Source organism: Qipengyuania sp., from assembly GCF_043423005.1.
Taxonomy (GTDB): Bacteria; Pseudomonadota; Alphaproteobacteria; order Sphingomonadales; family Sphingomonadaceae; genus Qipengyuania.
Map to the genome: position 1 here is coordinate 1 of NZ_JBHWMI010000011.1, position 55,977 is coordinate 55,977.

Genomic DNA, 55,977 nt, shown 5'->3' on the forward strand with positions numbered 1-55,977 from the left:
GGTCGAGAACATGTTCGGCAGGCTCAAGGACTGGCGACGCATCCACACCCGCTACGACCGATGCGCCCACACCTTCATGTCCGCCATATGTATCGCTGCAACCGTCATCTTCTGGCTGCCGCAATGAGTCCTGAGCCTAGCGAGGATACCGACCCGTTATCGTTGCATTTGTTATGCAATGCCTCGGCGCTGCCGACCAAGGCGGTCGCAATAGGAGCGCACATTTGCAGCGATCCCTTGTGCTGAACCGACGCCCACTCTCGGGGGGGGGTCAGCACGCCGATCGCAAGGAGTGGTTGCTAAGGTGCGAAGCTGCCATCTGGGCTGATGCTGACGACAGTCAGCTTTCGGAAAAGATTCAAGCGAGCTCAAATGGCCGACATGAGGGCGCTTTGCGGACCGGCTGAAAATGGGCCGCTTCGAGACAGTCTGGTTTCGGGAGCTTTCCTAAGAAAACGGACAATCCGGTCGCGATTCAAATCGCGGGGCCGTGTCCCATCCACATCGCATTCAAAGACAAGCCCACCAGCTAGCGACATAACTCACGTTCCCTGCCATTTCGAAGACAATGCCTGTCGCAATGAGGTGCAAGCGATCGCTGCCTTACTGATTTTTATCGGAATGGTTGCGCCTATCCGGTTTCGGCCTGTGCGTTACGGGCAGCAGCAATCGCCGCTGCAAGCTCTTTTGCTGGACCCACTCCCCAGTAGTGGAGGAAGTAAAACATTGGTTCACCGCCGATCATGTGGTTATGCAATGCTACGATATGGATATCCCGCTCGCGCAGTGCGCGGAGCACGGGCTGGACTTCGTCCTCGGTCATGATGAAGTCACCATCCACGGCGGCAAGGTCGTTGGTGCCCGAGAACGCCGCCCAGGTCGTAAGCCCCATCGAACCACCGATCTCAACGCCGTGCATGCGGCCTTGGCGAGCGAAGGTGTATTTCACGACACCATCGGCGATGCTTGGCTCGGTGCCCAAGATTTCGCTCAGCGCCAGGGCTTCGATCGTGCCGTTTGCATCCGGCGTCATGCCACCGAAACTGCGCTGCGGCGTCGGCGAGGCGGCGCGCACTTCCTTGATGGCATCCCAGACGGCTTTTACACCCGCTGCCATCTTGGCGGTTTCCCCATGCCCGCCGATATGCATAAAATAGACCGGCGGATCGTCGAATATGAAATGATTGTGCAGCGCGGTGACGGTCAACCCGTTGGCGAGGGCAGCGTCCATCGCGGCTGTTATCTCATCCTCGAATACGACCGTGTCGCCCATGACCATCACTCCGCCATCGACGGGTTTGAAGGCAGCCCATGAGCCGAGACCTGCCGGGGGATCGAGGCGCATGCCGTCGACCATCACCGGCACGTCGGCGCGCGTCCAACCGATGCGTGCGACCCCATCGTCGGTCATGGTGACCTCCGAGTGCGATGCCTCGAAAATCAGTGCCTCGAGATTGCCGAGATTATCCTGCGCGTGAAGAGCCGCCGACATCGCTGATAGCGATAGAGCCAAGCCGCCGACGAACAATGTTCTGCGTAATTGCTTCATCTTAGTTCTCCTTGGATGTGATTTCAGGTGCCAGCCATCATTGCGAGGTAATACAGCGACCCAATGAGTGCGCTCACGAAGAGAACGAGCAACATCCCGATCTTGAAGCGCAGCATGGCGATCAGGGCCGCAGCGGCAATGACGACGGAGGCGACGTCGATCGTGGCGAAGTCCGGCACGAGCAGGCGTGCGCCGTAACCTCGAACCTCGTCAAGCCGTGCGAAGGCAACGTGCAGCGCAAACCAGATGGCAAGGTTTAGGATCACACCGACGACTGCTGCCGTCACCGCCGAAAGCGCCGCTGTCAGAAGCTTCACGCCGCGCAGTTTTTCGATAAATGGCGCACCAAGGAAAATCCATAGGAAGCACGGCACGAACGTGACCCACGTGACGATCACCGAAGCCGCGATGCCCGAAGCCACCGGGCCTAACATGTCTGCTTCGCGATATCCCCCCATGAACCCCACGAATTGGACGACCTGGATCAGTGGACCCGGCGTGGTCTCCGCCATGCCCAATCCATCGAGCATTTCACCGGGGGCAAGCCAGCCATGCGTCTGCACGGCTTCCTGCGCCATATAGGCCAGCACGGCATACGCGCCCCCGAATGTCACGACCGCGAGCTTGGAGAAGAAAACCGCCAGTTCCGTGAACACGTGATTTGGGCCAACAAGAAGGATCAGCGCAATTATGGGAGCTGCCCAGATGCTGCCCCAGATCAAGGCCGTGCGGACTGCTCCGCGCCATGTAGACTGCGCTTTCGCCATGCCACCTGTATGAAGCACGGCTTCCGGCTCGCTCTTCCCGTCCTCGGTCGTTTCACGGGCGCGAATGACCAGAAACCGTGCAGGATCGAAATGCCCTCCAAGAAAACCGACCAGCGCGGCGGCCGCGATAATCAGCGGGAAAGGTGCATCGAATGCGAATATCGCCACGAAGGCTGCGGCGGCAATCAGATACATGGGCCAAGTTTTCAACGCCCTTTTCCCGATGCGCAGCAGGGCCTCGATGACTATGGCGAGCACCGCCGCCTTAATGCCGAAGAAAATCGCCTGGACGAAGCTGGCCTCCTGAAAACTGGCATAGAGCACGCTAAGCGCCATAATGCTGAGGAAGCCGGGAAGGACGAACAGGCATCCTGCGACGAGGCCACCGCGAACGCCGTGGAGCAACCAGCCAATATAGGTGGCAAGCTGCATGGCTTCCGGTCCGGGCAGGAGCATGCAGTAATTGAGCGCATGCAGGAACCGGTTCTCCCCGATCCAGCGCTTTTCATCGACTAGAATGCGGTGCATCACCGCGATCTGGCCCGCTGGTCCACCAAAGCTCAACGCGGCCACGCGCGCCCAGACACGCACCCCTTCGGAAAACGGGATCGGAGTTTGTTCTACGGAACCTGAATTAGCGGGAGAATTCATCAACGCGTCCTTCGCACACAGCTCATCGAGCCGGACTTGGGCGCATTGCCTTACCGGGCGCCGGAATAAGTGCCCGAAGTCAAACTGCTAGATCATTGATCTGGTGTTGTCAAAAGCCTTACGCGAACAGTCTGCCTTGCACTTGGAGAATGTCGGCTTTCGAGATCGGCATTTGTATCTCCGATTTCCGAATTGAGGGCACGAAGCCGCCCTCAGCTGCTACCTAGTCCAGTGGCAGGTTTCAGGATCGCGACGAGACCGATCAAATGTCCAATATTGGGGCGCTTTGCGGACCGGCTGAAAATGGGCCGGTAGCAGTCGGTCCGCATTTGAGCGACGCGCGCGTCAAACCGGTCGTTTCACCAAACGCCTTGACTGCCCGTGTCGAAAGTCCGTTCGAATCTTTGAGTGCAATGCCGTTGCTTGGCTGACGAAGGTACTTCGGATCTGTCAGATAACTTCCGCATTCGGCGCGTTGTTGCTAACTGACGCGCATGAAGCCCGCCTTGCACCCGCTTGAAGATGATCGCCTGCAAGAGCTGCGTCGTTATGGAATCCTCGACACTGACAGGGAACGCGAGTTCGACGAGCTGGTCGAGATAGCGTCGGAGATCTGCGAAGCGCCCGTGTCGGTCATCAATTTTATCGACGACGGTCGACAATGGTTCAAGGCAGAAGTCGGTCTCGGCGTGAGATCAACTCCGCTTGAAACCAGCCTGTGCGGCCACGCGATCCTGCAGGGCGACTATATCGAGATACCCGACACGCTGAACGATGCACGAATGGCGGATAATCCGCTGTGCAGCAGCGATCCGGGATTTCGTTTCTACGCTGGCTCGGTTCTCAAAGGAGCCAACGGTCTTCCCCTAGGCACGCTGTGTGTCCTGGACCACAAGCCACGGGAATTGTCAGAGCATCAGCGTAGGGTGCTGCGCGTCCTGTCGCGGCACATCATGCGCGAACTGGACCTGCGACTTGCGCTGGACCAGGAGCAGACGCTGCGGCGAGAGGTGGATCACCGGGTCAAGAATTCGCTCGCGTCGATAGGCGCACTCCTATCGATGAAGGCGCGGAGGGAAACAGATATAGCTGTGCGGCGCGCGCTGGAAGATGCGAGCAGTCGCATTCGCTCCCTGTCATCGCTTCATGCAGAACTCCACGAGCTGGGTGGTCAGGAACTGATAAGCCTGAAATCGCTCTTTGCCCGTATCGAGACCGACCTGCGCCAATTGCTCCCTGAAGGGATACAGTTCGCTATAAATGTGGATGACGATCGGATCGGTCCGAAAGTGGCGAATTCGCTGGTCCTGGTAGTGAACGAGTTCGTCGCCAATTCCGTCAAGCATGCCTTCGGATCAGGACGCGGTTCGATCACTGTCGATATCGAAGTACGGGCTGGTCGATTGACGTTGGTTTGCCGGGACGACGGGACCGCAGGCGCGGCGGAAGCCGAACGCGCTGCGAAAGGTACAGGCTTGGGAACGCGGGTAATTCAGTCCATCGCCTCCTCGATGAATATCGTCCCTGAATGGCGAGCCAGTGGCAGCGGGATGGAGTTGAGGCTGGCCGGCACAATCGCAAACAGTGCGAGCTGAAACGAAAGCATCCTCCTCCGGAGTTAAGAAATCGGCGGTAGAGGGTTGGCCATCACTAACAGCGATCCACTAAATTCGATAGTTCTCGAATTTTAGGTTGACGTCCGGTGCGGTGGCCGTATTTCGACAATCATCGAAAGGTGGTACTGGTGGCTGATCTCAATTCCCAGATTTGGGCCGTGGATGCGCTTGCCGCGCTCGCCCATGATACACGTTTGTCGGTATTCCGTGCGCTAGTGAGGGCAGGACCGGAGGGCATGGTTGCGGGCGCGATCGCCGAATATTGCTGCGTGCCGCCATCGACCATGTCGCATCACCTTGCGACACTGGAGCGGGCAGGGCTGGTGCAGTCCGAGCGAGAGAGCCGGTTGATCCACTACCGCGCTGACTTTCCGGGGATGCGACGACTGCTGACATTCCTGATGCATGATTGCTGCCAGGGCGCCCCGGAAATGTGCGGCGACCTGCTCGGCGATCTTGCCTGCATCGCCGATCAAGCCGCCGACGCATGAATCCGAACATGACTGACCAATGCTTCAACGTTCTCGTCCTGTGCACAGGTAACAGCGCCCGTTCGATCCTCGGCGAGGCTCTGTTCAATCATCTGGGCGGCGGCGATGTTCGCGCCTTCAGCGCGGGGAGTAAACCCAAGGGCGAGCCGCATCCCGGTGCGCTCAGATTGCTGGCAAGGCGCGGGATCGACACCGCACCCTTCCGCTCCAGAGCTGGGACGAGTTCACCGGCACAGCCAGCCCGCCCATCGACCTTGCCATCACAGTCTGCGGCAATGCGGCGGGAGAAGCGTGCCCCGTGTTTTTCGGCAGCCCATTGCGAGCGCACTGGGGCTTGCCGGACCCCGCCGATGCAACCGGTTCCGAGGCTGAGGTCGACGCGGCGTTCGAGGAAACCTGGAGGTTGCTGGAAATGCGGGTGAGGGCGTTTCTCGCGCTTGATCGGGCAGCGATGGACCAGCGCGCTTTACAGGCTGCGCTCGCCGACATCGGCGCGATGGAAGGTGCCGCATGAGCGCCGATGCATCGCCGCTGGGCCTGTTCGAGCGATACCTGTCGGTGTGGGTCTTCCTCGCCATTCTCGCGGGACTTGCGCTGGGGCTGGTCGCTCCGGATGCGGTCGGCGTTCTGGCCGGGCTCGAGTACGCTTCGGTCAACCTGGTGGTCGCCGTGCTGATCTGGGCAATGATCTTCCCGATGATGGTCGGCGTCGATTTCTCCAGCATCAAGGATATCGGCCGCAAGCCAAAGGGGCTGGTCATCACGCTGGTCGTCAACTGGCTGGTCAAGCCGTTCACGATGGCAGTGCTGGCGGTGCTGTTTTTCGACTACCTCTATGCCGGGCTGATGTTGGAAAGCGATGCCGACCAGTATATTGCCGGGCTCATCATCCTGGGCGCGGCACCTTGCACCGCGATGGTGTTCGTCTGGTCGCAACTGACGCGGGGCGATCCAGCCTACACGCTGGTGCAGGTGTCGGTGAACGACCTTGTGATGATTGTCGCCTTTGCGCCCATCGTGGCGCTGCTGCTGGGTGTGACCGACATCGTGGTTCCCTGGGAGACGCTGCTGCTCTCGGTGTTGCTTTATGTCGTCATCCCCCTGCTGGCAGGAGCGATTGCGCGGCGTCAGGTCATTCGCTCGCACGGCGGTGACACAGCGGCGGTCGATGCCTTTACCGCGCGGCTCAAGCCATGGTCGATCATCGGCCTGCTGGCGACCGTGGTGCTGCTGTTCGCCTTTCAGGCAGGCACAATCATCTCCAACCCGCTGCTGATCGTACTGATCGCCATCCCGATCATCATCCAGTCCTATGGCATTTTCGCCATCGCCTATGCCGCGGCCAAGGCGTGGAAGGTGCCGCATAACATTGCCGCGCCGTGCGCGCTGATTGGCACTTCCAACTTCTTCGAGCTCGCGGTGGCCGTTGCCATTGGCCTGTTCGGCCTCACCAGCGGCGCGGCGCTGGCGACTGTGGTCGGCGTGCTGGTGGAAGTACCGGTGATGCTGTCGTTGGTCGCTTTCGCCAATCGCACGCGCGACCGCTTCCCCCACTCCTGAGACAGAGCGAACCCATGTCCCGCCTGTGAACCCTATCCGATCCCGAACACCTGCCTGCGCTGCGGGCTGAGTATCTCCATCGCAATCCCGCGTTTGGCCTAGGCACAATGAACCCGCCTCCGCGCATCCTGCTGCTTTACGGCTCGCTGCGTGAGCGGTCCTTTTCGCGGCTGGCGGTGGAGGAAGCGGCGCGCCTGTTGCAGGTGTTCGGCTGCGAGACGCGGATATTCGATCCGTCGGACTTGCCGCTACCTGATCAGGTGAAGGATGACGACCATCCCGCCGTGCACGAACTGCGCGAGCATTCGCTGTGGTCGGAGGGGCAAGTCTGGTGCAGCCCGGAAAGGCACGGCCAAATGACTGGGATCATGAAGGCGCAGATCGATCATCTTCCGCTGGCTTACAAAGGCCTGCGGCCGACGCAGGGCCGCACGCTCGCCGTGATGCAGGTCTGTGCCGGTTCGCAGAGCTTCAACACGGTCAACACCTTGCGCGTGCTGGGGCGATGGATGCGCATGTTCACCATCCCTAACCAGTCATCGGTGGCCAAGGCCTATGAAGAGTTCGACGAAGCGGGCCGGATGAAGCCATCGGCCTATTACGACCGCATCGTCGATGTGATGGAAGAACTGGTCCGGTTCACCGTGCTTCTAAGGCCGCACTCAGATCAACTGGTCGATCGGTATTCCGAACGCGTTGAACGGGATCAGCCGGTCGAAACACCAGCGGACAAAGCTGGAATTGCTTCCGCGTGAGGCGATCGGGCAACTGGCCTCCCATTATCAATCTTTGCTATAGGCACAAGGCATGATCTGGGCCGGTAACGGACGGTCCGCTATCCGAACCACGACGCGAAAAGCTGTCAATCGGCTAACGACCCGATTGCGGACAGGAGAGAACGAGGGCATTTTTGGACAATGAGATGGGGTCTGCTCGCCTTAAGCTGTGCTCTGATGGCAATTGCGATGCTTGCTTTCTCTTCCCCTTCTTCCCCTCCAGCAGTGGGCCTGTTCAGCCTTGGCGCTTTGCTTTTGATGGATTGGTCATGGGAGCAATACATGGGTCACGCGGCATGGGGGATGGAAACTCGGAAGGATGAAATCGTCGCGGATTTCTACGACTTCGAAAATGCAAAGTGGCGCTACATTCTCGCAACCGCCGTATCAGGTGCCTTGGCTGCTTCGTTTGCCTTCACCTCGTCCGAAGAGGTTCAAGCAGCCTTCCTTGTCGGTGGCTTCGGGCTCTTTGGAGTGGCCGGGTTTGCAGGCATTCTGGGGTCTCGCCGCCGCATTCTGCGCGGTGGCTGATGTGACCGCTTCCCACCCATCTTGAGCCGCTCACGCGTGTCTTGACGCAGCCTAAGAGCGGACCAGCCGCAAACGACCCCATTGCGGACCATCGCAACCACTCGCATATTTTTATCGGTTCTACCTCTATGATTGGGCACCGGGGAATGAAGAAACGATTTCTCACAGCACTTTTGTTCTGGGGCGGGGGGATAGGACTATACAGCCTAATCAACTACGCTCAGGGAACAGTGATTGAGATGTCGTTTTTGGTCGGCTGGACGGCTGCGTCGGTAGCTTACGGTTTCCTCCACCCGTCGACTAAGAAGATCTGATTGGCAGCAATCCACCCTCTAATGAGACATAGATCTCTCGCTCGCCAAGGCCTGGAACCGGACAGGCAGCGATCCGAGCTTTTCAAGCTAAAGCTGCCTGTCAGGAAACGACCCCATTGCGGACCTTCAGCAGGTATGGGATTGTCAGATCGCTAGGGAGCAAAACCATGATCATTTCCACTCTCGTGGCGGCCGCCGTGGCTGCTCAGCCAGCGCCCGCACCACGCCCCACAGCAGCACCAATGCCATCTGCGGAGAAGAAGATGGCGTGTTGCGAGAAGATGGCGAAGGGCGACGGCTGCGCTTGTTGCAAGGGTATGGCCAAAGACGACGACGGCTCGCCTGCAACGGACCACAGCAAGCACGGCAGCGCCCCGTCGAAATAACTCCTAAGCTCAAATAAGCATCACTGACGAGCTATCGGGGCCAACGCCTCGATTATCCGGCAATCGCCTACCGTTCCTCCTGAGCATGAGGATATGACGGTTCGCAGCTCGCGTTTAAGCGCGGTGAGGTCTGCAAGCTTGCGCTCAACCTCTGTTAGATGCGCTCGTGCAATATCGTCCACACTGGCGCAGTCACGCTCTCGGTCGTCCGAGAGGGTCAGCAGAGTTCGGATTTGGTCGAGGCTGAAGCCGAGGCTGCGGGCGCGGCAAATGAAGGACAGCCTGGCAAGGTCTACGTCCTCATAAGCGCGATAATTACCGCCTGTCCGCTCCGGCTTCTGGAGCAGCCCGCTCTTCTCGTAAAAGCGGATGGTTACGGGCTTGACCCCCGTCGCTTTGCTCATTTGCCCGATTGTGAGTCCCAAGCTCTTGACCCTCTAGTTGGTATAAGGTCCATATGAGGTGCCGACTCGAATTGTCGAGGAGGTAGACCATGAGTGCGAGCTGTTCGGACAGTGGCTGCGCGAGCAGCAGCGAGTTTAATAGCCCTCGCTGGCGGCGCGCCCTGTGGGCCGCCTTGGCCGTCAACGCTGGCATGTTTGCGGTTGAGCTGGCGGCCGGTGTCACTGCCGACTCCCGCGCCCTCATGGCCGATGCGCTCGATTTCTTGGGCGACGCTGCCAACTATGCGATTAGCCTCGGCGTTGCTGGCTTGGCCCTCGGCTGGCGTGCCCGCGCCGCCCTATTCAAAGGCTGGACCCTTATCGCGCTCGGTCTGTGGGTGCTCGGCAGCACCGTTTACGCCGCCCTGTCAGGTGCTTCGCCGGATGCAGGGACGATGGGGGTGATCGGGATTCTCGCTTTGCTCGCGAACGTTGGCGTCGCGCTGATGCTTTTCCGTTTCAGGTCTGGCGACGCCAATATGCGCTCCGTATGGATTTGTTCGCGCAACGACGCCATCGGCAACGTCGCAGTGGTGGCGGCGGCGGCTGGGGTCTTTGGCACCGGGACAGCATGGCCAGACCTCATCGTGGCCGGGGTGCTTGCAACCCTTGGCTTGTCAGGCGGCTATCAGATCATCCGTCAAGCTCGCGCGGAATTGGCGAACGAGGCAGACCCAAAACATGCCTAGCGCCAACCAGCCGCTCAAGGTGCTTGTGGAGCGCGAACTAGCGCGCTTTCAGACATACAGGGGCGACGGCGAAGTCCAAGCTGCGTGGTGAGCTCTGGAGAGGGCCCACATCGTCTCCCAAGGGGCGTTCGTGTTGCATGCCCAAGCGCACACCCTGATGCTGCTCTACGCGATCGAGCGCCGCGACTTTCGCGAAACTTTGGGCCAGCTCTTCCGGCTCGCGCTTGTGCCGGTTGGCCATGCATTTCAAAGACTGCCGGTAGGCAACACTGCCCGCTCCGATGTTTCCGCGTTCAAGCCCATGCCGTTGCCCGACGATCTGGCCGCAGAGTTACGGCCAAGCACGCTTCCCCCTCCCCAATCATAGGACTTTAAGATGCTTCCCTCTCGCGTGCGCTTGCGCGCAATCTTGCTTGCTGCGGGTGCAGCTCTCTCGCTCCCAGCTACGTCACCTGTCTTCGCTCAGTCGGCACCGGAAGCGGCGGAGCAAGTAGACGAAGAAGAAAACGAAGAGATCATCGTCCAAGCTACGCGCTCTGGCCGAAGGGTGCAGGACGAGCCAGTGCGGGTTGAGGTGCTTGGCCAGGAGGAGATCGAGGAAAAGGCCCTCATGCGGCCGGGCAACATCGCCATGGTCCTGAGCGAGACTGGTGGCTTGCGCGTGCAAGTGACCTCTCCGGCGCTAGGCGCTTCCAACATTCGCGTTCAGGGAATGGAAGGTCGCTACACTCAACTCCTCGCTGACGGCCTGCCGCTTTATGGGGGTCAGGCGTCCTCGCTTGGGTTGCTTCAGATCCCGCCAACGGACCTAGGGCAGGTGGAGGTCATCAAAGGCTCGGCCTCCGCGCTCTATGGGCCGTCGGCGCTTGGCGGGGTGATCAACCTCGTCTCTCGTCGTCCGAGAGACGAGCTTGAAGCTGATCTGATGGCTAACCTTACCAGCCGGGATGGTCAGGACCTGACGGGCTACATATCCACGCCGGTGAGCGGAGCTGTGGGGGCGTCGCTGACGGGCGGCTTCCATCGCCAAAGCCAACAGGATTTAGACGGCGACGGTTGGCTAGATATGCCAGGTTATGATCGCTGGACGATCCGGCCGCGTGCTTTCTTAGAGTCCGATAGCGGCGCAACTGCCTATCTGACTGTGGGAGCGATGGGCGAGACCCGCGTCGGCGGCACGCTGCCGGGGCGCACGACGCCGGACGGAAACCCTTTCCCGCAGACCCGAGAGACCGACAGGCTGGATGCGGGCCTTGTCACTGAGCTGCCAATCGATGGCCTGGGAAAAGTGCATTTCCGCGCCTCGGGAATGCAACAGGATCATCGGCACCGGTTTGGGAGCGTCATAGAGATCGATAAGCACCGCACCGGCTTTGCGGAGCTTTCGACCTCTGGCAGCAACGGGGGGACCTCATGGGTCGGGGGCGTGGCCTATCAGGTGGACGCCTTCCGATCCGAGACCTTCCCGTTGTTCTACTACACATACCGGGTGCCGGGCGTTTTCGCGCAGGTGGAGCAGGACGTGGGGCTCGACCTCACATTTGCCACCAGCGCCCGCGTGGACTTCCACAACGAATATGGGACACAATTCAGCCCCCGCCTCTCGGTGCTATACAAGCCGGGCCATTGGACGATCCGCGCTTCCGGTGGACGCGGCTTTTATGCCCCCACGCCATTCGTCGAAGAGATCGAGGCGGCGGGTCTGTCGCGGCTTGAACCGTTGGGTGAACTAGAGCCAGAGACCGCGCAAACCGCTTCGCTGGATGTTGGATATGCACGCGGACCGCTTGAGCTGAACGCGACGCTTTTCGGCTCTAACCTGAAGAACACCACCGTGATCCAGCCGATCGCAGCTGATCGTGTTCGCCTCGAAAACGAGCCAGGCACGACGAAAATCCGGGGCACGGAACTGCTGGCTCGCTACCGGAGCAATGGCTTAACCGTCACCGGCAGTTATGTTTTCATCGATGCCAGTGAGCCGGACCCGGACGGGTTCGGGCGCAGAGAGGTTCCGCTTACGCCCCGTCACACAGCGGGCCTCGTGGGCATGTGGGAAGAGCACGACAAGGGTCGCTTAGGGGTGGAGGTCTACTACACCGGCAAGCAGGATTTGGACGATAACCCCTATCGAACTCAGGGTCGGCCATATTTCGAGCTGGGGCTAATGGGCGAGATCGTGCTGGGTAAGGTGCGCCTGTTTCTCAATGCGGAGAACATCCTCGACGTCCGCCAGACCAAGTATGATCCGCTCTTGCGGCCTAGTCGCGCTGCGGACGGACGCTGGACCGTGGACGGCTGGGCGCCCAACGAGGGCTTTATCTTGAACGGAGGCATTCGCTTCAAGCTTGGCGCGCATTGATCGCCGAGTGTCCGCTTTCCACCCAATTCCAGACGTTCAGCCTCACCCGCACTGCGCCTAAAAGCCGACCGTCAGCTTTGAGGTTCCACCGAAAAAACCGGACTGACGGCAAACGGCCCAATTCCCGCCATTTCGCCACTCTTCCACAGCAAATGTCTGAGTGAGTGTAGGCATATCTAACCTGCTCAACTTGGCATCGCCGGTAGTTGCATTTAGCGCAATGGCCGCGTTGCGCCCCAATATCTGCCGTTCAGGCTGCTGGCCGATACTCCTAATAGCAGCCATCAAGTTGGCGGCGCTGCGAGTTGATCGTCCATCAGCTGGTAAACACGAAACGTTGTATTGACCCAGTCGTCGGCGCGGAGCGCCAGCCAATCGAGCAATCGCCCTCGCTAGATTTTTCTTGCCACAAACACTCCTGCGATCAAAGACAGAACTATTATGATAGGTGCGTAGTCTCTAACGAAAGGCAATTGAAGTTCATTTGGAACAACATTGATCATAGTTCCTGCCGAATATAATATTAACCCAATGCAGAGTAGCGCAACATAAAGAGAAATTTTCATGATAAATGGACTCCAAGCGGCTCGGCCCTGATGCCAAAGCCGAGCCGCCGACAGTTATCAACTAGCTTCTAGCTCATTTCGAAGAAATTTTCGAGGCGAGTGCCGCACTTCCTCCGAAGATGCCTGCCATGCCGAGTCCAAATCCGACCATAAAGCCAACAGGCCCCCCTGCAGAGAAGGCCAGCCCGACACCAATGGCGCCACCAACTATGCTAGGGTCCAGACTCGTTCAAAGCCAGAATGCTACGGCGGCAGCGAGGCTTACGGCTGACAGGAAGTTTCTGGCGAGCTTGTCGTAGCGGGTAGCGATGCGGCGGAAGTCCTTGAGGCGGCAGAACATGGCCTCGACCCGCCAACGGTCCTTATAGCGGCGTTCGTCATACTGGATCGGGCGCTTGCGGTTGCGCCGTCCGGGAATCACAGGGATCGTGCCCTGCTCACGCAAGGCGACCCTGATGCGGTTTGCATCATAGCCACGGTCGGCGATCACCCGCTTCATGCCGATGGTCTCGCCGATCAGCAGGTCCGCGCCCTTCACATCCGACGTGTTGCCGGGCGTCAGGACGAGGCGCAGTGGTCTTCCGAGAACATCGACAAGCGCGTGGATCTTCGTTGTCCTGCCTCCACGCGAGATGCCAATGGCATTGGCCCGCGCCCCCCTTTTGCGCCACCGGCAGAGCGGTGAGCCTTGATGTAGCTGCTGTCGATCTGGCCGGTCTCCGCGATCCAGCCTTGCTCGGTCAGCGCCGCCAGGATGCGCGTCCAGATGCCGCGGCGGCTCCACCGGTTCCAGCGATTGTAGACCGTCGTCGAAGGGCCGTATTCGGACGGGCAGTCCGCCCAGCGGCCACCACACTTGAGCATGTGGATGATGCCCGAGATCACCCTGCGATCATCGACCCGTCGCGCTCCGGGCTGGATCTTCGGCAAGTGCGGCTCGATCGCCGCCCATGCTTCATCCGACAGCCAGAACAACGAACGCGACATACCCAAGGACCTCCTGATTCAGCGAGGACCCTCTGAATCAAGGTGTGCGCAAACTTTCAAGAGGCTGATTGGGTTTGGACCCTAGCGCCTGCCGTTCCGTAGTCTATGACATCTCGTGCCGACGCACCGCCATCAATTACTTCGATTTCTTCGAAGCTCAATTCCTGAATGCCGCTCACCGGAGCGAAATCCGCTTGACTCATATAGTTCATACATTCCCTTTCCCATTTCGTCGTGAGTCGTCGCACCGGACGACCCACTCTTTATTTCAATCCCCCCCCCCCTTATGCCAATAGAGAAACGACAGTAACCGGAACTGAAAACCGTTAAATCGTCGAGCGGTACGTAAGTCTTGATCCCATTTGTTTTGCGTCCCCTTCGGGCCGCGCTCTATCGCTGGCGCAACGGAACCCGCACAGCGGTTTCTGCCCATACGAGTGACGATCCCTGACGCATGAGGCGCGGCCTTGCCCGCGCCCGATTGCCCGCCGGCAAGGCCGGCGCACTACCCCCCACGATAGTGGGGATGAAGAAGGCTCTGCCTCTCCCTCCCCCGCAAGGCCTTCTTTGCTGACCGTGGCTCGCCGTTCCGGCTGCGCCCGCACCACCCAGCGGCACGAGGCCTTGGCCTCTTCCATCTCCGTTCCGCACCGGGTCAGCGCGTGCTTTCCGGGATTGTCCAGGCTCTGAAGAGCCGTGGTCGCTGGGGCGATTGCCCGGAACATGTCTACGGTCCGAAAAAGACGCTCTACAACCGCTTCCGGCGCTGGGCCGAACGCGGCGTGTGGGAACGGATCTTCGCCCATCTCGCCGGGTCGATGGCATCCCTGAAAGGCTCTTCATCGACAGCAGCTGCATCGAGGTCCACCGCACCGCCGGCGGCGCAAAAGGGGGGCCTTGGCTCATGGTATCGGCGTCACCAAAGGCGGACGCAACACCAAGCTCCATGCCGTCTGCGACGAGAAAGGCCGCCCGCACGTCCTCCTGCTGACGCCGGGCAATACGCACGATGCCAAGGTCGCCATACAGACCATCAACGCCGTGCCGCCATCCCGCTATCTGGTCGCCGACAAGGGCTATGACAGCAACGCCTTGCGCGCCTGGCTGACCGAGCGCGGCACCACGCCGGTTATCCCGTCAAAGTCCAACCGCAAAGTCCAGATCGCGCACGACCGGCAAATCTACCGTCAGCGCAATGTCGTCGAGCGCATGTTCTGCCGCTTCAAGGACTGGCGCCGCGTCGCCACTCGCTTCAACCGCAACATCAAGACCTTCATGGCCACCATCGCCATCGCAGCATTCGTCACATGGTGGCTCTAATGAGTCCGAACCCTAGGTTTCCGCTCACATGCGCTGATCGGCCGACATTATGGTCGCAAGTTGAATGGCCGCTTTGTGCGTTCAGGCGCCAAACAGCGGACAGTCTCCTTAGGCCCAGTTCCTGCCAGTCCGTTCAGCGCCCTCATCCCGGTCATTAGACCAATCGCCCGCGCTTCCCAGAAGCGGTCATAGAGATCTCGCACTGTAAGGCCGCCTTGTGTCGAGGCAGGCCAGTCCGAGCCCGTTCTACTCCATGGCCAATCACGGCCACGGAGAATGACGATGACCTACTCGCACTTAGACCCGGCAATGCACAACCGCGTGGCGTGGAATGCGGGAAAGACCGTGGGAACGAAGCGACCGCTCACCCAGAAGCAGATCTGGGCGATCCGATTCTTCCTCGACCGAGAGGAGCGGCTCCGCGATCGCGCGCTGTTCGACCTCGCCATCGACAGCAAGCTGCGCGGCTGTGACCTCGTGAAGCTCAAGATCGGTGACCTTGTGGCGGGGTCCGATATTCGGAACCGCGCTCTCGTCATCCAGCAGAAGACAAGACGGCCGGTGCAATTCGAGATTACCGCTGACGCTCGCGGCAGCCTTGCCACATGGCTCCAGCGTCGTGGCGGGACAGCCGATGGGTATGTCTTTCCCAGTCGTCTTGATCTCAGCCGCCCGATGAGCACGCGCCAATATGCCCGGCTCGTGGACGAGTGGGTCACAGCCATCGGACTGCGCCGAGAAGACTATGGCACGCACTCGATGCGTCGCACCAAGGCGGCGATGATCTACAGGGCCACCGGAAACCTACGCGCGGTTCAAATTCTTCTGGGACACTCCAAGATCGAAAACACCGTTCGTTATCTGGGCGTCGATGTGGAGGACGCGCTCATCCTCGCCGAGCGCACCGAAATCTGATCATCAATTCGGCCATCGGGCATTGCCCGATGGCCGCTGTTGGCGGCAACGCAAACGCACTGATCCGACTGTAACTGGGTGGTTTCCTGCCGGTCTCCTATTGGGCGCTCATGACCATAATAGACCGCGAAACCACATTGCTTATACGGCAGTTTTCGCTCCCGATGAGATTTGAAAAGACGCGACCAGAAATGCGGTGCCGGCGGCAGCCAATATCGCCGCACCAATAAACGGTCCCAGGAACCAGAAGAGAAGTGCCGCATCGATGAGAATGATGCTAGCGCAGCACAACAATATCAGACGGACGAAGCGCCCCCCGGACTTGCCAGCAAGGACGCAGATCGTAGCGATCAGCAGCCAGTGCAGGCCCGCAAACAACCAAAGGGCATGCAACGCGGCAGCGAAGAACTTCTCCGGCGCGCCGGCGGGATCTGCAGTAGGAATTGAGGCGTAGCCGGTAAGATGGAACAATGCACCGACCGTGAGCAAGGCTGATCCGACCCAGACAGCGCGGACGGTTCGAGTGCCAGTCATCTCCACGTCACCCTTCACCGACATTAACGGCGCGGTCCATACGGATCAGAAAGACAGTGCCGATAAATAGCGCCGACCAGAGGAAAATTCCTTCGATGGTGAGTGCGCGATACAGATTTGTCGCTGCATCGGTGGCCACGAAGCTTCCCAACGAATGGACGAGTAGAAACGCGATTGAATAGAGAACGGTCAAAGCACCGGCCGCGCGACCGAACGCCGCGATCCCCTTGAGCAGGAAAAGGGTTGCCGCACTCGCGAAGATGGCTGCGGACAAGCCGAAAACCGTCGCGACCTGCAGGCTGACCTCAGCGTTACGGACGGTCAGGCCGACTGCAATCAGCGCTAGTATGAGCAAGGCGGAAGGGGTCCCGATGCGCACTACTCGGGCAACAAAACTCAACGTCAGGATACATTCCTTGGTGGATGCCCAAAGGCAGCCGAATGCGTAGTCCAATGCGGAACGATCATCCTCGATCGCTTGGAGTTCTGCGAACATGGCTTTCGCCCATTGGCTGCGACCTGCTGGCAATAAGGTCGCGCTCAAGCGAACCAGCATGATGGCGAGGAAGCGGACGAGAGCAGTCATCGCGCCAATCCGAAAGTTCGATTTTCGGGTTGTCGCTGCTCGCTTGCGAGCGCTGCCTCCGCAAATGCACGGCCCGCAGCGGTCAGCCGGTATGCATGACGCGGAGCACGGGCAGGGGGAACGGGTGCATGCCATTCGGATTCGAGCAGTCCGTCATCCGCCAAACGCATGAGGAGTGGGTAGAGAGTGCCTGACTTTAACTTCGTTTCGCCCATCAACTCATAACCGTGACGCCATGCCTGAGGACGATCGTGCAAAGCTGCGAGAACGGTAAGAGCCTGTCGGGATGAATGGGGTCGCCTCATACCACCAAACTACATATGTAGAGTTTGAAGTCAACGGCTTTCGATACGTCTGCTTTTGGGCAACCCCTAAGGCTCGCCCTTTGTCCAATATGGGGTCGCATGCAGACGGTCCGCAATTAGGATCCTCATCGAGCAGAGCAGAACAGTCAGCCCAGTGATCGCCGCTCCAAGGCATGAACGAACCCACGAGGCCGCTCTGCGCGCCCCGGCCTCCAAGGCACGCAACCAACTTCGCATCAGTTCCGGTCTATGGGAACGCCTTCGGGGTCGGGGGTAATTTCGGATCGAAACCATCTTCGATCGGGGATACGGCGCCGGCAAAAGCCAACGGTGCGCCGCATTCCGCGGCGAGTTGGTCGGCGCTATCATCTTCGAGTAATGGACTGCCGTTAGTCAAGGCCTGCACCCGGTACTCCCGACCTAATACCAAAAGTCCCTCTTCAGGTAGGTCCTGATCGCCGAACCTAATACCTTCGAACAAAACTGGAGCGACCCGCCTCCCGTCTGACGTCTCGAATAGAACACATCCACCTTCACGAACGAAGACTCCCGTGCTCTCGTCCATGTTCCGCAAGGATGAAGTTTTGCCATCGAACACAATGACGCCGTCATCCCTCAGTTCGAAGCTCGAATTCGAGCAACCCGTCGCAGCCAAGACCGCGAACGTTGCCAGCATGAGCGATCGAACGTTCACGGCGCACGGAATCCCGAGATGGTGTTGATCGTGTAAGGCGAGTAGCCACGTATCGTCGAAAGACGCATGAAGAGAACATGGCATGTCGTGTTGTTCGCCCCAACGGTGGAGGTGTTTCGACATGGGCGCTCCGAGATCTTCTCGGTCCCGCGATATGTTCCAATGACGGATGCCTTCACCGCAAGTCCAATAGGATGGACGGCCGCGTTATCCGATGTACGGAATGCGAACACCGGACCTCCACTGTCGCCTCTCAAGCCGATGTAGCGCTGAGCAGATTCGCTCATCCTGACTAGGTTGCTGTATTCGCTATCGGTGTAGTTGAGCTCGGTGATCCGCCCACAAGTGAGACCGGTGTTCACACCCATCTTGCAGATGAACTGTCCCCGCACGGGTTCCTTGGGATAGTCAATCGGGTAATAATTCGTGGCGTAGCCAGGCACGGAAACGTACTCCCCTTCCACTGTCCTTCCGTTCTCGATGTTGATGTAGGGAGCGGTCGCATGGGTTCCCAAGCGATACATCGCATAATCCAGGGTCTGCCAACCGTTGTTGCTGTTGGCGTATGCCGACACCTTGGACAGGACCGCGTTCTGATAGTAGAAATTCATCGTATTGCTTGGCGTCCGGCAATGTCCTGCTGTCAGGATAGCTTCTTTGCCAGCGCTGTCTCGGATCGGCCAGCCGGCCGTGCAGTGTGTGCCGCTGTTGCTCTTCTCGTAGAACCAGCCGCCGTAGAGCGTCGCGGAATCCACGGAAGTCGCACCGGTTTTAATTTCCACGTTCGCAGCGAGGGCGGACGGTAGCGCGTTCCGGACCAATTGCTCGTCAAATCCATCGGGAATGGTCACGATGAAGCGCTCGCTTTCCGGTTCATATCCTAGACCGAAGGGAATTCGCGCTGTGCGTAGGGCCTGAGCGATCTGACGGCGCTCGGTCTGGACGGAGTTCTTGTCCTTCTTAGCGGGCCTGAATATCAGATATCGACGAAGTTCGACCGGAGCCCCACGAGTTGCGTTCTGCTGCTCGAACCCTTCCTCGTAGAAGACGACCACCTTGAAGCCTGGGGCATGGCGGATCTCTACGTCGACGATCGTCTGACCCACTGAGGAGGAGACGAGATCGTTCACCCAGCTCACCGCTTGCTCCTGCAGCCGGAGCTGCTCGATCGCCTTAGACTTCGGCGCACCGGTCGTCGCGGCGTAGGCTTCAGCCAATGCCTCCCGGTCAGACGTGGCGATATCGTCTGCGCTGAACTCCGGTGGCTCCGGCGGGGTTTCCTGCGCAAGAGCAGGAAGCGCCATCGCACCGGTAAAGCCTAGGCTTCGTGGACAAAGGGTATCCAGAGTTTGACTGAAGCGAGAGCGACGAAGCCGAGGTAGGACTCTTTGGTCTTGTCGTATCGAGTGGCAACCCGGCGCCAGTTCTTCAGCTTGTTGAAGAGCCGCTCGACGAGGTTCCGCCAGCGGTATTTTACCCGGTCGTGCGGTGCAGGTGTGCGGCGATTGGCCTTGGCAGGGATGACCGCTTCGACGCCGGCAGCGGCGATCTCCTCGCGGATGGCATCGGCATCATAGCCGCGGTCGGCGAGGAACGCTTCGATGCGGTCACCGATCATCCGGAAGAGCGACGCAAAGCCTTGAACGTCGTGAGCTTGGCCGGGCGTCAGCACGAAGCCGAGTGGCAGGCCTCTGGCGTCGCATCTGACGTGGAGTTTGGTGGTGAAGCCCCCCCGCGATCGGCCGAGCCCCTCTGTTTGCTGAGTCCCCTTTTTAAGCCAACTGCACAATGATGTGCCCGGACCACCGTGCTGTCGATCATGTCGGCGGCAGTGTCCCGTCCTGCCAGTTCGGCCAGCGTCTCGAGCATGGCATCGAACACGCCGGTCGTGACCCATCTTCGGTAGCGCCGGAAGACGCTGTTCCACTTGCCATACTCATCCGGCAAATGTCGCCACTGCGCGCCGGTGCGCCCGATCCACATCATGCCTTCGAAGTAACGTCGATTATCCTGCGCAGGTCGGCAACCACGTCCACGCTCCGTCGGCAACAGTGGCCCGATCAATTCCCACTCTTCGTCCGATACTCCGATCCGTTCGCCCAAGGCCGCCTCCAAAAGGCAGCCTTGAATCGAAGGGCGAGTCTCAGGTCAAGGTTTGTCCACGAAGCCTAGTAAAAGTGATTTCATCGAAGTCTTCATTCGCTTCCTCCATAGCTTCCCAGCCAGAAACGTTTCCATTGAAGAGCACAGAGCGTGTTCAGCGGAAAACGCCAACCTTGCCTCGGCCATGACATACAAAAAAGGTCGATGGCATTGGTTCCGAACAACTATGATCTGAACTCTTTAGTGCCACCATGTCACGAAGGCTGCGATGGCGCTGCTAACCATAGCAATACGAAGTCCTCCGGTCGCCAACTGAAAGTCGAGTGTGGCGAATGGCTATCCGACTACGATCGAGTAGTTTGCTGCTGCCCTTCGCTGGTTTGCGCCTCTCGCAATGGGTAGAGCGGGGTACTCGATATCTTGGTTGCCCATATGTAAACCAAGACGATCCTGCTTTGCGTGAGCCTTGTTATCTAAATCGGCACCCCGCAACGATCTCGATGTCTTTTTTTGGGCAAGCCACCAGAGTTATCGAATGTCCAAGATTGGGGCGCAAAGGGGCCATTGCGCTGAATGCAACTACCGGCGACGCCAAGTTGAACAGGTTGTGGCCGCCGGCAGCGGCGATCTCCAGCGCGCGCTTGGCGGTTTCCTGGCCCTTGACTTGGGCAAGGTCGGCGCAGGGCGGCGGTGGCTCGACCGCCCCCCGGGGAGGCGCCGGCAACTGTGCATCGCCCTTGAGATGAGCCAGCAACCGGGACAGGTCGGGCGCGGCGAGGATCGGGACATCGCTGGCCCACTGGGCTTCGCTCCCCTGGGCGGCCGGGCAGATCAGACCGCGGCCCTCGGCGCTTGCGTGAAGCGCGGCAAGCAGCACGCCCGGGGACGGCGCGATGCGGGCATCGAGCGACAGTTCGCCTACGGCGATCCAGTCACCCAGTTGCTCGGCATCGGTGATGCCCATTGCCGCCAGCACGGCCAGGGCGATCGGCAGGTCGTAGTGCGAACCTTCCTTGGGTAGGTCGGCCGGCGAGAGATTGATCGTGATCCGCTTGGGCGGCAGGGCCAGGCCCATCGACGACAGGGCCGCGCGGACCCGTTCCTTGCTTTCGCCAACGGCCTTGTCGGCTAGCCCGACAATGCCGAAATTCGGCAATCCCGGTGCGAGTGAGCACTGCACCTCCACGGCGCGCGCCTCCAGCCCCAGATAGGCGACGGTGCGGACGGTTGAAACCAATGTACGACCCTTGGCAAAGACCTGACAGGCTCGCCGCCTAGCCGCAGCCGGGTTAACAAACCGGGCCTTAAAGCTGCGCCCGGCAGGGCCGGGAATGCCCTTGACCTTGGGGGCGGGCTTGCCTAACGGGGCGGCCAGGCATCGGTCGCCCGTCGGCGGCCTATTTGTGTTTGGCCGTTCGCGGCAAGATCGATTGTTCAAGGGTAAGTGCGATGAAGCGGACGTTCCAGCCTTCCAACCTCGTGCGTGCGCGCCGCCACGGCTTTTTCGCACGCAAGGCGACTCCCGGTGGGCGCAAGGTCCTGCGGGCGCGTCGCTCGCGCGGTCGCAAGAAGCTCTGCGCCTGAGCTTTCGGGCGGGGCAGGTGCGCCTGCCCTTTTGCTACGAGGCACGGATCATGCGGGCTCCCGGTCGGGGGCCCGTTGTCGTATGCGATAGGCATGGGCGATAAGGGCAATCAGGCCGTCACGGTCCTGCGCCGCCGGGCCGATTTCCTCGCCGCCAACCGCGGCGTGCGGGTGGCACGTCCGGGATTCGTATTGCTGGCCTTTCCCAACGGCGGGCGCGGCACGCGCTATGGCATCACGGTGACCAAGCGAATCGGCAATGCCGTGGTGCGCAACCGGATGAAGCGCCGCTTTCGCGAATTGCTCCGCGCCGCACTGCCGAAGGGGGGGCTGCCCGATCACGATCACGTGCTCATCGGCCGCGAAGCGGGGGTCGAGCGTGATTTCGAAGCGCTCGGCAAAGATCTCGCCGAGGCCCTGTCACGCGCAGCCGCCGGCAAGGGGGATGCCCCCCGCCGCCCGCGTCATGGGGGGCGCAGCAGGCGGGCATGAGCCAGCTTCTCATCCTGATCGCGCGGCTGTGGCAATGGGGGCCGAGCCGCATCCTGCCGCCATCGTGCCGCTACCAGCCCTCGTGCAGTCATTACGCCATCGAGGCACTGCAGCGATATGGCGCGATCAAGGGTGGATGGCTCGCATTCAAGCGGCTAATGCGCTGCCACCCATGGGGGGGCTGCGGGTACGATCCGGTGCCTTGAGCCTCGCATTCAGGCTGTCTTAGGCTTATAGGACACCTTGGCCCATTCAGAGAGATCGAACTTGCAAGACCATCGCAATCTAATTCTCGCCGTGCTGTTGTCGGTGCTGCTGCTGTTTGGCTGGGACGCGGCCATGCAGTATTTCTATCCGCAGCCCGAGAACGCCCAGCCCGAGGCCGGAAAGATCGACACGCCGAGCGAGCGGGCGGCGCAGCATTCGCGTACCGGCGGCCTCGTCGATCCGGCGGATCTGGCGCGCGAGAAGGTCGACGTAGCCAGCGCGCTCGCCTCCGGTGAACGGGTGCGGATCGATTCGCCCCGGATCGCCGGTTCGATCAACCTGCGCGGGGCCCTGATCGACGACATCGTTCTCAAGGACTATGCCGAGACGACGGCCAAAAACAGCGATCCGGTGCGGATTTTCAGCCCGCGCGGGACACCGGCGCAGCAGTTCGCCCAGTTCGGCTGGACCGGCTCGGGCGTGGCGGTGCCGGATGCAACGACGGTATGGCAGCCCGATGGTCCGGTCCTGCAACAGGGCCGCCCTGTAACCCTCAGCCATGACAACGGCCAGGGCCAGGAATATCGCATCCGGCTGTCGATCGACGACAATTACATGCTGACGGCCGAGCAAAGCGTGATCAACCGCGGTGCCGCGCCCGTGATCGTGCGTCCTTTCGGTCTGGTCAATCGCACCAGCCGCACGGCGAGCGAGGATCTCTTCAACGCCCATTCCGGCCCGATCGGAGTGTTCGGCGACGCGGCGAATTACGACGTCGACTATTCCACCCTCGACGAGGACGGCCGGATCAGCCCGGTCGGCCGGCCGAGCTGGCTCGGCTTCACCGATATCTACTGGCTATCCGCGCTTGTGCCCCAGTCGGGCACCCAGCCCGATGTGACCTTCCGCCCGCTTGGCAACGAGATTTACCGGGCCGACATGATTTATGAGCCGGTCACCGTGCCGGCCCGGGCAGCCGTCACCACGACCTCGCGCCTTTATGCCGGGGCCAAGGAAAGCGCCCTGCTCGACAGCTACGAGGATGCCGGCATTTCCAAGTTCGGGCTGGCGATCTACTGGGGCTGGTTCCGGTGGTTCGAGAAGCCGTTCCTGTGGCTCCTCAAGACCATCTACGGTCTGGTCGGCAATTTCGGCGTGGCCATCATCATCCTAACCTTCCTTGTTCGTCTGGTGATGTTCCCGATCGCCCAGAAGCAGTTCGCCAGCATGGCGGCGATGAAGGCGATCCAGCCCAAGATGAAAGCCATCCAGGACAAGTACAAGGATGACCGCCAGAAGCAGCAGCAGGAAATCATGGCGCTGTACAAGCGGGAGAAGGTCAATCCGGTCGCCGGCTGCCTGCCGATGCTGTTGCAGATCCCGATCTTCTTTGCGCTCTACAAGGTCCTGATCCTGGCGATCGAAATGCGCCATCGCGAGTTCCTGTGGATCAAGGATCTGTCCGCCCCCGACCCGGCGACCATTCTCAACCTGTTCGGATTGCTGCCTTTCCAGCCGACCGGGTTCCTGGCGATCGGCGTGCTTGCGCTGCTGCTGGGCTTTACCATGTGGCTGACCTTCAAGCTCAACCCCAATACCGGCGATCCGGTGCAGCAGCAGATCTTCAGCTTCATGCCGTGGATCCTGATGTTCGTCATGGCGCCGTTCCAGGCCGGGCTGCTGCTTTACTGGGTGACCTCGAATATCCTGACGGTCGCGCAGCAGAAGTATCTCTATTCCCGCCATCCGCAGTTGCGGGCGCAGGCCGAGAAGGAGCAGGCTGAAAAGGCTGCCGCCCAGGCCTGAGATGGAGGGGACCGGGCATCTGGACGAGCCGGCGCAGGCTGAACTCGAAGAGCAGGCGAGCAAGCTGTTTTCCGGCCGGGTCGATTTCCTGCTGTCCGCGCCGCAGCTTAAATTCCTGCCCGAGCCGACCGTGCCGGAGATCGCGTTCTGCGGGCGGTCCAATGTCGGCAAGAGCTCTCTGCTGAACGCCCTGACCGGCCGCAAGGCGATCGCCCGCGCATCGGTGACGCCCGGGCGGACGCAGGAACTGAACTTTTTCGAGGTCGGCGAGCCGACGTTGCTGCGTCTCGTCGACATGCCCGGCTACGGCTTCGCCAAGGCCCCGCCCAAGGTGGTCGAGCGGTGGAAGGAACTGGTACGAACCTTCCTGCGCGGTCGGCAGGTGCTGGTCCGTACGCTTGTCCTGGTCGACAGCCGTCATGGCCTCAAGGACGTCGACCGGACGATGATGCAGATGCTCGACGAGGCTGCTGTCGGATATCGGATCGTCCTGACCAAGACCGACAAGATCAAGGCAAGCGAACTCGACACGGTCGCCGCCGCCACCGAGGCCGAGGCGCGCAAGCATATCGCTGCCTATCCGCTCGTCCATCGGACGAGTGCGGAAAAGGGGATGGGTATCGCCGAACTGCGCGCCGCCGTCCTCTCCGACGCAGGCGTCTGATCGCCCGCTGATCGGTCGGCAATGCGATTCGTCGGTTGACGCCCACAGTCCGTCAGCCATCGATTCGCCGTATTTGAGGCGCGGGCTGACGAGGCCAGGAGCTTCTTTGTTAACCATGTTAATCTGAACGACAGGTCGCTGGGTGATGGGTGACTGCATTCGGGTGCCGCGCCGGGGTCTTTCCTTGCGAGGCGCCCGTCGTCATGGGGCCGGATGTCGACGCGACAGATGCCCCGGACGGCCTTGCGCGTCCTGCGCCGGGTAAACAGTTTGAAGGAGCTTACGATGCGTTTGACCGCGAAAACCACCGCCGGCGTGCTAACTGTCGCCATGCTTGCCAGCCCTGCCGCCACCCTGTCCGCACAGGACGGCGAACAGATGCAGCAGGAAAGCGAAGTGCTGACCACCGTCTATGGCGAAATCCCCGCCGATCTTGAAGGCATGCCGGCCGGTCCGACGATCGACGGTTACGTTTCGGCGCGGGATGGCAACCGCGTGCGGGTGACCGCGCCGGGCGGCACCAATACGGTCGTCAATCTCAGCCAGGCCACCGAAATCCGTTCGAGCGGCGGGTTCCTGGGGCTGGACAAGGACCGGCTCGGGCCGGACCAGTTGATGAACGGTCTTCCGGTCGAGGTGCAGACCGTGCAGTGGGGTGACGGACTGATCGCCAGCCGGATCGCGCTCAAGAGCAAGGATCTCAAGACGGCCGCGATGATCCAGAACGGCACCGACCAGCGCTTCACCGACAACGAGGCCGCCACCGAGGCGCTGCGCGGTCGCATGGCCGACATCGACAAATACAACATCAAGGGCACGACCAACGTCTATTTCGACACCGGCAAGTACAATCTGTCGGGCGAGGCGGAGAGCAATCTGTGTGCCGCGGCGCAGCAGGCGCAGTCGACCGAGAATGCGTTGTTGCTGGTGGTCGGCTACACCGATTCGACTGGCGATTACGAGTTCAACCAGACACTGAGCGAGAAGCGCGCCGCGCGGGTGGTGAACTACCTTCAGCAAAATTGCGGCTGGGCGCCGTACCGCATGCTGACGCCCACCGGCATGGCCGAGGCCGATCCGCTGGCGGACAACACCACCGAGGAAGGCAAGGCGCAGAACCGCCGCGTGGCCGTCAACATCCTCGTGTCGAAGAGCGTCGACGGCTTCTAGGCAATACGGACGGGAGAGGGGGGCATGGATCGGCCCCCCGCCCACGGGAAGGGTCGGCCGCAAGGCCGGCCCTTCTTCGTCCGTCGGCGGCCTTGCGCCGCTCGGTATGCCGCGTCATGCTGGCTTGATGGCAACCGAACCCGCCTGGTTCGCCGCGCTGGTGGCGCAATGCTGGTCAGCGGCGAGTGCTTCGACTTACAGCGCCGACAACCCGTCCTGCGGGCAATGCAGCGTCACCGCGCTGGTCGCGCAGGATTGGCTCGGCGGCGACCTTGCCAAGACGCCTGCCGGCGGGGGTTGGCACTGGTATAATATGATTGATGGGCGAAGGTTCGATTTCACCGCCGACCAGTTCGCGGCGAGGCTGGACTATCGCGATGTCCCGTCAACCCGCGCCGATGCCTTGACCGATACCTCGGTCGAACAATACCGCGCCCTGTCGGACGCTGTGCGAGCGCTTGCCCAGGGATCAGGTCGCAAATAGCATCGCGTCGTCGGCAAAGGCTTTCATCTCGAGCGCATTGCCGCTGGGATCGCGGAAGAACATCGTGGCCTGTTCGCCCGCCTGGCCCTTGAAGCGAATCGTCGGGGCAATGGCGAAATCGATTCCAGCCGCGGTCAGGCGGGCAGCCAGTTCCTGCCATTGCGGCATGGTTAGAACGATGCCGAAATGCGGTACCGGGACCTCGTGCCCGGCCACCGGATTAACCCCCCGATCACCAGACGGTTTCGCGAGGTGAGCGACAATCTGATGACCGTAGAAATCGAAGTCGATCCATTCCTCGCTCGAACGTCCCTCGGCGCATCCCATCACCTCGCCATAGAACCGGCGGGCGGCGGCAAGATCGTGTACCGGGAAGGCGAGGTGGAACGGTCTGAGGCTCATCATCGCAACCTTAGCGTCCGGTCCGGGTCCTGCCTATCGCCAACGCTTAGCGCATCGACAGCCGCGTCCCCGCCGCCTAGAGCGCAGGGGCAAGCATCCGGGGCGAGGCATGAAACTGATCGTCGGCAACAAGAACTATTCCAGCTGGTCGCTGCGGGGCTGGCTGGCGGTCAAGCAGTCGGGTCTCGCCTTCGAGGAGATCACCGTCCCGCTTTATGGCGATGCCTGGGACGAGATGCGCGACGGCGACAGCGACATCCAGCCGTCGAGCGGCAAGGTGCCGATCCTGTGGGACGGCGAAACCGTGGTCTGGGACAGCCTCGCGATCCTGGAATACTGCGCCGACAAGGTCGGGCGCGAACGGTTCTGGCCCAAGGACGATGCCGCCCGGGGCATGGCCCGTGCGATGGTGGCGGAAATGCATTCTTCCTATCAGGCGCTGCGGGTCGAGTGCCCGATGAACGTGAGAAAGCGTTTCGACGGGCTCCAGCTGTCCGACGCCGCGCGGCACGATATCGTCCGCATCCTGGGCCTGTGGGCCGAGGCGCGGGCGCGCTTCGGGGCAGGCGGGCCGTTCCTGTTCGGGACGTTCGGCGCGGCGGACGTTTTCTACGCGCCGGTCGTCAGTCGGTTCATCACTTACCAGATCGTCGTTCCAGGCTTTGCCGCGGCCTACATGCAGGCCTTGTGGGAACACGAATGGATGCAGGCCTGGGTCCGCGCTGCCGAGGACGAGGAATGGGTCATCGAACAATACGAGACCGTGGCTTGACTGGCGCACGCGCGGCATTGGCGGCGCTCCTGGCCATACTCGCGGTCCTCGTTCCGGGACACGCGCAGGCATGGGGCTTTTACGCGCATCGCACCACGGCCGACATCGCGCAGGCGAATGTCCGCCCCGAAACCCGCGCCAGCATTGCCCGCTTGCTGCGCGCCGCGCCGTTGCTGGGGACACCGGAATGCCCCCTCACCGATCTGGGCGATGCCAGCGTCTGGCCCGACTGCCTGCGGGGACAGTCGTGGCGCTGGGCCTATACCTTTGCCTGGCACTATCAGACCGAACCGATCACCGCGCCATACGACGCGCGCCAGAACTGCAGCGGCGGGGCCTGCGTATCGGCGCAGATCGAGCGTAATGCCCGCATCCTCGCTGACGAAACCCTGCCCGATCCGGTGAGGCTGGAGGCACTGGCTTTTCTGGTCCATTTCGCCGGCGACATCCACATGCCGCTCCATTCGGGCGACCACGATGATCGCGGCGGCAACGATCGCGAAACCACTTACGGCATTGCCCCGGGGCTCAACCTCCACTGGGTCTGGGACGGCCCGCTTGCCGAACGCGCGATCAGCGCCGCGCAGCCGGCACTGGTGCGGACCTATTCCGCGTCCGAACGCGCCGCGCTTGGCGGCGGAGCCGCTGCCGACTGGGGCCGCGAAAGCTGGCAACTGTCGCGCGAGTTCGTCTATCCCAACGCCTTCGATTGCGACCCGTGCGATGGCACGTTGCCGTCAGCCACCGTCCTGACGCAAGAGGGTATCGTCGCCGCACTACCCGTGGCAGAGCGGCGGGTGACGCAGGCCGGTCTGCGTATCGCCGAATACCTCGATCGCGCCTTCGCTCCTGGCGCATGGCCCGAGCCAGCAGAAACCCGGTGACGATGTCGGGCGAAGCCAGGGTCGCTGCCATCGGGCTGGGCGAAGGCTCCGGCCTTCAGATCGCAGATCGCGCATGACCGACGTACTGGACTATGCCAGGCGTCTGATCGCCGCGCCCAGTGTCACCCCTGCGACAGGAGCGGTGTTCGACGAACTGGAGGCCATGCTCGCCCCCCTCGGCTTCGAGGTCATCCGATTCACCCGTGGCGATGGACCGCCGCGTTCGCCCGAAGCCGCGGTCGAGAACCTGTTCGCCATCCGCCGCGGGCCGCCCGGGTCGCGTCATTTCGCCTTTGCCGGCCATCTCGACGTCGTGCCGCCGGGCGGCGGGTGGACCGACGATCCCTTTGCGCCCGAAGTCAGGGGCGAACTCCTCTACGGCCGGGGCGCGGTGGACATGAAAGGCGCGATCGCCTGCATGGTCGCCGCCGCGGCGTCCGTGCCGGAAGAGGCCGGAACGCTTAGCTTCATCATCACCGGCGACGAGGAAGGGCCGGCGCTTCACGGCACCCGGGCCCTGATCGATTTCATGCGCGAGTCGGGCCATCAGCCCGATCTGTGCCTTGTCGGCGAACCGACCTCGGTCAATCGGCTGGGAGACATGATGAAGATCGGACGGCGCGGTTCGGTCAACATCTGGCTCGAGATCGAAGGGACGCAAGGCCATGTCGCCTATCCCCACCTCGCCGATAATCCGCTGCCCCGCATGATCGCGCTGTTGGCGGAACTGGATGCCCTCGTGCTCGATCAAGGGACCGAGTGGTTCCAGCCATCCAACCTCGAGATTACCGAGATCGATGTGCCCAACGATGCGCACAACGTTATCCCCGCGCTCGCCAAGGCGCGGCTTTCGATCCGCTTCAACGATTGCCACAGCGGCGCCTCGCTGAGCGAGAAGGTCGGCGCCATCGCCCGGCGGCATGGCGGCACCGCGCTGCCGATCGTGTCCGGCGAGCCGTTCCTGACCCCTCCGGGCGAGTTCTCGAACATCATCGCCCGCGCCGTGAGGGAAGAGACCGGAATCGAACCCGAACCCTCGACCACGGGGGGCACATCCGATGCGCGTTTCCTGCGCGCGCTGTGCCCGGTGATCGAATTCGGTCTGGTCAACGCCACGATGCACAAGACCGATGAGGCTGTGGCTATCGCCGACCTTTACGCGCTAAGCCGCATCTATGCCGCCGTAGCGCGCAAGGCGCTGGCGGGCGGCGCATGATGAAGCAGACGGGGGAAAGCGACATGGACGGCACCGAGGCAGCGCAGATCGCCGCGCAAGGGACGGCGCCCGATCATGGCAAACTGCAATGGCGGATCCTGATCGGCTTCGTCGCCGGGCTGATCGCCGGATTGCTGGCCTATACCTTCGCCCGCGATGCCGCGTGGGTCGGGCAGGCGATCACCTATGTCACCAATCCCATCGGTCAGATCTTCCTGCGGTTGCTGTTCATGCTGGTCATCCCGTTGCTGTTCAGCGCGCTGGTGGTGGGCATCGCCGAGATGGGCGAGGTCCGCTCGCTTGGCCGGGTGGGGCTCAAAACATTGGGCTACACGGTCGTCGTCTCGTCGATCGCGGTGGCTATCTCGCTCGCGCTGGTGAACCTCATCCGCCCCGGCGACGGGATCGACCCCGCCGCTGCCGCTGACTTGCTGGCACAGGGCGCGGAAGGCGCAAGCAGCATCGTCGCCGCCAGCGCGGAGAGCGATGCAGGCGTCAATCAAGTCATCGCCATCGTGCCCAGCAACATCATCGCCGCGATGTCCGCCAACGACATCCTCGCCGTGATGTTCTTCGCGCTGTTCTTCGGCATCGGGCTGCTGATGGTGCAAACCCGCAGGACCGAAACGCTGAAGGATGCCATCGAGGGGGTCTTCGAGGTGGCGATGAAGCTGATCGGTTTCGTCATCCGGCTCGCTCCGATCGCGATCTTCTGTTTCATGTTCAACCTGACCGCGCAGTTCGGCTGGGACCTGCTGGTGAAGCTGGCGGCCTTCGTCGCGGTGGTCCTGCTGGCGCTGGGTATCCAGATGTTCGGGGTGTTCCCGCTCATCCTGCGCTTCGTCGCGCGCAAGAGCCCGGTCGCGTTCTTCCGCCAGACTCGCGAGGCGAGCCTCATGGCGTTTTCGACCGCCAGCTCCAACGCGACGTTGCCCACGGCCCTGCGCGTCGCTGATACCGAGCTTAGGCTTCCGCGCCGGATTGCCCGGTTCGTCCTTACCATCGGGGCCACCGCGAACCAGAACGGCACCGCGATGTTCGAAGGGGTGACGGTCCTGTTCCTGGCCCAGTTCTTCGGGGTCGGGCTGAGCCTGATGGATCAGGCGTTCGTCATGCTCATCTGCATTCTCGCCGGCATCGGCACCGCCGGCGTGCCCGGGGGCTCGCTGCCGGTCATCGCGCTGATCCTGGTCGGGGTGGGGGTCGACCCGGCCGGCATCGGCCTGATCCTCGGCGTCGACCGGTTCCTCGATATGTGCCGCACGACCCTGAATGTGGTGGGCGATCTTGTCGCGGCGCAGACGATCTCGACCCTGTCGCCCGAACTCGCCGAGGACGACACCGGCCCCCTTGCCGCCCCGGCCTGACAAGGCATTGCGCGGTTGAAGTGTAAGACGCAGCCCACTGCTGGCGGGCAGGCGCGAGATCAGGCGCCGGGCGCGGGCGGAGCGGCGCGCCGGACAGGCTTGACCAGGACCTTGCCCTTGTAGGCGCACAGATCGACCAGCGGGCAACGCCAGCATTCCGGCAGCCGCGCCTTGCAGGTGTAACGGCCGTGAAGGATAAGCCAGTGGTGCGCGTTCAGGCGGAACGGTTGCGGCACTCGTTTTTCGAGCCTGGCTTCGACCTGTTCGGGCGTCTTGCCCGGAGCCAGCCCGGTCCGGTTGCAGACCCGCAGGATATGCGTATCCACCGCGAAGGCCTCCAGCCCGAACCACGTGTTGAGGACCACATTGGCGGTTTTGCGCCCCACCCCCGGCAGGCGGACCAGATCTTCCCGCCGCCCCGGGACTTCGCCGCCGAACTCGTCGACCAGCAGGCGCGACAGGGCGATGACGTTTTTCGCCTTGGTGTTGAACAGCCCGATGGTGCGGATATGGCCGATCAGCCCTTCCTCGCCCAGTTCGATCATCTGTTGCGGCGTCTGTACCTCGGCGAAAAGCGCGCGGGTGGCCTTGTTCACGCCGGCATCGGTGGCCTGCGCGGATAGCGCCACCGCCACCACCAGCTGATAGGCATTGCCGTATTCGAGTTCGGTTTGCGGCGCCGGGTTGTCTTCTGCCAGGCGGCGGAAAAGCTCGAAGATCTGGTCGCGGGTCATGACAAGGTTTGGCGCAGTGCGGCAGCCCGGGCGGGGCGCGGCCTGCGTGCCGGCAAGGCGCTGGTCAAAGCCCCAGCACCTCGTCAATCGTATAGCGACCGGCGGGCCGGCCGACGAGCCAGCGTGCCGCTCGCACCGCTCCGCGAGCGAAAATGGCCCGGTCTTCGGCCACGTGCGAAAGCACCAGCCGTTCCTGCTCGCCTGCAAGGATCACGCTGTGTTCGCCCACCACCGTACCCCCGCGCAGCGCGGCAAAGCCGATCGCGCCGGCCGCGCGCGGAACACCGGCCCCGTCGCGGCCGCTATCCCGGTGGTCGGCCAGCGCGATGCCGCGCGCCTCGGCAGCTGCTTCGCCCAGCAGCAGCGCAGTGCCTGAGGGTGCATCGACCTTGCGGCGATGATGCATCTCGAGGATCTCGATATCCCAGTCCGGGCCCAGCCGCCGGGCCGCTTCGCGCACCAGATGGGCCAGCAGCGTCACGCCGAGCGAGGTGTTCCCGGTCTGCAGGATCGCAATCTCCTGCGCCCCCTGGCGCAAGGCATCATGATGCGATCGGTCAAGGCCGGTCGTCCCGACCAGCAGCGGCACCTTGGCCGCCTGTGCCGCGGCAAGGTTGCGGGCGAGTGCATCGGGCGCCGAGAAATCGATCAGCACATCCGCGCCTGCGGCCAGCGTGGCGGGATCGCCTGCCCGGTCCACGCCCCCGGCATATTCGTCGTCGGACGTGTCGATGACCGCGCGCAGCGCGCGGCCCATCGCCCCCTCGCTTCCGATGACTCCGAAACGCACCATTGCCCGCCGCCCTCCTTTCGTGGTTCATGGGCGTGATGACCGAAATCCGCAATATCGTGGTGCTGACCGGCGCGGGCATTTCAGCAGAGAGCGGGATCGACACCTTCCGTGCTGCCGGCGGGCTGTGGGAACGGCACCGGGTGGAGGATGTCGCAACGCCCGAAGCCTTCGCCCGCGATCCCGACCTCGTACAGCGGTTCTACGACGCGCGCCGTGCGGCGGTGCAGGAAGCCGTACCGAATCCCGCGCATCTCGCGCTGGCGCAGCTGGACCGGGAATGGCCGGGCGGTCTGCTGATCGTCACCCAGAATGTCGACGACCTGCACGAACGCGCCGGTGCCAACCGGTTGCTGCATATGCATGGCGAGCTTCTGAGCGCGTTGTGCAGTTCCTGCAAGGTCCGCCATCGCTGGACCGCGCCATTGGCCGACCGCCCGCTATGCCCATCGTGCGGCGCCGCGGCATTGCGCCCCGATGTCGTGTGGTTCGGCGAAATGCCGTACCGGATGGACCAGATCTACGACGCCCTGCGCGCGGCGGACCTGTTCGTTTCGATCGGGACCAGCGGCGCAGTCTATCCGGCCGCCGGGTTCGTGCGCGATGCGCGCGACCTCGGCCTGCGAACGCTCGAACTCAACCTCGAACGCAGCGAAGGCTCTGCCTGGTTCCACGAATCACGGCAGGGCCCGGCCGGAATGCTGGTGCCAGAATGGGTGAAGAGTATGCTCGCCCGCCGCTGATCAGGCGAACCGTACCTCGACCCGCCGACGTTGGCGTGCGCCGCGCAGCGCCGAGCCGACGAACGCGAAGCCCAGCAGCATCATCGCCCAGGTTGCCGGCTCGGGCACCGCCCCGCCTGCGGCTGCAGCGAAACCGAACTGCTCCTGGATGTCGGTGAAGACCGCCTGGTGAACCGCCGCAGTCGGGTGGGTTCCGTCGAACGAGAAATAACCCGAGCATGAAGGGAAGGCCGCGGCCGCCTGGCAAGTGGTGGCAAAGTCGAGGTTGGCGGGAAGGCCGAACTGCGCCGGATTGGCGGTAAGGCGCCCGAAGAAGTCGAGATAGCTGTAGAAATTGAGCGTGACCCCCTCAGCCAGCGGCAGGGCGGCAAGGGCATCGAACAGGTAGCCTTCGGCCTCGAGCGACAGGGGCACGGGATTGGGAAAGCCGGTGATGAGGAAATTGGTTGCGCCGAGATCGGCCAGCGTCTGGACACCTTGGGCATAGCTGGTCGCCGCGGCGAGCAGATAGGCGCTGTCGCTTTCATAACCCGCGGGCGCGCCGGTCCCCAGGGCATTGAATATGTCGTTGCCACCGAAATTGAGGACATACAGGCCGGTCTCGTCGACCTCTCCGCCCCCTGCGAGATACCCCTGGAACAGGCCTAGCTGTTCGCCAAGGTCCGGCACGCCCGAGGTATTCGTCGCCCGTGCGCCCCCGAACGCGAAATTGGTTCCTCCCTCGAGCGAGGCGGTGGTCGGCGTTCCGAACAGCGAGATGCTCAACAGATCGGTGTAGTCGTATCCGTTGGTGAAGCGGCCATCGAAATAGCCGGCGGCGGGACTGGCGACCGAGGGGTTCAGCGTGTTGATGTTTCCGGCATCGACGAGCGAATCGCCAAAGACGGTGATCGAGGTGACCGACTGATTGGCGCTCTGGCCAAAAGCGGGAGCCGCAGGGGCGACCAGTGCGAGCGTGACGCCCGCCAGAAGGGTTCCGCGCATGATCCTCTCCAATCTTTCTTTATGGTTAAGAGGAAAGCGTAATATGTTTCCGATATTTGACAAGCCGCTCAGCGCGTTGGGGCAGCCGGGGCGCCGCACGTGCGGCACTGGGGGTCCTTGACGATGGTGAAACGGCGCATGGCGGGTGCCAGACCATCGAGGAGGTGAAGGACGCTCCATTGCGGTTGGCCCATGCCGCCCGCTGTTCCGAGCAGAATACGGACCGCCTGGAGCGCCGCGAAGGTTCCGGTCCAGCCGGCCATCGCCCCCAGCATCCCCTGTTCGGCGCAGGTATCGCAATCCTCGGCATCAAACGCATCGCCGACATAACAGCGATAGCAAGCCTCGCCCGCCAGATGCCCGGCGAAGGCGCCGACCTGTCCCTGGAACCGCCCCACCGCCGCCGACATCAGCGGCACCCGTTCCGCCACGCAGGCATCGGCGATGGCGAGGCGGGTGGCGAAATTGTCGGTCCCGTCGAGCACCAGATCGGCGCCGACCACCAGCTGGGCGGCGCGATCGGCATCGATGCGCCGGTCGCTGATGATCACATCCAGCGCATGGTCGAACCCGGAGACCCAGTTCTTCGCCGCGACGGCCTTCCCATGTCCGACGTCGCGTTCGGAATAGAGGGTCTGGCGTTGCAGATTGCTCTCGTCCACCCGGTCGTCATCGACCAGCGTCAGGCGTCCGATCCCCGCCGCCGCGAGATACTGAAGCGCCGGCGAACCGATCCCGCCAAGGCCGACCAGGACCAGATGCTTGCCCGCCAGCATGACCTGGCCGGCGCCCCCGATCTCGGGCAGGACGATATGCCGGGCAAAGCGGTCGAGCCGCTCGGGCGGCAGGCTCATGCCTCGTCCTCTTGCGCACGCTCGCGCTTGAAGCCGTGCATGCCGTTCCACCATTGAAGGGCGATCACCGCTCCTTTGGAAGGCTGCAGCAGCACGACCAGCATCACCAATGCGAGCGGAATGATGATCGCCAGTAAGGCGAGGGGCGAGAGGGCGTAATCCGCGACGAGGGCGATGATGACCGGGGCGAGAAGATGCCCGGTGACGAAGATGCCGATATAGGCGGGAAGATCGTCCGCGCGCTGGCCCGACACGTCGAGACCGCAGACCGCGCACGCATCGACCGGCTTGAGCCAGCGGCGGAACAGCCCGCCGCTGCCGCAGCGCGGGCACCGGCACAGAAAGCCGCGCCAGATCGCCGCAGGAAAGGATCGGGGAAGGGGATGGGGTTCGCGCATCCCGCAGCATGTGGGACTTTATCTCCCCGCTGTCGACAAGCCTGTGCAGAACCTGTCGCTGGCGTGGGGAAGGGTCCGGATCAGCTTTCCAGCTGGCGGAGCAGGCTGCGCACGTCGCCGTCCATATCGGCGTCGCGGGTTCGCAGGTCTTCGATCAGCCGCACGGCGTGGATCACGGTGGAATGGTCGCGGCCACCGAACTTGCGTCCGATCTCGGGATAGCTGCGCGGGGTCAGGACCTTCGACAGGTACATCGCCACCTGCCGCGGACGAACGACCGCGCGGGCCCGGCGCTTGCTCGACATCTCGCTGCGGTCGATGCGATAGAACTGGCATACCGTGCGCTGGATTTCGTCGATGGTGATGCGCCGGCGATTGGCCGAGAGGATGTCGGTCAGCTGTTCTTCGGCGAGCTGGAGCGACACGTCCTGCCCGGTCAGCTGGGCATAGGCGATCAGCTTGTTGAGGCCGCCGACCAGCTCGCGGATGTTGCGGGTGATCGTGCGGGCGAGGAATTCGAGCACGTCGTCGGGCACGGCGAGGGGCGCGAAGCGGGTGAGCTTGGAGGTGAGGATTTTTTTCCTGAGCTCGATATCGGCGGGCTGGATATCCGCCACCAGCCCCATCGACAGGCGCGACAGCAATCGCGGCTCCACCCCGTCGAGCGCCTGCGGGGCGCGGTCGGCGGCAAAGACCAGCCGCTTGCCTTCGGCCAGCAGCGCGTCGATGGTGTAGAGCAGTTCTTCCTGGGCCGAAGCCTTGCCGATGATGAACTGGATATCGTCGACCAGCAGCAGGTCGAAGCTGCGCAGCCTGGCCTTGAACTCCATCATCCGGTTGGCTTTGAGCGCCTGGACGAACTCGACCATGAAACGCTCCGCACTGCAGTAGAAGATGCGGCTGCGGCTGTGGGTCTGCAGGAATGCATGGCCGATCGAGTGAAGCAGGTGGGTCTTGCCCTGCCCGGTGGCCGCCTTGAGATAGAGCGGCGAGAATTGCGGCTTCTCGCCCGCGCTCATCCGCTGGGCGGCGTTGAAGGCGAGCACATTGGCCTCGCCGGTGACGAAGGCGGCGAAGGTGAGCGACGCATCGAGCCCGATGCCCGAGGTAAAGCCCGCATCGCCCAGCGTATCGGCCCCGATGGCCAGCATCGCGCCCGCATCATTGGCCGGCTGGCGCCCGTCCCCGCCAAGGCGCAGATCGGAAACCTGACGACGTCCGGGATGGACACTGATCTTGACCTTACGGACTTCGCTCCGGGCGATCTTCCAGGCGAGGCTCAGCCGGTCGGCGAAGCGATCCTTTACCCAATTGGCGCTGAATTCGGTGGGGAGGTACAGTTCCAGGGTACCGCTGTCGGAATCGATCCGGCCAAGCTGGATCGGCTTGATCCACTGGCTGTGAAGCTGATGTCCCAGATCCTTGCGCAGGCCCTGGCTGATATCAGCCCAGTCCGCGGCCAGGTTCACAGCTTCGACATCCTCCATATCGTTATCCGCCTTGCATGTGAAACCTGCAACTTTTGACGACTTGGTCATTCTTCCCCCCAGAACCGCGGCCCCGCCGTCCCCCGGATGCGAGCAGGCAAAGCCCGCCCGCGGACGGAATCGCGAGGATCCCGCCGTGCACCCAAAGGTCGCCTCAATTTGAAAAGCCCGGGCTGTCCCTCCCAAGCTGTGGCGGGTTGTCTAAGTCGCTCACCCGATGAGTCGCAAGAGTTCGCCCTGCAAAAATTCTGAAATAAACCTGTTGACGCGCCGGAGCCGCAGGAAACCGTTCAACCTCATGATTTTGCTCGATATCCTGAAAATCGGCCAACAGAATCACAGGAAAACAACGGCTTTCCAAAGCCGTCTCGCAGCGGTGCAATGTGCAGGCGACAGATACGCCGAAGGGCCGCTCTCCCAAGGGGAGGCGGCCCTTCGATCGAGGCTTGTCCGGGTGCGGCAACCGCGCCCGGCAGCGTTCCTTACAGTGCCGAGACGCGCTTCGAGAGACGGCTCATCTTGCGCGAGGCGGTGTTCTTGTGAAGCACACCGCGGGCGACCCCGCGGGCAAGCTCCGGCTGCGCCGCCTTCAACGCATCCTGCGCATTGGTCTTGTCGCCCGATTCGATCGCGCTTTCGACCTTCTTCAGGAAGCTGCGGATGCGGCTGGTGCGCGCACCGTTGATTTCCGCACGGACGGTGTTGCGACGGATGCGCTTCTTGGCTTGCGGCGTATTGGCCATGTCTGTCCTCAATCGGGCGCCGCCATCGATGCAGGCGCCAACATCTTTGCAAAAGGTTGAAAAACGGCGGGCGGACCGCCGGAAAGCGGCGCACTTAGCCACAAGGCCCCGAGCCGTCAAGAAAAACGACCGCAGGTGTCATGGTCGCCGCGGAACCATGACCGACCGCTTTCGGTTTCCTACCCGACCGACCACGACAGGACCATAACGGATGACCGACGACCGCCGAATGAGCGACGAGGAGTGGCGCAGGCGCCTGACCCCCGAGCAGTACCGGGTGCTGCGCGAAGGAGGGACCGAGCGCGCCTTTACCGGCAAGTACGACACCAACAAGCAAGCCGGCGAATACCACTGCGCCGCCTGCGGACAGACATTGTTCGAAAGCCGTGACAAGTACGACAGCGGATCAGGCTGGCCGAGCTTCACCGCGCCTGCGCATGGCGAATCGGTCGCCACCCGGCGCGATACCGGGCATGGCATGGTCCGTACCGAGGTGCTGTGCGCCAGCTGCGAGAGCCATCTCGGCCATGTCTTTCCCGATGGCCCGGGCCCCGACGGCTTGCGGTACTGCATCAACTCCGCCGCCCTCGATTTCGAACCCGAAGACAAGCCTGCCTGACCTGCCCGGGCACGCCGCCAGCCCCGTGCATTCACCTCCAGTTACGGCTCGCCATCACAGGAGGCGCCCTTTATAGCGCCGCTGGACAAGCATCGGGGTGACGGGAGCGGATGGACAAGAGAGGCGATCGGCGCAGGCGGGCGGCTGGCACTACGCGGCCCCGGGCGGCGGCTTCCGATCCTTCCGCGGGCCATGGCCGGTTACGCATCTGGATCCGCCGGTTGTTTCTGTGGGGCGTGGCGCTGGCGCTGCTCGCGGCGCTGTTTCTCGGCATCGCCGTGGCCTTCGCCGCCCGTTCGCTGCCAAGCTTCTACCAGCTGCAGGCGACCCAGAACGCGCAGACCATCGTGGTCCGGGCGCGGGACGGGACGGTCATCGTCGAACTGGGGCCAAGCTATGGCGAATGGCTGAGTTCCGGCGAAATCCCCGATGTCATGAAGGATGCGATGATCGCGGTTGAGGACCGCCGGTTCTATTCGCACCCGGGGGTCGACCCCTATGGCCTGGCCCGTGCCCTCTATACCTCGATCACCGACGATCGCCGCGTTTCCGCCACTTCGACCATCACCCAGCAGCTTGCCCGCAACGTCTTTCTCAATTCCAACCGCACGCTCGATCGCAAGCTGCGCGAGGCGATCCTCGCGCTGGCGCTGGAATGGAAGTTTTCGAAGCAGCAGATCCTCGAGCTGTACCTCAACAAGGTCTATTTCGGTGGCGGCGCGTACGGGATCGACAGCGCCAGCCGCAAGTTCTTCAGCCATCCGGGCACCGAGCTGTCGGTCGCCGAGGCGGCAATCATTGCCGGCCTGGTGAAAGCGCCCAGCCGGTATTCTCCCACCGCCGACGTCGATGCCGCAGTCGCCCGCGCCGAAGTGGTGCTGCGCTTGATGCAGGAGCAGGGCTTCATCTCGCCGGCTCAGGCATCGGTCGACGTCTCGGCGGTCAGACTGAAGGAAGATCCGTCGCAGAATTCGGTGCGCTATTTCACCGACTGGGCGCTGCCGCAGCTCGACCTGCTGCTGCCGGAGACCTTCGAGCCGATCGAGGTATGGACGACGATCGACGTCGGCATGCAGGCCGCCGCCTCGGCCGCCATCAAGTCGCACGCACCGGGGGGCGCACAAGGGGCGCTGGTCAGTCTCGATCGCGACGGGGCGATCCTCGCGCTGGTCGGCGGGACCGACTATGTCCAGACCAATTACAACCGCGCCACCAACGCGATGCGCCAGCCCGGTTCCTCGTGGAAGCTGTTCGTCTATCTCGCCGCGCTTGAAGCGGGATACAAGCCCGAGGACAGGGTCGTCGATACGCCGGTCACGATCGGCGGCTGGAGCCCGCGCAATTCGAGCGGGCGCAACAGCGGCGAAACCAACCTGCGCACCGCCTTCGCCTATTCGATCAATACTGTTGCGGCGCAGCTGGGCAACGAGGTGGGCTTCGGCACCGTTGCCTCGATGGCCCGGCGGTTCGGCATCACCAGTCCGATCACCACCAACCCGTCGATGGTGCTGGGGACGAACGAGGTGCGCCTCATCGACATGACCCGCGCCTTTGCCGCGCTGTCGGCGGGAGGCGCGTCGGTAGAGCCGTACGGCATCGTCAAAGTGACCAGCTCCGGGGGCGAGGTGCTCTACCGTCACGAACAGCAGCGCAGCACCCAGCTGATCCCCGATTACGTGACCGCAGGAATCCTTGATCTGCTGCAGGCGGCGGTGCAGACCGGCACCGGGCGCGCGGCCCAGATCGGCCGGCCCGTGGCAGGCAAGACCGGCACCACCAGTTCCAACAAGGACGGCTATTTCGTCGGCTTCTCGAGCGGGATCACGACCGGGGTATGGATGGGCCGGGACGATAACCGCGCGGTCGGCGGATTGCAGGGCGGCCGCGCCCCGGCGCAGGCCTTCGCGGCCTACATGCGCTATGCGGTGAAGGATCGCCCGATCGAGGAGTTCCAGACCGAACTGAAACTGCCCGAATGGCAGACCGAGCCCGATGACGAGTATCTCTACGGCGATCCGGACGATTATTACTACGTCGACGAGCAAGGCAATCTGATCGAGCCCGGCCGTGGGGTGGGACCTCTGGAAGACGGCATCGTCCTGCCGGGCAGCGGGCGCCCGGCGCCGGACGACGATGGCGGTCGATCGCCGATCCCGCCCCCGGCGCGGCGGGCCGTGCCTGCACCCCCTGCTCCGCCCGTCGGCCGCGGCGAGGATGGCGAGCCGCAGGCGGTGGACGACAACTTCCTCGACCGTGCCCTGGGGCGGCAACGCGAACCCGCCCCCCCGCCGCCGGATGGCCTGCCCCGGCGATAGGCAGAAAGAACCCCTCCCGCCGCAATGGCGAGAGGGGCTATGGGTTCGCTACGACAGGATCAGTTGAAGCGTATGGCGATGTACTGTGCCGGGCCGCCGCGGCGCTGGACCTGCAGCAGCACCGCGCCGCGATTTTCGCGTTGGGCGGCGGCAATCGCGCTTTCGAGCCCTTCCGGCCCGGTGATCGCCTGATAGTTGGCGCTGAGGATGATATCCCCGCGCTGAAGACCCTTGCGCGCCGCATCCGAATTGGGATCGACTGCGCCGATGACCACGCCCCGCGCGTCGGCGGAAACGCCCAGCTGGCGCGCGATCTGCGGGGTCAGCGGCAGGACCTGCATGCCGAGACGATCCAGCACCACTCCGCTGCCAGGCTGGCTTTCGCCTTCCTCGGGCGCTTCGGCGTCGGGATCGAACATCTGGCTTTGCGCCAGTTCAGCCTCGCTCGGCCGCTTGCCGACGACGACGTTGAGGCGTCGCCGTTCGCCGTTGCGGATCAGTTCGACCGGGATGCGGGTGCCGGGCGCGATGTTGGCGACCAGGAACGACAGGGTTTGATCGGGGGTCACATTCTGGCCGTTGACGCTGAGCACGATGTCGCCTGCCTGGATGCCGGCCTGTTCGGCCGCCTCGCCCGGCTGGACGCCCTGGACGAATTCGCCGCGGTTGCGGGCAATGCCCAGCGACGCGGCAAGATCGTCGGTCACCGGCTGGATGCTTACCCCCAGATAGCCGCGTTCGATCGCCACGCCGCGGCGCAGCTTCTCGACGATCGGGGCGGCGACCTCGGCGGGGATGGCGAAGCCGATCCCGACGCTGCCGCCGGTGGGCGAGATGATCGCGTTATTGATGCCGATGACATTGCCCTGCATGTCGAACAGCGGACCGCCCGAATTGCCGCGATTGATCGAGGCGTCGGTCTGGAGATAGCGGTCGTAGGCGGTGCCCGAACCGGTATTGCGATAGACCGCCGAGACGATCCCGCTCGTCACCGTGCCGCCAAGCCCGAAGGGATTGCCGATGGCGACCACCCAGTCGCCCACCCGCGCCTGGGCCGAATTGCCGAAGCGCACGAAGGGGAAAGGCTGGCTGCGCGCGATCTTGAGCACGGCAAGGTCCGATGCCGCATCCGCGCCGACCAGTTCGGCCGGGTATTCGGTGCCGTCGGGCATGGTCACCGTGATCTCTTCCACGGTACCGCGCCCGGTCGGGCTGACCACGTGATTGTTGGTCACCACATAGCCGTCTGCCGAAACGATGAAGCCCGAGCCGAGCGACTGGCCTTCCCGGAACTGCGGTTCCTGCTGGCCGCCATTGCGGCGGTTGAACAGTTCTTCGAACGGGGTGCCGGCGAAAGGATTGCCGCCGGGCCGCACCTCGACCCGCTGGCGGGTGGAGATGTTGACGACGGCCGGCTGCAATTGCTCGGTCAGGTCGGCGAAGCTTGCCGGGGCCCCGGGACGCGGGACCATCCGCGCCATCTGGGTATCGTCGTTCTGCGCTACCTGGGCCCCGGCGGGATAGCCGGCAAGAGACAGGGCGGCGCCGCCGGCCAGAAGTGCGGCAGTTACGGAGTAGGCATAACGCACAGGTTCGGTTTCCTCTGAACGATTGACGAGACGATGGGCAAGGCCATGCAGGCAGGATGGGCAGTCACGAAGGGTTCGCGCCGATTGCCTTGTCCGGCCCCCGCAAGATTTCGCCGCCGACGCTTAATCGCGATTGAACGCTGCAAGGCTACTCGACGAAGCGTCAACGCTGCCCGTGGAACTGGCGCAGATACTCGTTATCGGGCGACAGGATGATGTTGCTCGCCGCATTCCCGTTCTCGGGCGCGAAGGTTGCGTCATAGCTCTGCATGGCACGATAGAAGTCGTAGAATTCGGCGTCCTTGCCAAAGGAATCGGCGTAAATGCGTGCCGCGTCCGCATCGGCATTGGCGCGAATGATGCGGGCGTCGCGGCCACCCTGTGCGCGGATGGTCCGGGCCTCGCGTTCGCGATCCGATTCCATGCGGCGGAAGGCGGACTGGAGCGGAGCGTCGGGCAGATCGGTCCGCTTGATCTGCACGTCGACCACCTCGGCCCCGTACTGGTTGGCTTGGCGATCGAGATTCGCGCGCACATTGGCCAGCGCCGTCCCGCGCTCGGCAGTCAGCATGTTCTGGAACGTGCGCCGCCCCAGTTCCTGGCGTAGCACCGAGTTGAGGATCGGCTCGAGCGCGTTGCGCACTCCTTCGGCCGAACCGGCACGCTCGACCATGCGGACGGGATCGGTGATCCGGAACCGGGCATAGGCATTCACGAGCAGGCGCTGCTGGTCGTTCGAGAGCACTTCCTCATCGCTCATCTCCAGATCGAGCAGGCGCTTCTCTACCCGCTCGACCCGTTCGATCAACGGCATGCGCAGATAAAGCCCCGCGCGCGAATCGCCCTCGAGCGTATTGACCGTGCGGACCGGCTGTCCGGTCCGGATGACCACCGCCTGCTCTTCCTCGGGCACGATGTAAATGCTCATCATCAGCGCGACGATCACCGCCGCGACCGCCAGGATCGACAGCTTGTGGTCCTGCCACATCCGCTGTGCGTCGAATGCCATCTTATTGTCCTTGTTGCGGGCGGGCGGGCACGGCCGGCTGTGCCGGGGCCTGCTGCGCGCGATTGCGAACCTCGGGAAGCGGCAGGTACGGGGTTACTCCCGGCGCCTCGACGATCGTCTTGTCGGTCTTCGACAGGACCCGCTCCATGGTTTCATAATAGAGCCGCTGACGGGTGACTTCGGGGGCGAGGCGATATTCCTCGTACACCCGGTCGAACGCTTCGGCCTCGCCCTGGGCCTGGGCAAGGATCTGCTGGGCATAGCCTTGCGCCTGATTGCGCGCCGCATCGGCGTTCTGCTCGGCCACCTGCACGTCGCGGAAGGCATTGACGACTTCGGCCGGAGGGTCGGCCTTCTCGATCTCGACACCCAGCACCCGGATGCCGGCGCGATACCCGTCGAGCGTCCGCTGCATCCGCTGGCGGACGTCCTGTTCGATCGCGGCGCGACCCTGGCCGGAAAACGCCTCGTCGAGATTGGTCTCGGCGACGGCTGCACGCATCGCCGCCTCGGCCACCTCGTTCACCGTCTCGATCGGTTCCACGAGGTTGAACCTGAAATCGGCGAGATCCTTGATGTTCCAGCGAACGATGAAGCTGAGATCGACCAGGTTCTGATCGCCGGTCAGGATCAGCTTCGCCTGCTGGCCGGAATCGGGAATGCGCACCTGACGCACGCCCTGCACATCCTCGACATGAACGCTTTCGATCGGGAAAGGCGCGGAAAACTTCAGCCCGGGATCGAGCGTGCGGGTGTAATTGCCCAGCGTCTTGACCACGCCCTGCTCCTGCGGGCCGATCAGGTGGACGCTGGTGCTGAGCAGCAACAGCGCGACCGCCCCGGCGGCAATGAGCGGAACCCAGCTCTTGCCGTTGGACCGTTCGGGCAAGCGGAACGACGGCCCCCCGGGGCCGCCCGTGCGCCTTGGGCCTTCAGGTCCGCGATTGCGGAAGATGTCTTCGATATTGGGCCCGCGGCGTCCATCGCCTGGCCCGCCGCTGCCGCCGGACGGAGGAAGCCAGGGGTTGCGCGGGCCACTGGGTTTGTCGGCCCGCGGCTCGTCGCCCTCGCTCTTGCCGCCCCAGGGATTTTTGCTGCCCGCCATGGCGAGGCGTATCCCGCCCGTAAGCCCGTCCAGAATTCTCATGAACATTGTATAGTATCGCCGGCGGGGAAAAACAGGGGTTGCGGCGCGCTTTTCGATGTTACAGCAGCCCCGGTGATGGACGGGACCGACGCGAAAACACGATTGCAGGCCGTGCTGGGCCCAGAACTGCGGGGCCGCGTCGCGGCGGTCGTCGACAGGGACGGGGCGGTCACCGTCGTCCTCGACGTCGCGGGGCTGGACGCGGCCATGCGGGATGCCGCGAAACAGGAGGTGCGCCGCACCGCGCTGGCCGAGTTCGGCGCCAATGAGGTACGGATCGCCGCCACGGCAGAGCGGCCTCGGCGGACCATCATCGCCATCGGTTCGGGCAAGGGCGGGGTCGGCAAGTCCACGCTCACCGCCAATCTCGCGGTGGCGATGGCCCGGCGGGGCCGGCGCGTCGGGCTGGTCGATGCGGATATCTACGGGCCCTCCCAGCCGGTCATCTTCGGGGTTCAGGACCAAAAGCCCACCACGCGCGACGACAAGCTGGTGCCGATCGATACCGGCAAGGGCGTGCACCTGCTGTCGATGGGCAATCTCGTCGCGCCTGGCAAGGCGCTGGCGTGGCGCGGGCCGATGGCTGGCGGCGCACTGGCGCAACTGGTCGATGCCGACTGGGGGGAAACCGATCTGCTGCTGATCGATCTGCCTCCCGGAACCGGCGATGTGCAGCTGACGATGCTGCAGAAATTCAAGCCGGCGGGCGCAATTCTCGTCTCCACTCCGCAGGATCTCGCCCTGATCGACGCGGCGCGGGCCGGACAGCTGTTCGAGGCCGGCGGCGTGTCGGTGATCGGGCTGGTGGAGAACATGGCGGGCTATGCCTGCCCCCATTGCGGCGAGATGTCCGATCCGTTCGGCGCCGGCGGGGTCGAGCAGGCCGCAGGACGGCTGGATCTGCCGTTCCTCGGCCGCGTACCGCTCGACATGGCTATCCGGCTCGGCAGCGATCGCGGCACCCCCCCGGCGGCGCGAGACGAAGCCGTGGCGGCACCGTTCCAGCGGATCGCCGCGGCGCTCGATGAATGGCTGAGCGCCAGGGCGTGAGCCTGCCTGCCGTATCCCGCCGGCGGCTGCTGGTGGGGGGTGCGGCGGCGGGAGGCCTGCTGGTCGCCTGGTCGCTGTGGCCGCGCAGCTATTCCGCTCCGCTGATGCCGGGCGAAGGGGAGGCCGGGTTCGGCGGCTGGCTCACCATCGGACGTAGCGGCGTGGTCACGGTCGCCATACCCCAGCTCGAGATGGGGCAGGGGGTAACCACGGTGCTGGCGCAGGTCGCCGCGGTCGAACTGGGCGCGGACTGGCGCCAGATCGCGGTCGAACCGGCACCGCCTGCGGGCCTTTATGCGAACCTGCCGCTTGCGGCCCGCTGGGCGCCCTTGTGGACGCCGTGGCGCGGCGGGGCCGGCACGGGCGAAAGCCTTGTCGTCGAACGCTTCGCCCGCGGCAACGCCTTTGCAGCGACCGCGGCAGGCACCTCGTTTGCCGCATTCGAAATCCCCCTGCGCGAGGCGGCGGCGGCCGCGCGCGACATGCTGACCCGGGCTGCCGCCGCACGGCTCGACGTTGCGCCCGAAGAATGCCTGGTTGCCGATGGCCTCATCACCCATGCCGGCAGGGCCTTGCCCTTCGGGGCGCTGGTCGATGATGCCGCAGCCCTTGATCCTCCCGATGTGGCGCCGCTGCGATCGACCCCGGCGCGCGAGGATCCGCTGTTCGCGGACGCGGGAGATGCGCCTGCCTTTCCGCGGCTCGATCTCCCGGCGAAGATCGACGGCAGCTATCGCTTTGCCGCCGACATTCGCTTGCCGGGCATGCTGTTCGCCGCGATCCGCCACGGGCCGTGGAATACGCCGGACTTGCGCGCGTTCGACAAGGAGGCGGCCGCGGGGATGCCGGGGCTGGTCCGGGTAGTGAAGAGCCGGCGCTGGCTGGCCGCGGTGGCGACGAACTGGTGGGCCGCGGATCGCGCGCTCGCACGGATGCGGGCGAGCTTCGGCGGGCCGGGCGGGGTCGACAGTGCGCGAATCGAGGCGCTGCTCGACGCCGGGCTGGATGCCGGAGAAGACCGGTCCGAACGGATCGTTACGCAGGGCGATCCCGACGCGGCGCTGGAAACCGCCCTCCTGCGCCGCCGGTACGCAATCGCCCCGGCAGTTCATGCGCCGCTCGAGACCGGTTGTGCCACCGCGCGCCTCGAAGGTGGGCGGCTGGAACTGTGGGCCGCGGCGCAGGCGCCGGAAGCGGCCCGGCAGGCGGCCGCCGCCGCAGTCGGGCTGTCCCCGGCCGACGTCGTATTCTATCCCGTGGGTGCCGGAGGCAGCTTCGATGCACGGCTGGAGGTCCAGCACGCGGTGGAAGCAGCGCAGATTGCCGCCGAAGTCGGGCGCCCGGTTCAGCTGACGTGGTCGCGAACCCAGGATTTGCAGGCAACCCCGCCGCGCCCGCCCGTTCGCGCCGAGCTGGTCGCGGCATTCTCGGGCGAAGGCGAGCCCGCCGCCTTGCGCACCCGCTTGGTCATGCCCCCGACCATGCATGAAATGGGCCGCCGGCTCTTCGCCAATACCACGCCGCAAAGCGCCATTGCCGACAGCGCGGGGCGGGCCGACGCGCTTGCGTGCGAAGGCGCGCTGCCGCCCTATGCCATCGCGCATGTCGCGGTGGAGCATGTGCCGGTCGAACTGCCATTGCCGACCACGCGAATGCGCGGCGGCAGCGAGACGTACACCGCGTTCTTCACCGAATCCTTCATCGACGAGCTGGCGACCGAAGCCGGGCGCGACCCGTTCCTGTACCGCATGGCTTTGCTGGGGCAGGCCCCGCGGCTGGCGGAGGTCCTGCGCCGCGCGACCCGCCTCGGCAACTGGGACGGCGGCCGGCAGGGCAGCGGGCAGGGCGTTGCCCTCGTCAAGATGGGCAGCGACGGCGAGGACATGGCAAGCGGCGTGATCGCCTGCGTCGCCGAAGCCTCGTTCGCCGACGGAGCCCTCAGCGTGCGCCGGTTGTCCGCGGTCGCCGACATCGGGCGGATCGTCAATCTCGACATCGCCCGCCAGCAGATCGAGGGCGGGCTGATCTTCGGGCTAGCTCTGGCCGCCGGCAGCAGTGCGTCCTACGAGGGCGGACGGCCGGTACCGCGGCGTCTCGGCGGGCTCAATCTGCCGCGGCTGGCGACGACGCCCGCAATCGCTCTCGAACTGGTCGCCAGCGAGGGGCCGGCGTTCGATCCGGGCGAGCTGGGAGTGGCGGTCGCCCCGCCGGCGATCGCCAATGCGCTGTTCGCCGCGACCGGACGCCGCTATCGCTCTCTTCCCTTGTCACAGGACCGCGAATGACCTGGCAATTGCAAGCGCTTCCCGCCGACCATCCCCCCGTCAGGAGCGGGCGGGTGGGTGTCCTCCTGTGCAATCTGGGCACGCCCGATGCACCCGATGCAAGGTCGGTGAAGCGCTATCTTGGCGAATTCCTGTCCGACCGGCGGGTGGTGGAGATACCCCCCATCGCATGGCAACCGATCCTGCGCGGCATAGTCCTCAACACGCGCCCGAAAAAAAGCGCCCATGCCTATTCCAAGGTCTGGCAGGAACATGGTTCGCCGCTTGCCGTGATTACCCGGACCAAGGCCGAGGCGATGCAGGAGCGGCTGGGCGATGCAGCCGTGGTCGACTGGGCCATGCGGTACGGCAAGCCTGCCATCGGCGACCGTTTGGAGGCGCTGATGGATGCGGGATGCGAGCGGATCCTGCTCGCCCCGATGTACCCCCAATACTGCGCGGCGACGACGGCAACGGTTGTGGACAAGGCGGCGGACAAGTTGCGGACAATGCGTTGGCAACCAAGCCTGCGCACGCTCCCCCCTTATCACGACGATCCGGCCTATATCGATGCGCTGGCCGAGGATATCGGGCGCCAGATCGATGCGCTGGCATTCCGCCCTGAGGTCCTTCTCCTCAGCTTTCACGGGATGCCGCAGCGCACGCTGGAATTAGGCGATCCCTATCACTGTCACTGCCGCAAGACCGCCCGGCTGTTGGAACAGCGGATGGAACGCCCCGGGCTGCGCTTCCGCACCAGTTTCCAGTCCCGCTTCGGGCGCGCGAGATGGCTCGAGCCGGCGACCGATGCCGTCCTCGCTGAAGAGGGGCGTGCGGGCACCCGGTGCCTTGCCATCGCCGCGCCGGGATTCTCCGCCGATTGTCTCGAAACACTGGAAGAGCTGGGCATTCAGGGGCGCGAGCAGTTCATGGCGGCGGGCGGCACCGATTTCGCAGCGCTGACGTGCCTCAATACCTCGCCGGCGGGGCTGACCATGCTCGAGGCGCTGCTGCGGCGCGAATTGCAGGGCTGGATAGACAACTGACGGTTACTTACACTAAGGTAAGTTGTAAGGAGCAATCGACTGATGGCCACGCTCGCTGCGCATTCGCCTGCCGAAACCGCCCCGCCGCACTGGACGCAAGGCGCCCCCGATGCAGCCGACCTGGCCCAAATTCCGGGCGACGCCGGCTGGCCGGTGATCGGCAATACGCTGACGATGCTGGCCGACCCGCACGAGTTTACCCGCGCGATGGTCGCCAAGCACGGCCGGGTGTACAAGAATCGGGCCTTCGGCGGCTGGAACGTCGCGCTGATCGGGGCGGATGCCAACGAACTGGTGCTGTTCGATCGCGACAGGCTGTTTTCCAACGAACAGGGCTGGGGCCCGATCCTCGACAAGCTGTTTCCGCGCGGCCTCATGCTGATGGATTTCGATCATCACCGCGCCGATCGCAGGGCCTTGTCGATCGCGTTCAAGCCCGGTCCGATGCGGCACTATTCCGACGCGCTAAACCGCGGGATCGCTGCGCAGGTCCGGAACTGGGGCGGGCGCGAGATGCAGTTCTATCCGGCGATCAAGGCACTGACCCTGGACCTTGCGGCCGATAGCTTCATCGGGATCCCCTGGGGGCCGGAAGCGGATCGTATCAATCAGGCGTTCATCGACATGGTCCAGGCCAGCATTGCGCCGGTCCGCAAACCGCTGCCGTTCACGCAGATGAAGCGCGGGGTCGACGGGCGGGCGTTCCTGGTCGAATATTTCACCGCCGAGACCCACCGCCGCCGGGCGGCGGGCGGCGGGCAGGACATGTTCAGCCAGTTCGCCACCGCCACGCGCGAGGATGGCAGCCTGATGGCGGTCGACGAAGTGGTCGATCACATGAACTTCCTGATGATGGCGGCGCACGATACCATCACCTCCAGCGCGACCTCGCTGATCTGGCTGCTGGCGAAGCACCCCGAATGGCAGGACCGGTTGCGGCAGGAGATCGAAGCGGTCACCGGGGGGCTCGCCGCTGACGGGCAACCGCGGCCGCTGTCCTACGACGATCTCGGCAGGCTTGATCTGACGGAAATGGCGTTCAAGGAAGCGCTGCGGATGATCCCGCCCGTTCCCTCGATGCCGCGCCGCGCCCTGCGCAGTTTCGAGTTCGGCGGTTATCGCATTCCGGGCGGGACCCCGGTCGGCATCAACACCCATTTCGTCCACCATGACGAAGAGCACTGGGACGACCCCTATGCGTTCGATCCGCTGCGCTTCACGCCCGACAAGGTGAAGGCGCGGCACAAGTATGCCTGGGTGCCGTTTGGCGGCGGGGCGCATATGTGTCTGGGCCTGCATTTCGCTTATATGCAGGTGAAGATCCTGCTGGCGCAGATGCTGCCGCGCTATCGCATCGAGCTTGCTGCAGGCGATCCCGAATGGCAGGCCTGGCCCATTCCCAAGCCGAAGGACGGGCTGCGGATCAGGCTTGATCCGCTCTAGCCGCCGGCCTTAGAAATCGATGGCAATCCCGTCTTTCACCCAGTCACCGTAACGAGTGGGGCTGAGTTCCTCCTTGTCGGTGCCCGGGCGGGGCGTCGGCGGGGGGTCGGCACTCCAGTGCGCGGGTTTGACGAAGGGGCGGGGCCGTTGGTCGCTGCGCTTGTCCATCGGCAGGACATGCGGACGCTGGCGCCCGCTTTCAAGGCAGGATAGGGCGCATGCCATGGCCCCACCACCCGGTATTCACGCGCGCAAGGCGGCGCTGCGCCTGCTCGACGCGGTGCTGCGGCGCGGCGAAACACTGGATCAGGCGTTCGGCGCCGCGACCGCCGATCTGCGCCGGTTCGAGGACAAGGCGCTGGCCCGCGCCATCGCCGCCGAATGTCTCCGCTGGCTCAACGATCTCGACCACGCGATCGACAGCGCGACCCGCCAGCGTCTGCCCGGCGATGCCAAGGCGCGCATGGTCCTGCGCCTGATGCTGGCACAGACCTGGCGGCTGGGTACTCCGGCGCATGCCGTCATCGCGACCGGACTGCCGCTGCTGTCCGCCGGCCCGCGACGGCTGGCCCACGGGGTGTTCTCGCATCTCACGGGGACGGACGGGCCGCAACTACCCGCGGTGCCGACCTTGCCGGCGGAAGTGGCCGCGCGCTGGGGCGCAAGGGCTGAGGCGATCGCCGCCGGCCTCGCCGATCCGCCGCTGCTCGACCTGACGCTGCGCGATCCGGCGGAAACCCGGCGGTGGCAGATCGAACTCGGCGCCGATACCCTGGCGCCTGGACACCTGCGGCTCTCCCGCGGAGAAAATGTGGAAAAGCTGGCCGGCTATGCCGATGGCGCGTGGTGGGTGCAGGATCTCGCCGCCTCGCTCCCTGCGAGGCTGCTGGGTGAGGGCGGGGGGCGGCACGTGCTCGACCTGTGCGCAGCCCCCGGCGGCAAGACCATGCAGCTGGCCGCCGCAGGCTGGAAGGTCACCGCGCTCGATCTGTCGAGGCGGCGGCTCGATGTGCTGAAAGCCAATCTGAAGCGGACCGGGCTGAATGCGGGGACGATTCGCGCCGATGCCCTGACGTGGGAGCCGCGGCACCGGTTCGACGCGATCCTGATTGATGCGCCATGCACGGCGACGGGCACCGCGCGGCGCCACCCCGACGTGCTCCACCGGATCGGCACGCGCCACATCGAGGAGGCGACGGTTCTTCAGCGCGAGCTGCTCGGCCGCGCGCAGCACTGGCTTCAGCCGGGAGGGCGGCTGGTCTATGCAGTCTGTTCGCTGGAAGAGGCGGAGGGGGCCGGTATCGCCGGGACCTGCGGGCTGGACCCTGACCCCATCGACGGAGGCGAACTGCCCGCCGGCCTGGAACCCGACGCCCGCGGATGGCTGCGTACCGATCCGGGGATGCTGCCCGCGGCGGGCGGGCTGGACGGTTTCTTCATCGCCCGCTTTCGGGCCCCGGCCGGGTGATGGGGCCGCTCCTCTCTCCCGCGGATGGCGCCCCGGTGCGCGGCAATGGTGTTGCGGTTACGCAGAGCCCGTTCCTGCTCATCGGGGATCACGCCGGCCATGCGATTCCAGCGGCGCTCGGCACGCTGGGCCTGGGTGCAGACGATCGCATGCGTCACATCGCGCTCGATCTCGGCATCCGCGAGTTGGGACTGGCCGTGGGCGAACTGCTCGAAGCGCCGTTCCTGTGGCAGCATTTCTCGCGGCTGGTGTGTGATTGCAACCGCGCCCCTGCCGCCGAGGATTGGGCCGCACCGGTCAGTGACGGAACGACGATCCCGGGCAATATCGATCTTGTTCCGGAAGCGCGACAACAGCGCGAGGACGAAATTTTTGCGCCGTACCACCGGGCCATCAGTGCCGCGCTGGACCAGCGCGCCGCCGCATCCGTTCCCACGGCGCTGATCGCCTTGCACAGCTTCACCCCGCGGATGCGGGGGCAGGATCGGCCGTGGGAGATCGGCATCCTGCATGACGGGCACGAGGACGAGTTGGCGCGGCGTGTCCTCCAACTGCTGCGCGCGGTCCCCGGACTGATCGTCGGGGACAACGAACCCTATACGATGGACGGGACGGATTATACCGTCCCCCGCCACGCATTTGCGCGGAGGTTGCCGTATGTGGAATTCGAGGTGCGGCAGGATTGCCTTGCCGACCGGGCCGGCATTGCGCGCATGGCGAATCTGATCGTGGATGTGCTGAAGCAATAAAAAGCCCGGCAGGATCGCTCCTGCCGGGCCCTTGTCGTTGGCTTGAGCGAAGGGCTTAGAAGCCCATGCCGCCCATACCGCCCATGCCGCCCATATCGGGCATGCCGCCGGCGGGCTTGTCGTCCGGCTTCTCGACCACCGCGGCTTCGGTGGTGATCAGCAGGCCGGCAACCGAAGCGGCGTTCTGCAGGGCGGTGCGAACCACCTTGGTCGGATCGATGACACCGGCCGAGACGAGGTTCTCGTAGGTATCGGTCGAGGCATTGAAGCCGAGCGTGTCGTCGTTGCCGTCGATCAGCTTGCCAGCGACAACCGCACCGTCATGACCGGCGTTCTGCGCGATCTGGCGCACCGGGGAGCTGAGCGCCCGGCGAACGATGTCGATCCCGCGGGTCTGGTCGTCATTGACACCGGTAAGCCCGTCCAGCGCGCGCGAGGCATAAAGCAGCGCGGTGCCGCCACCCGGGACGATCCCTTCCTCGACCGCGGCGCGGGTTGCGTGAAGCGCGTCGTCGACGCGGTCCTTGCGCTCCTTCACCTCGACCTCGGTGGCCCCGCCGACCTTGATCACCGCGACGCCGCCGGCAAGCTTGGCCAGCCGTTCCTGCAGCTTCTCGCGGTCGTAGTCCGACGAAGTGTTGTCGATCTGGGTGCGGATTTCGCTGACGCGGGCCTTGATGTCGGCTTCGTCACCGGCACCATCGACGATGGTGGTGTTGTCCTTGTCGATGGTGACGCGCTTGGCCTCGCCGAGCATGCCCAGCGTGACGTTCTCGAGCTTGATGCCGAGATCTTCGCTGATCATCTCGCCGCGGGTCAGGATCGCGATGTCCTGCAGCATCGCCTTGCGACGATCGCCGAAGCCCGGAGCCTTCACCGCCGCAACCTTCAGGCCGCCGCGCAGCTTGTTGACCACCAGCGTGGCCAGCGCCTCGCCTTCGATGTCCTCGGCGATGATCAGCAGCGGACGGCCCGACTGGACCGCGGCCTCGAGCACCGGCAGCATCGACTGGAGGTTCGACAGCTTCTTCTCGTGGATGAGGATATAGGGGTTATCCAGTTCCACGGTCATCTTGTCGGGATTGGTAATGAAGTAGGGCGAGAGATAGCCGCGATCGAACTGCATACCCTCGACGGTTTCGAGCTCGAACTCGAGGCCCTTCGACTCGTCGACGGTGATCACGCCTTCCTTGCCGACCTTTTCCATCGCCTCGGCGATCTTTTCGCCGACTTCGCGGTCGCCATTGGCCGAGATGATGCCGACCTGGGCGATCTCGCTCGAACCCGAAACGTCCTTCGAACGGCTCTTGAGGTTCTCGACGACCCTCTCGACCGCGAGGTCGATGCCGCGCTTCAGATCCATCGGGTTCATGCCGGCGGCAACCGACTTCATGCCTTCGGTCACGATCGACTGGGCGAGCACGGTGGCGGTGGTGGTGCCGTCACCGGCCGCGTCGTTCGACTTCGACGCGACTTCCTTGAGCATCTGCGCGCCCATGTTCTCGAACTTGTCCTTGAGTTCGATTTCCTTGGCGACGGTGACGCCGTCCTTGGTAATGCGCGGTGCGCCGAAGCTCTTGTCGATCACGACGTTGCGGCCCTTGGGGCCGAGCGTGACCTTGACGGCATTGGCGAGAGTGTCGACGCCGCGCTGAATGCCTTCGCGCGCGTCGCGGCTGAACTTGACGTCCTTGGCTGCCATGATTGTCTACTCCTGAATTTCGGTCGATTTGCAGTAGCGATGCGAGGGTCGGCTCAGCCGATGATCCCCATGATGTCGCTTTCCTTCATGATGAGCAGGTCTTCGCCATCGAGCTTGACCTCGGTGCCGGACCACTTGCCGAAAAGCACCCGGTCGCCCTGCTTGACATCGAGCGGGGTGATCTTGCCGTCGTCGGCGCGGGCGCCCGAACCGACGGCGACGATTTCGCCCTCGCTCGGCTTTTCCTGCGCGCTGTCGGGAATGATGATGCCGCCGGCGGTCTTGCTGTCGGCCTCGATGCGGCGGACCAGAACGCGGTCATGCAGTGGACGAAATGCCATGTCTGAACCTCTCAGATGACTAGGGTTGATCGGAATTGGCACTCGCCCATGACGAGTGCCAGCGGCGCGCATATGTGAATGGCGGACAACCGAGTCAAGCTTGGGCGGGCGTAAATTTGCGCCCCTGATGCAGCCGTTATCCAACTCTCGATGGCTGGAACGATCAGCTCGCCGGGGCCGCGGTCAGGCCCAGCCGGTCACGCCGGGCCCATCGTTGGCCCAGCAGCAGTGCGGCGACGGTCAGGCCGATAGCCAGCCCGATCCAGATGCCGGTGCCCGCAAGCGGAGTGGCGAAGCCCAGCACCATCGCCGTGCCGATGCCCGGCACCCAGTAGGAAAACGCCGCGATCCACATCGGCACGCGGGTATCCTGTAACCCGCGCAGTGCGCCTGCCGTCACTGCCTGCACCCCGTCGAACAGCTGAAACGCAGCCGCGATGACCAGATACTGCAGGGCAAAGCCCGTCAGGACAGCATTTGCCGGATCCCACGGGTCGACATAGATCGCCAGGAGATAGCGAGGCATCGCGATCATCAGGATCGCGGTCAGCGCCATGAAGGCGGTACCGATCGCAATCGCGCTCCACCCGGCGCGGCCGATCCCTGCGCGATCGCCCGCGCCGTAGAAATAGCCGACCCTGATCGTGGCCGCCTGCCCGACGCCGAAAGGCACCTGGAAGGCGAGCGAGGCGATCTGCAGGGCAACCGTGTGCGCGGCCAGCTGGCTCGCGCCGATATTGCCCATCAGGAACGCGGCGGCGCCAAAGATGCCGGCCTCGGCAGTTATGGTCAGCGCGATGGGGGTTCCGATCGCCGCAATCGTGCGCAGGCGAGCCCAGTCGGGCGCCCACCACCGCCCGAAGACGCGGTAGCGGTGCAGAAGCTTGTCGAGACGGATGGCGAGGACATAGGCCGCCAAGGTCGCCACACCCGTCAGGATCGTTGCCGCCGCCGCGCCCTGGAGGCCCAGTTCGGGCGCGCCGAGGCGGCCGAAGATGAAGGCATAATTGGCCAGCGCATTCACCCCGATGCCGAGCGCGGTGATGACCATCGCCAGCACCGGCCGGCCAAGCGCTGCGACAAAACTGCGCAGCACGTTGTTCGCCAGCATCGGCACGAGGGAGAATATCAGGAGCCCGTTGTAGGTGTTGGCCAGTTCGCGGATCGCAAGGGACTGCCCGGTAATCCGCATGATCGGATCGAGCAGCAGGCACAGGCCCATGCCGACCACGCCGATCGCCAGGCTGAGCCACAAGGCCATGCGGACCGAGCGGCGAACCGGACGCAGGGCCGGCGCGCGTGCGCCGAGTTC

Annotated in this window: 55 protein-coding genes and 5 pseudogenes (1 of these 60 only partly in view); 34 read left to right on the forward strand and 26 right to left on the reverse strand. The window is 63.8% G+C overall.

What is annotated here, in order from left to right:
- The coding region (locus tag ACHFFA_RS02055) for a transposase (RefSeq protein WP_394269278.1) at positions 1–127 on the forward strand (127 nt) is incomplete at its 5' end.
- A 504-nt stretch (positions 128–631) separates the two neighbouring features.
- Here ACHFFA_RS02055 and ACHFFA_RS02060 read toward each other — a convergent pair.
- Both ACHFFA_RS02060 and chrA read right to left on the reverse strand, forming a co-directional pair.
- Entirely contained in the window at positions 632–1,549 is a 918-nt protein-coding gene (locus tag ACHFFA_RS02060) for a DUF1259 domain-containing protein (protein ID WP_225081837.1), read from the reverse strand.
- A 23-nt stretch (positions 1,550–1,572) separates the two neighbouring features.
- Positions 1,573–2,967 (reverse strand): chromate efflux transporter, encoded by a 1,395-nt coding sequence (chrA, locus tag ACHFFA_RS02065; protein ID WP_394269179.1) that lies wholly within the window; start codon positions 2,965–2,967, stop codon positions 1,573–1,575.
- Positions 2,968–3,461: 494 nt separating this feature from the next.
- Here chrA and ACHFFA_RS02070 point away from each other — a divergent pair, with 494 nt between their 5' ends.
- From ACHFFA_RS02070 to ACHFFA_RS02100, 7 genes and pseudogenes are all read left to right on the forward strand, one after another.
- A complete protein-coding gene (locus ACHFFA_RS02070; RefSeq protein WP_394269180.1) occupies positions 3,462–4,562 on the forward strand; it encodes a histidine kinase dimerization/phosphoacceptor domain -containing protein in 1,101 nt (366 codons plus the stop codon).
- A 149-nt stretch (positions 4,563–4,711) separates the two neighbouring features.
- On the forward strand, positions 4,712–5,074 hold the full coding sequence (locus ACHFFA_RS02075; protein ID WP_394269181.1) for an ArsR/SmtB family transcription factor: 363 nt from the start codon (positions 4,712–4,714) through the stop codon (positions 5,072–5,074).
- A gap of 8 nt (positions 5,075–5,082) precedes the next feature.
- Positions 5,083–5,229: pseudogene (locus tag ACHFFA_RS02080) on the forward strand (arsenate reductase ArsC); the annotation flags it as partial.
- Between the two features lie 143 nt (positions 5,230–5,372).
- The gene (locus tag ACHFFA_RS02085) at positions 5,373–5,588 is read left to right on the forward strand and encodes a hypothetical protein (protein WP_394269286.1); all 216 of its coding nucleotides are present in this window, start codon (positions 5,373–5,375) and stop codon (positions 5,586–5,588) included.
- Positions 5,585–6,634: an ACR3 family arsenite efflux transporter gene (gene arsB, locus ACHFFA_RS02090; protein WP_394269182.1), complete on the forward strand. Its 1,050-nt coding sequence runs from the start codon at positions 5,585–5,587 to the stop codon at positions 6,632–6,634. Before ACHFFA_RS02085 ends, arsB begins: the two co-directional genes overlap by 4 nt.
- A gap of 50 nt (positions 6,635–6,684) precedes the next feature.
- The gene (arsH, locus tag ACHFFA_RS02095) at positions 6,685–7,389 is read left to right on the forward strand and encodes an arsenical resistance protein ArsH (RefSeq protein ID WP_394269279.1); all 705 of its coding nucleotides are present in this window, start codon (positions 6,685–6,687) and stop codon (positions 7,387–7,389) included.
- Positions 7,390–7,587: 198 nt separating this feature from the next.
- Positions 7,588–7,941, forward strand: coding sequence for a hypothetical protein (locus tag ACHFFA_RS02100; RefSeq protein ID WP_394269183.1), 354 nt, complete (start codon positions 7,588–7,590; stop codon positions 7,939–7,941).
- Between the two features lie 720 nt (positions 7,942–8,661).
- Here the strand turns inward: ACHFFA_RS02100 and ACHFFA_RS02105 are convergent.
- A complete protein-coding gene (locus tag ACHFFA_RS02105; protein WP_394269184.1) occupies positions 8,662–9,045 on the reverse strand; it encodes a helix-turn-helix domain-containing protein in 384 nt (127 codons plus the stop codon).
- A gap of 89 nt (positions 9,046–9,134) precedes the next feature.
- On the opposite strand from ACHFFA_RS02105, the gene ACHFFA_RS02110 reads away from it, so the two are divergent.
- The 3 genes from ACHFFA_RS02110 to ACHFFA_RS02120 all read left to right on the forward strand — a co-directional run bounded on the left by ACHFFA_RS02110 (position 9,135) and on the right by ACHFFA_RS02120 (position 12,132).
- Positions 9,135–9,773, forward strand: coding sequence for a cation transporter (locus ACHFFA_RS02110; protein WP_394269185.1), 639 nt, complete (start codon positions 9,135–9,137; stop codon positions 9,771–9,773).
- 94 nt (positions 9,774–9,867) lie between these two features.
- Positions 9,868–10,140, forward strand: a complete 273-nt coding sequence (locus ACHFFA_RS02115) for a DUF3703 domain-containing protein (RefSeq protein WP_394269280.1) — start codon at positions 9,868–9,870, stop codon at positions 10,138–10,140.
- A gap of 9 nt (positions 10,141–10,149) precedes the next feature.
- Positions 10,150–12,132 carry a TonB-dependent receptor plug domain-containing protein gene (locus ACHFFA_RS02120; RefSeq protein WP_394269186.1) on the forward strand — a complete coding sequence of 661 codons (1,983 nt, stop codon included), beginning with the start codon at positions 10,150–10,152 and terminating at the stop codon, positions 12,130–12,132.
- A gap of 795 nt (positions 12,133–12,927) precedes the next feature.
- Here ACHFFA_RS02120 and ACHFFA_RS02125 read toward each other — a convergent pair.
- Positions 12,928–13,685, reverse strand: a pseudogene (locus ACHFFA_RS02125) (IS5 family transposase).
- Between the two features lie 593 nt (positions 13,686–14,278).
- On the opposite strand from ACHFFA_RS02125, the pseudogene ACHFFA_RS02130 reads away from it, so the two are divergent.
- From ACHFFA_RS02130 to ACHFFA_RS02140, 3 genes and pseudogenes are all read left to right on the forward strand, one after another.
- Positions 14,279–14,473 (forward strand): annotated as a pseudogene (locus ACHFFA_RS02130) (transposase); the annotation flags it as partial.
- Positions 14,474–14,537: 64 nt separating this feature from the next.
- Positions 14,538–15,005, forward strand: a complete 468-nt coding sequence (locus ACHFFA_RS02135; protein WP_394269281.1) for an IS5 family transposase — start codon at positions 14,538–14,540, stop codon at positions 15,003–15,005.
- A gap of 282 nt (positions 15,006–15,287) precedes the next feature.
- A complete protein-coding gene (locus ACHFFA_RS02140; protein WP_394269187.1) occupies positions 15,288–15,920 on the forward strand; it encodes a tyrosine-type recombinase/integrase in 633 nt (210 codons plus the stop codon).
- A gap of 141 nt (positions 15,921–16,061) precedes the next feature.
- Here the strand turns inward: ACHFFA_RS02140 and ACHFFA_RS02145 are convergent, their stop codons facing one another.
- The 7 genes and pseudogenes from ACHFFA_RS02145 to ACHFFA_RS02175 all read right to left on the reverse strand — a co-directional run.
- Positions 16,062–16,454: a hypothetical protein gene (locus ACHFFA_RS02145; RefSeq protein WP_394269188.1), complete on the reverse strand. Its 393-nt coding sequence runs from the start codon at positions 16,452–16,454 to the stop codon at positions 16,062–16,064.
- Between the two features lie 7 nt (positions 16,455–16,461).
- Entirely contained in the window at positions 16,462–17,040 is a 579-nt protein-coding gene (locus tag ACHFFA_RS02150; protein WP_394269189.1) for a hypothetical protein, read from the reverse strand.
- Positions 17,037–17,345, reverse strand: coding sequence for a PadR family transcriptional regulator (locus ACHFFA_RS02155; RefSeq protein WP_394269190.1), 309 nt, complete (start codon positions 17,343–17,345; stop codon positions 17,037–17,039). Before ACHFFA_RS02155 ends, ACHFFA_RS02150 begins: the two co-directional genes overlap by 4 nt.
- A 247-nt stretch (positions 17,346–17,592) precedes the next feature.
- A complete protein-coding gene (locus ACHFFA_RS02160) occupies positions 17,593–18,039 on the reverse strand; it encodes a hypothetical protein (RefSeq protein WP_394269191.1) in 447 nt (148 codons plus the stop codon).
- The gene (locus tag ACHFFA_RS02165) at positions 18,036–19,343 is read right to left on the reverse strand and encodes a S1 family peptidase (protein ID WP_394269192.1); all 1,308 of its coding nucleotides are present in this window, start codon (positions 19,341–19,343) and stop codon (positions 18,036–18,038) included. The genes ACHFFA_RS02160 and ACHFFA_RS02165 overlap by 4 nt, the downstream gene beginning before the upstream one ends.
- 14 nt (positions 19,344–19,357) lie before the next feature.
- Positions 19,358–20,154 (reverse strand): annotated as a pseudogene (locus ACHFFA_RS02170) (IS5 family transposase).
- A 529-nt stretch (positions 20,155–20,683) separates the two neighbouring features.
- Positions 20,684–21,379, reverse strand: a pseudogene (locus ACHFFA_RS02175) (magnesium chelatase domain-containing protein); the annotation flags it as partial.
- 212 nt (positions 21,380–21,591) lie between these two features.
- Here ACHFFA_RS02175 and rpmH point away from each other — a divergent pair.
- The 7 genes from rpmH (at position 21,592) to ACHFFA_RS02210 (ending at position 26,549) form a co-directional block, all read left to right on the forward strand.
- Complete coding sequence (gene rpmH / locus ACHFFA_RS02180; RefSeq protein WP_138618596.1) at positions 21,592–21,726, forward strand: 50S ribosomal protein L34; 135 nt, start codon at positions 21,592–21,594, stop codon at positions 21,724–21,726.
- 93 nt (positions 21,727–21,819) lie between these two features.
- Complete coding sequence (gene rnpA / locus ACHFFA_RS02185; RefSeq protein ID WP_394269193.1) at positions 21,820–22,218, forward strand: ribonuclease P protein component; 399 nt, start codon at positions 21,820–21,822, stop codon at positions 22,216–22,218.
- Positions 22,215–22,424: a membrane protein insertion efficiency factor YidD gene (gene yidD / locus ACHFFA_RS02190; protein WP_394269194.1), complete on the forward strand. Its 210-nt coding sequence runs from the start codon at positions 22,215–22,217 to the stop codon at positions 22,422–22,424. Before rnpA ends, yidD begins: the two co-directional genes overlap by 4 nt.
- Before the next feature lie 61 nt (positions 22,425–22,485).
- A complete protein-coding gene (gene yidC, locus ACHFFA_RS02195) occupies positions 22,486–24,231 on the forward strand; it encodes a membrane protein insertase YidC (protein WP_394269195.1) in 1,746 nt (581 codons plus the stop codon).
- 1 nt (position 24,232) lies between these two features.
- A complete protein-coding gene (yihA, locus tag ACHFFA_RS02200) occupies positions 24,233–24,895 on the forward strand; it encodes a ribosome biogenesis GTP-binding protein YihA/YsxC (protein WP_394269196.1) in 663 nt (220 codons plus the stop codon).
- Positions 24,896–25,180: 285 nt separating this feature from the next.
- Positions 25,181–26,065, forward strand: a complete 885-nt coding sequence (locus ACHFFA_RS02205) for an OmpA family protein (RefSeq protein ID WP_394269197.1) — start codon at positions 25,181–25,183, stop codon at positions 26,063–26,065.
- Positions 26,066–26,192: 127 nt separating this feature from the next.
- Positions 26,193–26,549 carry a hypothetical protein gene (locus tag ACHFFA_RS02210; protein WP_394269198.1) on the forward strand — a complete coding sequence of 119 codons (357 nt, stop codon included), beginning with the start codon at positions 26,193–26,195 and terminating at the stop codon, positions 26,547–26,549.
- On the opposite strand, the gene ACHFFA_RS02215 is transcribed toward ACHFFA_RS02210, so the two are convergent.
- Positions 26,535–26,951 (reverse strand): VOC family protein, encoded by a 417-nt coding sequence (locus ACHFFA_RS02215; protein WP_394269199.1) that lies wholly within the window; start codon positions 26,949–26,951, stop codon positions 26,535–26,537. The genes ACHFFA_RS02210 and ACHFFA_RS02215 overlap by 15 nt on opposite strands.
- Before the next feature lie 109 nt (positions 26,952–27,060).
- Between ACHFFA_RS02215 and ACHFFA_RS02220 the strand changes: the two genes are divergently transcribed.
- The 4 genes from ACHFFA_RS02220 (at position 27,061) to ACHFFA_RS02235 (ending at position 31,190) form a co-directional block, all read left to right on the forward strand.
- On the forward strand, positions 27,061–27,723 hold the full coding sequence (locus ACHFFA_RS02220) for a glutathione S-transferase family protein (protein ID WP_394269200.1): 663 nt from the start codon (positions 27,061–27,063) through the stop codon (positions 27,721–27,723).
- Positions 27,720–28,607, forward strand: coding sequence for a S1/P1 nuclease (locus tag ACHFFA_RS02225; RefSeq protein ID WP_394269201.1), 888 nt, complete (start codon positions 27,720–27,722; stop codon positions 28,605–28,607). Before ACHFFA_RS02220 ends, ACHFFA_RS02225 begins: the two co-directional genes overlap by 4 nt.
- Before the next feature lie 73 nt (positions 28,608–28,680).
- Positions 28,681–29,823: a succinyl-diaminopimelate desuccinylase gene (gene dapE, locus ACHFFA_RS02230; RefSeq protein WP_394269202.1), complete on the forward strand. Its 1,143-nt coding sequence runs from the start codon at positions 28,681–28,683 to the stop codon at positions 29,821–29,823.
- Between the two features lie 23 nt (positions 29,824–29,846).
- Positions 29,847–31,190, forward strand: a complete 1,344-nt coding sequence (locus ACHFFA_RS02235) for a dicarboxylate/amino acid:cation symporter (RefSeq protein WP_394269282.1) — start codon at positions 29,847–29,849, stop codon at positions 31,188–31,190.
- Between the two features lie 59 nt (positions 31,191–31,249).
- Here ACHFFA_RS02235 and nth read toward each other — a convergent pair whose 3' ends face one another.
- Together nth and dapB are read right to left on the reverse strand one after the other, a co-directional pair.
- Positions 31,250–31,924 (reverse strand): endonuclease III, encoded by a 675-nt coding sequence (nth, locus tag ACHFFA_RS02240; RefSeq protein WP_394269203.1) that lies wholly within the window; start codon positions 31,922–31,924, stop codon positions 31,250–31,252.
- A gap of 64 nt (positions 31,925–31,988) precedes the next feature.
- Positions 31,989–32,717: a 4-hydroxy-tetrahydrodipicolinate reductase gene (gene dapB, locus ACHFFA_RS02245; RefSeq protein WP_394269204.1), complete on the reverse strand. Its 729-nt coding sequence runs from the start codon at positions 32,715–32,717 to the stop codon at positions 31,989–31,991.
- Positions 32,718–32,752: 35 nt separating this feature from the next.
- On the opposite strand from dapB, the gene ACHFFA_RS02250 reads away from it, so the two are divergent.
- Entirely contained in the window at positions 32,753–33,457 is a 705-nt protein-coding gene (locus ACHFFA_RS02250) for an NAD-dependent deacylase (RefSeq protein ID WP_394269205.1), read from the forward strand.
- Here ACHFFA_RS02250 and ACHFFA_RS02255 read toward each other — a convergent pair whose 3' ends face one another.
- The 5 genes from ACHFFA_RS02255 to rpsT all read right to left on the reverse strand — a co-directional run bounded on the left by ACHFFA_RS02255 (position 33,458) and on the right by rpsT (position 37,923).
- Positions 33,458–34,441, reverse strand: coding sequence for an SGNH/GDSL hydrolase family protein (locus tag ACHFFA_RS02255; protein WP_394269206.1), 984 nt, complete (start codon positions 34,439–34,441; stop codon positions 33,458–33,460).
- 68 nt (positions 34,442–34,509) lie between these two features.
- Positions 34,510–35,295, reverse strand: coding sequence for a HesA/MoeB/ThiF family protein (locus tag ACHFFA_RS02260; RefSeq protein WP_394269207.1), 786 nt, complete (start codon positions 35,293–35,295; stop codon positions 34,510–34,512).
- The gene (locus ACHFFA_RS02265; RefSeq protein WP_394269208.1) at positions 35,292–35,693 is read right to left on the reverse strand and encodes a DUF983 domain-containing protein; all 402 of its coding nucleotides are present in this window, start codon (positions 35,691–35,693) and stop codon (positions 35,292–35,294) included. Before ACHFFA_RS02265 ends, ACHFFA_RS02260 begins: the two co-directional genes overlap by 4 nt.
- Before the next feature lie 80 nt (positions 35,694–35,773).
- Positions 35,774–37,180 carry a chromosomal replication initiator protein DnaA gene (gene dnaA, locus ACHFFA_RS02270; RefSeq protein ID WP_394269209.1) on the reverse strand — a complete coding sequence of 469 codons (1,407 nt, stop codon included), beginning with the start codon at positions 37,178–37,180 and terminating at the stop codon, positions 35,774–35,776.
- Positions 37,181–37,662: 482 nt separating this feature from the next.
- Complete coding sequence (gene rpsT / locus ACHFFA_RS02275) at positions 37,663–37,923, reverse strand: 30S ribosomal protein S20 (RefSeq protein WP_394269210.1); 261 nt, start codon at positions 37,921–37,923, stop codon at positions 37,663–37,665.
- 211 nt (positions 37,924–38,134) lie between these two features.
- Here rpsT and msrB point away from each other — a divergent pair, with 211 nt between their 5' ends.
- On the forward strand, positions 38,135–38,542 hold the full coding sequence (gene msrB, locus ACHFFA_RS02280) for a peptide-methionine (R)-S-oxide reductase MsrB (protein ID WP_394269211.1): 408 nt from the start codon (positions 38,135–38,137) through the stop codon (positions 38,540–38,542).
- A 110-nt stretch (positions 38,543–38,652) separates the two neighbouring features.
- A complete protein-coding gene (locus tag ACHFFA_RS02285) occupies positions 38,653–40,857 on the forward strand; it encodes a transglycosylase domain-containing protein (RefSeq protein ID WP_394269212.1) in 2,205 nt (734 codons plus the stop codon).
- Between the two features lie 59 nt (positions 40,858–40,916).
- On the opposite strand, the gene ACHFFA_RS02290 is transcribed toward ACHFFA_RS02285, so the two are convergent.
- From ACHFFA_RS02290 to hflK, 3 genes are all read right to left on the reverse strand, one after another.
- Positions 40,917–42,446, reverse strand: a complete 1,530-nt coding sequence (locus ACHFFA_RS02290; RefSeq protein ID WP_394269213.1) for a Do family serine endopeptidase — start codon at positions 42,444–42,446, stop codon at positions 40,917–40,919.
- 163 nt (positions 42,447–42,609) lie between these two features.
- Positions 42,610–43,455 (reverse strand): protease modulator HflC, encoded by an 846-nt coding sequence (gene hflC / locus ACHFFA_RS02295; RefSeq protein ID WP_394269214.1) that lies wholly within the window; start codon positions 43,453–43,455, stop codon positions 42,610–42,612.
- Position 43,456: 1 nt separating this feature from the next.
- Positions 43,457–44,602, reverse strand: a complete 1,146-nt coding sequence (hflK, locus tag ACHFFA_RS02300; protein WP_394269215.1) for a protease modulator HflK — start codon at positions 44,600–44,602, stop codon at positions 43,457–43,459.
- A gap of 75 nt (positions 44,603–44,677) precedes the next feature.
- On the opposite strand from hflK, the gene ACHFFA_RS02305 reads away from it, so the two are divergent.
- Genes ACHFFA_RS02305 through ACHFFA_RS02320 form a run of 4 tightly spaced genes read left to right on the forward strand, consistent with a single transcriptional unit; the run spans position 44,678 to position 50,405 of the window.
- Positions 44,678–45,652, forward strand: a complete 975-nt coding sequence (locus ACHFFA_RS02305) for an Mrp/NBP35 family ATP-binding protein (protein WP_394269216.1) — start codon at positions 44,678–44,680, stop codon at positions 45,650–45,652.
- A complete protein-coding gene (locus ACHFFA_RS02310; protein WP_394269217.1) occupies positions 45,631–47,937 on the forward strand; it encodes a molybdopterin cofactor-binding domain-containing protein in 2,307 nt (768 codons plus the stop codon). The genes ACHFFA_RS02305 and ACHFFA_RS02310 overlap by 22 nt, the downstream gene beginning before the upstream one ends.
- Entirely contained in the window at positions 47,934–48,962 is a 1,029-nt protein-coding gene (gene hemH, locus ACHFFA_RS02315) for a ferrochelatase (RefSeq protein ID WP_394269218.1), read from the forward strand. The genes ACHFFA_RS02310 and hemH overlap by 4 nt, the downstream gene beginning before the upstream one ends.
- A gap of 42 nt (positions 48,963–49,004) precedes the next feature.
- Positions 49,005–50,405: a cytochrome P450 gene (locus ACHFFA_RS02320; protein WP_394269219.1), complete on the forward strand. Its 1,401-nt coding sequence runs from the start codon at positions 49,005–49,007 to the stop codon at positions 50,403–50,405.
- 9 nt (positions 50,406–50,414) lie between these two features.
- Here ACHFFA_RS02320 and ACHFFA_RS02325 read toward each other — a convergent pair whose 3' ends face one another.
- Complete coding sequence (locus ACHFFA_RS02325) at positions 50,415–50,573, reverse strand: DUF1674 domain-containing protein (protein WP_394269220.1); 159 nt, start codon at positions 50,571–50,573, stop codon at positions 50,415–50,417.
- Positions 50,574–50,628: 55 nt separating this feature from the next.
- On the opposite strand from ACHFFA_RS02325, the gene ACHFFA_RS02330 reads away from it, so the two are divergent.
- Both ACHFFA_RS02330 and ACHFFA_RS02335 read left to right on the forward strand, forming a co-directional pair.
- Positions 50,629–51,873: an RsmB/NOP family class I SAM-dependent RNA methyltransferase gene (locus tag ACHFFA_RS02330; RefSeq protein ID WP_394269221.1), complete on the forward strand. Its 1,245-nt coding sequence runs from the start codon at positions 50,629–50,631 to the stop codon at positions 51,871–51,873.
- Positions 51,873–52,622 (forward strand): N-formylglutamate amidohydrolase, encoded by a 750-nt coding sequence (locus tag ACHFFA_RS02335; RefSeq protein WP_394269222.1) that lies wholly within the window; start codon positions 51,873–51,875, stop codon positions 52,620–52,622. Before ACHFFA_RS02330 ends, ACHFFA_RS02335 begins: the two co-directional genes overlap by 1 nt.
- A gap of 55 nt (positions 52,623–52,677) precedes the next feature.
- Here the strand turns inward: ACHFFA_RS02335 and groL are convergent, their stop codons facing one another.
- The 3 genes from groL to ACHFFA_RS02350 form a co-directional block, all read right to left on the reverse strand.
- Positions 52,678–54,324 (reverse strand): chaperonin GroEL, encoded by a 1,647-nt coding sequence (groL, locus tag ACHFFA_RS02340; RefSeq protein ID WP_394269223.1) that lies wholly within the window; start codon positions 54,322–54,324, stop codon positions 52,678–52,680.
- A gap of 53 nt (positions 54,325–54,377) precedes the next feature.
- The gene (gene groES, locus ACHFFA_RS02345) at positions 54,378–54,665 is read right to left on the reverse strand and encodes a co-chaperone GroES (protein WP_394269224.1); all 288 of its coding nucleotides are present in this window, start codon (positions 54,663–54,665) and stop codon (positions 54,378–54,380) included.
- 163 nt (positions 54,666–54,828) lie between these two features.
- Positions 54,829–55,977, reverse strand: partial view of an MATE family efflux transporter gene (locus ACHFFA_RS02350; protein WP_394269225.1) — the 3' portion only. It continues 243 nt past the right edge of the window; 1,149 of the gene's 1,392 nt are visible here — the last part of the coding sequence; its start codon lies off the right edge, out of view — the gene reads right to left on this strand; the stop codon is at positions 54,829–54,831.

Coding starts and splice junctions, on each gene's coding strand:
- ACHFFA_RS02060 (WP_225081837.1), bottom strand. CDS start 1,549: ATGAAGCAATTACGCAGAACATTGTTCGTCGGCGGCTTGGCTCTATCG.
- chrA (WP_394269179.1), bottom strand. CDS start 2,967: ATGAATTCTCCCGCTAATTCAGGTTCCGTAGAACAAACTCCGATCCCG.
- ACHFFA_RS02070 (WP_394269180.1), top strand. CDS start 3,462: ATGAAGCCCGCCTTGCACCCGCTTGAAGATGATCGCCTGCAAGAGCTG.
- arsB (WP_394269182.1), top strand. CDS start 5,585: ATGAGCGCCGATGCATCGCCGCTGGGCCTGTTCGAGCGATACCTGTCG.
- ACHFFA_RS02100 (WP_394269183.1), top strand. CDS start 7,588: ATGGCAATTGCGATGCTTGCTTTCTCTTCCCCTTCTTCCCCTCCAGCA.
- ACHFFA_RS02105 (WP_394269184.1), bottom strand. CDS start 9,045: ATGAGCAAAGCGACGGGGGTCAAGCCCGTAACCATCCGCTTTTACGAG.
- ACHFFA_RS02110 (WP_394269185.1), top strand. CDS start 9,135: ATGAGTGCGAGCTGTTCGGACAGTGGCTGCGCGAGCAGCAGCGAGTTT.
- ACHFFA_RS02120 (WP_394269186.1), top strand. CDS start 10,150: ATGCTTCCCTCTCGCGTGCGCTTGCGCGCAATCTTGCTTGCTGCGGGT.
- ACHFFA_RS02140 (WP_394269187.1), top strand. CDS start 15,288: ATGACCTACTCGCACTTAGACCCGGCAATGCACAACCGCGTGGCGTGG.
- ACHFFA_RS02145 (WP_394269188.1), bottom strand. CDS start 16,454: ATGACTGGCACTCGAACCGTCCGCGCTGTCTGGGTCGGATCAGCCTTG.
- ACHFFA_RS02150 (WP_394269189.1), bottom strand. CDS start 17,040: ATGACTGCTCTCGTCCGCTTCCTCGCCATCATGCTGGTTCGCTTGAGC.
- ACHFFA_RS02155 (WP_394269190.1), bottom strand. CDS start 17,345: ATGAGGCGACCCCATTCATCCCGACAGGCTCTTACCGTTCTCGCAGCT.
- ACHFFA_RS02165 (WP_394269192.1), bottom strand. CDS start 19,343: ATGGCGCTTCCTGCTCTTGCGCAGGAAACCCCGCCGGAGCCACCGGAG.
- rpmH (WP_138618596.1), top strand. CDS start 21,592: ATGAAGCGGACGTTCCAGCCTTCCAACCTCGTGCGTGCGCGCCGCCAC.
- rnpA (WP_394269193.1), top strand. CDS start 21,820: ATGGGCGATAAGGGCAATCAGGCCGTCACGGTCCTGCGCCGCCGGGCC.
- yidD (WP_394269194.1), top strand. CDS start 22,215: ATGAGCCAGCTTCTCATCCTGATCGCGCGGCTGTGGCAATGGGGGCCG.
- yihA (WP_394269196.1), top strand. CDS start 24,233: ATGGAGGGGACCGGGCATCTGGACGAGCCGGCGCAGGCTGAACTCGAA.
- ACHFFA_RS02205 (WP_394269197.1), top strand. CDS start 25,181: ATGCGTTTGACCGCGAAAACCACCGCCGGCGTGCTAACTGTCGCCATG.
- ACHFFA_RS02210 (WP_394269198.1), top strand. CDS start 26,193: ATGGCAACCGAACCCGCCTGGTTCGCCGCGCTGGTGGCGCAATGCTGG.
- ACHFFA_RS02215 (WP_394269199.1), bottom strand. CDS start 26,951: ATGAGCCTCAGACCGTTCCACCTCGCCTTCCCGGTACACGATCTTGCC.
- ACHFFA_RS02220 (WP_394269200.1), top strand. CDS start 27,061: ATGAAACTGATCGTCGGCAACAAGAACTATTCCAGCTGGTCGCTGCGG.
- dapE (WP_394269202.1), top strand. CDS start 28,681: ATGACCGACGTACTGGACTATGCCAGGCGTCTGATCGCCGCGCCCAGT.
- ACHFFA_RS02235 (WP_394269282.1), top strand. CDS start 29,847: ATGGACGGCACCGAGGCAGCGCAGATCGCCGCGCAAGGGACGGCGCCC.
- nth (WP_394269203.1), bottom strand. CDS start 31,924: ATGACCCGCGACCAGATCTTCGAGCTTTTCCGCCGCCTGGCAGAAGAC.
- dapB (WP_394269204.1), bottom strand. CDS start 32,717: ATGGTGCGTTTCGGAGTCATCGGAAGCGAGGGGGCGATGGGCCGCGCG.
- ACHFFA_RS02250 (WP_394269205.1), top strand. CDS start 32,753: ATGACCGAAATCCGCAATATCGTGGTGCTGACCGGCGCGGGCATTTCA.
- ACHFFA_RS02255 (WP_394269206.1), bottom strand. CDS start 34,441: ATGCGCGGAACCCTTCTGGCGGGCGTCACGCTCGCACTGGTCGCCCCT.
- ACHFFA_RS02260 (WP_394269207.1), bottom strand. CDS start 35,295: ATGAGCCTGCCGCCCGAGCGGCTCGACCGCTTTGCCCGGCATATCGTC.
- ACHFFA_RS02265 (WP_394269208.1), bottom strand. CDS start 35,693: ATGCGCGAACCCCATCCCCTTCCCCGATCCTTTCCTGCGGCGATCTGG.
- dnaA (WP_394269209.1), bottom strand. CDS start 37,180: ATGGAGGATGTCGAAGCTGTGAACCTGGCCGCGGACTGGGCTGATATC.
- rpsT (WP_394269210.1), bottom strand. CDS start 37,923: ATGGCCAATACGCCGCAAGCCAAGAAGCGCATCCGTCGCAACACCGTC.
- msrB (WP_394269211.1), top strand. CDS start 38,135: ATGACCGACGACCGCCGAATGAGCGACGAGGAGTGGCGCAGGCGCCTG.
- ACHFFA_RS02285 (WP_394269212.1), top strand. CDS start 38,653: ATGGACAAGAGAGGCGATCGGCGCAGGCGGGCGGCTGGCACTACGCGG.
- hflC (WP_394269214.1), bottom strand. CDS start 43,455: ATGGCATTCGACGCACAGCGGATGTGGCAGGACCACAAGCTGTCGATC.
- hflK (WP_394269215.1), bottom strand. CDS start 44,602: ATGAGAATTCTGGACGGGCTTACGGGCGGGATACGCCTCGCCATGGCG.
- ACHFFA_RS02305 (WP_394269216.1), top strand. CDS start 44,678: ATGGACGGGACCGACGCGAAAACACGATTGCAGGCCGTGCTGGGCCCA.
- ACHFFA_RS02310 (WP_394269217.1), top strand. CDS start 45,631: ATGGCTGAGCGCCAGGGCGTGAGCCTGCCTGCCGTATCCCGCCGGCGG.
- hemH (WP_394269218.1), top strand. CDS start 47,934: ATGACCTGGCAATTGCAAGCGCTTCCCGCCGACCATCCCCCCGTCAGG.
- ACHFFA_RS02320 (WP_394269219.1), top strand. CDS start 49,005: ATGGCCACGCTCGCTGCGCATTCGCCTGCCGAAACCGCCCCGCCGCAC.
- ACHFFA_RS02325 (WP_394269220.1), bottom strand. CDS start 50,573: ATGGACAAGCGCAGCGACCAACGGCCCCGCCCCTTCGTCAAACCCGCG.
- ACHFFA_RS02330 (WP_394269221.1), top strand. CDS start 50,629: ATGGCCCCACCACCCGGTATTCACGCGCGCAAGGCGGCGCTGCGCCTG.
- ACHFFA_RS02335 (WP_394269222.1), top strand. CDS start 51,873: ATGGGGCCGCTCCTCTCTCCCGCGGATGGCGCCCCGGTGCGCGGCAAT.
- groL (WP_394269223.1), bottom strand. CDS start 54,324: ATGGCAGCCAAGGACGTCAAGTTCAGCCGCGACGCGCGCGAAGGCATT.
- groES (WP_394269224.1), bottom strand. CDS start 54,665: ATGGCATTTCGTCCACTGCATGACCGCGTTCTGGTCCGCCGCATCGAG.